47 protein-coding genes and 3 pseudogenes (1 of these 50 running past the window's edge) are annotated in these 57671 nt (G+C 53.3%); 24 read left to right on the top strand and 26 right to left on the bottom strand.

Features of this window, described 5'->3' with window-relative positions:
• Window positions 1-700, top strand: partial view of a bifunctional diguanylate cyclase/phosphodiesterase gene (locus EGK14_RS20395; RefSeq protein ID WP_233598556.1) — the 3' end only. 812 nt of this gene lie to the left of the window's left edge; only the last 700 of its 1512 coding nucleotides appear in the window; its start codon lies off the left edge, out of view; the stop codon is at window positions 698-700.
• Window positions 701-931: 231 nt separating this feature from the next.
• Here EGK14_RS20395 and EGK14_RS21660 read toward each other — a convergent pair whose 3' ends face one another.
• Both EGK14_RS21660 and EGK14_RS20385 read right to left on the bottom strand, forming a co-directional pair.
• The gene (locus EGK14_RS21660) at window positions 932-1282 is read right to left on the bottom strand and encodes a hypothetical protein (protein ID WP_233598555.1); all 351 of its coding nucleotides are present in this window, start codon (window positions 1280-1282) and stop codon (window positions 932-934) included.
• Window positions 1283-1573: 291 nt separating this feature from the next.
• On the bottom strand, window positions 1574-2485 hold the full coding sequence (locus EGK14_RS20385; protein ID WP_125290910.1) for a LysR family transcriptional regulator: 912 nt from the start codon (window positions 2483-2485) through the stop codon (window positions 1574-1576).
• Between the two features lie 94 nt (window positions 2486-2579).
• Here EGK14_RS20385 and EGK14_RS20380 point away from each other — a divergent pair, with 94 nt between their 5' ends.
• Window positions 2580-3068, top strand: a complete 489-nt coding sequence (locus tag EGK14_RS20380; protein ID WP_125290909.1) for a GNAT family N-acetyltransferase — start codon at window positions 2580-2582, stop codon at window positions 3066-3068.
• A 162-nt stretch (window positions 3069-3230) separates the two neighbouring features.
• Here the strand turns inward: EGK14_RS20380 and EGK14_RS20375 are convergent, their stop codons facing one another.
• Genes EGK14_RS20375 through EGK14_RS20360 form a run of 4 tightly spaced genes read right to left on the bottom strand, consistent with a single transcriptional unit; the run spans window position 3231 to window position 8009 of the window.
• Window positions 3231-4052: an alpha/beta fold hydrolase gene (locus EGK14_RS20375; RefSeq protein ID WP_125290908.1), complete on the bottom strand. Its 822-nt coding sequence runs from the start codon at window positions 4050-4052 to the stop codon at window positions 3231-3233.
• 36 nt (window positions 4053-4088) lie between these two features.
• Window positions 4089-5717, bottom strand: a complete 1629-nt coding sequence (locus EGK14_RS20370; RefSeq protein WP_125290907.1) for an MFS transporter — start codon at window positions 5715-5717, stop codon at window positions 4089-4091.
• A complete protein-coding gene (locus EGK14_RS20365; RefSeq protein WP_370256546.1) occupies window positions 5704-6129 on the bottom strand; it encodes a DoxX family protein in 426 nt (141 codons plus the stop codon). The genes EGK14_RS20370 and EGK14_RS20365 overlap by 14 nt, the downstream gene beginning before the upstream one ends.
• Before the next feature lie 2 nt (window positions 6130-6131).
• Window positions 6132-8009 carry an amidohydrolase gene (locus EGK14_RS20360; protein ID WP_125290906.1) on the bottom strand — a complete coding sequence of 626 codons (1878 nt, stop codon included), beginning with the start codon at window positions 8007-8009 and terminating at the stop codon, window positions 6132-6134.
• Between the two features lie 302 nt (window positions 8010-8311).
• On the opposite strand from EGK14_RS20360, the gene EGK14_RS20355 reads away from it, so the two are divergent.
• The 5 genes from EGK14_RS20355 to EGK14_RS20335 are packed head-to-tail and all read left to right on the top strand — an operon-like array spanning window position 8312 to window position 15560.
• A complete protein-coding gene (locus EGK14_RS20355) occupies window positions 8312-9004 on the top strand; it encodes a hydrolase (protein WP_125290905.1) in 693 nt (230 codons plus the stop codon).
• A 54-nt stretch (window positions 9005-9058) separates the two neighbouring features.
• Entirely contained in the window at window positions 9059-9310 is a 252-nt protein-coding gene (locus EGK14_RS20350) for a DUF1427 family protein (RefSeq protein WP_125290904.1), read from the top strand.
• A gap of 1 nt (window position 9311) precedes the next feature.
• Window positions 9312-9557 carry a DUF1427 family protein gene (locus EGK14_RS20345; RefSeq protein WP_125290903.1) on the top strand — a complete coding sequence of 82 codons (246 nt, stop codon included), beginning with the start codon at window positions 9312-9314 and terminating at the stop codon, window positions 9555-9557.
• A gap of 52 nt (window positions 9558-9609) precedes the next feature.
• On the top strand, window positions 9610-9996 hold the full coding sequence (locus EGK14_RS20340; RefSeq protein WP_125290902.1) for a response regulator: 387 nt from the start codon (window positions 9610-9612) through the stop codon (window positions 9994-9996).
• A 2-nt stretch (window positions 9997-9998) separates the two neighbouring features.
• The gene (locus EGK14_RS20335; RefSeq protein ID WP_125290916.1) at window positions 9999-15560 is read left to right on the top strand and encodes an AAA family ATPase; all 5562 of its coding nucleotides are present in this window, start codon (window positions 9999-10001) and stop codon (window positions 15558-15560) included.
• 138 nt (window positions 15561-15698) lie between these two features.
• On the opposite strand, the gene EGK14_RS21950 is transcribed toward EGK14_RS20335, so the two are convergent.
• The 4 genes and pseudogenes from EGK14_RS21950 to EGK14_RS21935 all read right to left on the bottom strand — a co-directional run.
• Window positions 15699-15866 carry a Tn3 family transposase gene (locus tag EGK14_RS21950; RefSeq protein WP_370256544.1) on the bottom strand — a complete coding sequence of 56 codons (168 nt, stop codon included), beginning with the start codon at window positions 15864-15866 and terminating at the stop codon, window positions 15699-15701.
• Between the two features lie 41 nt (window positions 15867-15907).
• Window positions 15908-16183, bottom strand: a complete 276-nt coding sequence (locus EGK14_RS21945; protein WP_370256550.1) for a Tn3 family transposase — start codon at window positions 16181-16183, stop codon at window positions 15908-15910.
• Between the two features lie 13 nt (window positions 16184-16196).
• The gene (locus EGK14_RS21940; RefSeq protein ID WP_370256548.1) at window positions 16197-16673 is read right to left on the bottom strand and encodes a Tn3 family transposase; all 477 of its coding nucleotides are present in this window, start codon (window positions 16671-16673) and stop codon (window positions 16197-16199) included.
• A gap of 57 nt (window positions 16674-16730) precedes the next feature.
• A pseudogene (locus EGK14_RS21935) lies at window positions 16731-17007 on the bottom strand (recombinase family protein); the annotation flags it as partial.
• 322 nt (window positions 17008-17329) lie between these two features.
• On the opposite strand from EGK14_RS21935, the gene EGK14_RS20320 reads away from it, so the two are divergent.
• From EGK14_RS20320 to EGK14_RS20300, 5 genes are read left to right on the top strand one after another with little or no spacing between them, the layout of a single operon-like run.
• A complete protein-coding gene (locus tag EGK14_RS20320) occupies window positions 17330-18589 on the top strand; it encodes an MFS transporter (RefSeq protein ID WP_125290901.1) in 1260 nt (419 codons plus the stop codon).
• A gap of 39 nt (window positions 18590-18628) precedes the next feature.
• Complete coding sequence (locus EGK14_RS20315; RefSeq protein WP_125290900.1) at window positions 18629-19756, top strand: acyl-protein synthase; 1128 nt, start codon at window positions 18629-18631, stop codon at window positions 19754-19756.
• A 1-nt stretch (window position 19757) separates the two neighbouring features.
• Entirely contained in the window at window positions 19758-22166 is a 2409-nt protein-coding gene (locus tag EGK14_RS20310) for an acyl-CoA reductase (protein ID WP_125290899.1), read from the top strand.
• Between the two features lie 38 nt (window positions 22167-22204).
• Window positions 22205-23500: a phenylacetate--CoA ligase family protein gene (locus EGK14_RS20305; RefSeq protein WP_125290898.1), complete on the top strand. Its 1296-nt coding sequence runs from the start codon at window positions 22205-22207 to the stop codon at window positions 23498-23500.
• Window positions 23497-24387: a GNAT family N-acetyltransferase gene (locus EGK14_RS20300; RefSeq protein WP_125290897.1), complete on the top strand. Its 891-nt coding sequence runs from the start codon at window positions 23497-23499 to the stop codon at window positions 24385-24387. Before EGK14_RS20305 ends, EGK14_RS20300 begins: the two co-directional genes overlap by 4 nt.
• A 173-nt stretch (window positions 24388-24560) precedes the next feature.
• Here the strand turns inward: EGK14_RS20300 and EGK14_RS20295 are convergent, their stop codons facing one another.
• The 6 genes from EGK14_RS20295 to EGK14_RS20270 form a co-directional block, all read right to left on the bottom strand.
• On the bottom strand, window positions 24561-25175 hold the full coding sequence (locus EGK14_RS20295; protein ID WP_125290896.1) for a response regulator transcription factor: 615 nt from the start codon (window positions 25173-25175) through the stop codon (window positions 24561-24563).
• A 1071-nt stretch (window positions 25176-26246) separates the two neighbouring features.
• Window positions 26247-26747, bottom strand: coding sequence for a hypothetical protein (locus tag EGK14_RS20290; RefSeq protein ID WP_125290895.1), 501 nt, complete (start codon window positions 26745-26747; stop codon window positions 26247-26249).
• A 120-nt stretch (window positions 26748-26867) separates the two neighbouring features.
• Complete coding sequence (locus tag EGK14_RS20285; RefSeq protein ID WP_125290894.1) at window positions 26868-27176, bottom strand: hypothetical protein; 309 nt, start codon at window positions 27174-27176, stop codon at window positions 26868-26870.
• Between the two features lie 373 nt (window positions 27177-27549).
• On the bottom strand, window positions 27550-28515 hold the full coding sequence (locus EGK14_RS20280) for a ParB family protein (protein WP_125290893.1): 966 nt from the start codon (window positions 28513-28515) through the stop codon (window positions 27550-27552).
• Window positions 28512-29717 carry an AAA family ATPase gene (locus EGK14_RS20275; protein ID WP_125290915.1) on the bottom strand — a complete coding sequence of 402 codons (1206 nt, stop codon included), beginning with the start codon at window positions 29715-29717 and terminating at the stop codon, window positions 28512-28514. Before EGK14_RS20275 ends, EGK14_RS20280 begins: the two co-directional genes overlap by 4 nt.
• 849 nt (window positions 29718-30566) lie before the next feature.
• The gene (locus EGK14_RS20270; RefSeq protein ID WP_125290892.1) at window positions 30567-31163 is read right to left on the bottom strand and encodes a DUF1349 domain-containing protein; all 597 of its coding nucleotides are present in this window, start codon (window positions 31161-31163) and stop codon (window positions 30567-30569) included.
• A 947-nt stretch (window positions 31164-32110) separates the two neighbouring features.
• Between EGK14_RS20270 and EGK14_RS20265 the strand changes: the two genes are divergently transcribed.
• Both EGK14_RS20265 and EGK14_RS20260 read left to right on the top strand, forming a co-directional pair.
• On the top strand, window positions 32111-33124 hold the full coding sequence (locus tag EGK14_RS20265) for a RepB family plasmid replication initiator protein (protein WP_125290891.1): 1014 nt from the start codon (window positions 32111-32113) through the stop codon (window positions 33122-33124).
• A 659-nt stretch (window positions 33125-33783) separates the two neighbouring features.
• Window positions 33784-34770 carry an SDR family oxidoreductase gene (locus EGK14_RS20260; RefSeq protein WP_125290890.1) on the top strand — a complete coding sequence of 329 codons (987 nt, stop codon included), beginning with the start codon at window positions 33784-33786 and terminating at the stop codon, window positions 34768-34770.
• An 84-nt stretch (window positions 34771-34854) separates the two neighbouring features.
• On the opposite strand, the gene EGK14_RS20255 is transcribed toward EGK14_RS20260, so the two are convergent.
• From EGK14_RS20255 to EGK14_RS20245, 3 genes are read right to left on the bottom strand one after another with little or no spacing between them, the layout of a single operon-like run.
• Entirely contained in the window at window positions 34855-35634 is a 780-nt protein-coding gene (locus EGK14_RS20255; RefSeq protein WP_125290889.1) for a TIM barrel protein, read from the bottom strand.
• Window positions 35631-36644: a Gfo/Idh/MocA family oxidoreductase gene (locus tag EGK14_RS20250; RefSeq protein ID WP_125290888.1), complete on the bottom strand. Its 1014-nt coding sequence runs from the start codon at window positions 36642-36644 to the stop codon at window positions 35631-35633. Before EGK14_RS20250 ends, EGK14_RS20255 begins: the two co-directional genes overlap by 4 nt.
• A 14-nt stretch (window positions 36645-36658) precedes the next feature.
• A complete protein-coding gene (locus tag EGK14_RS20245) occupies window positions 36659-38107 on the bottom strand; it encodes a sugar porter family MFS transporter (RefSeq protein ID WP_125290887.1) in 1449 nt (482 codons plus the stop codon).
• Window positions 38108-38292: 185 nt separating this feature from the next.
• Here EGK14_RS20245 and EGK14_RS20240 point away from each other — a divergent pair, with 185 nt between their 5' ends.
• Together EGK14_RS20240 and EGK14_RS20235 are read left to right on the top strand one after the other, a co-directional pair.
• Window positions 38293-40284 (top strand): sigma-54-dependent Fis family transcriptional regulator, encoded by a 1992-nt coding sequence (locus tag EGK14_RS20240; RefSeq protein ID WP_125290886.1) that lies wholly within the window; start codon window positions 38293-38295, stop codon window positions 40282-40284.
• A gap of 146 nt (window positions 40285-40430) precedes the next feature.
• The gene (locus EGK14_RS20235; RefSeq protein WP_125290885.1) at window positions 40431-41045 is read left to right on the top strand and encodes a TetR/AcrR family transcriptional regulator; all 615 of its coding nucleotides are present in this window, start codon (window positions 40431-40433) and stop codon (window positions 41043-41045) included.
• A gap of 479 nt (window positions 41046-41524) precedes the next feature.
• On the opposite strand, the gene EGK14_RS20225 is transcribed toward EGK14_RS20235, so the two are convergent.
• The 5 genes from EGK14_RS20225 to EGK14_RS20205 form a co-directional block, all read right to left on the bottom strand.
• Entirely contained in the window at window positions 41525-42412 is an 888-nt protein-coding gene (locus EGK14_RS20225; RefSeq protein ID WP_125290884.1) for a metal ABC transporter permease, read from the bottom strand.
• Window positions 42409-43266 (bottom strand): metal ABC transporter permease, encoded by an 858-nt coding sequence (locus tag EGK14_RS20220; protein WP_148101259.1) that lies wholly within the window; start codon window positions 43264-43266, stop codon window positions 42409-42411. Before EGK14_RS20220 ends, EGK14_RS20225 begins: the two co-directional genes overlap by 4 nt.
• Window positions 43267-43277: 11 nt before the next feature.
• Entirely contained in the window at window positions 43278-44060 is a 783-nt protein-coding gene (locus tag EGK14_RS20215) for a metal ABC transporter ATP-binding protein (protein ID WP_304984970.1), read from the bottom strand.
• Window positions 44061-44100: 40 nt separating this feature from the next.
• On the bottom strand, window positions 44101-45015 hold the full coding sequence (locus tag EGK14_RS20210; protein ID WP_125290881.1) for a metal ABC transporter substrate-binding protein: 915 nt from the start codon (window positions 45013-45015) through the stop codon (window positions 44101-44103).
• Between the two features lie 256 nt (window positions 45016-45271).
• Window positions 45272-45640 (bottom strand): recombinase family protein, encoded by a 369-nt coding sequence (locus tag EGK14_RS20205; RefSeq protein WP_233598550.1) that lies wholly within the window; start codon window positions 45638-45640, stop codon window positions 45272-45274.
• A gap of 24 nt (window positions 45641-45664) precedes the next feature.
• Here EGK14_RS20205 and EGK14_RS20200 point away from each other — a divergent pair.
• Window positions 45665-48234, top strand: a pseudogene (locus EGK14_RS20200) (Tn3 family transposase); the annotation flags it as partial.
• Between the two features lie 395 nt (window positions 48235-48629).
• Here the strand turns inward: EGK14_RS20200 and EGK14_RS20195 are convergent.
• Entirely contained in the window at window positions 48630-49643 is a 1014-nt protein-coding gene (locus tag EGK14_RS20195; RefSeq protein WP_125290880.1) for an NAD(P)-dependent alcohol dehydrogenase, read from the bottom strand.
• A gap of 62 nt (window positions 49644-49705) precedes the next feature.
• Entirely contained in the window at window positions 49706-49960 is a 255-nt protein-coding gene (locus EGK14_RS20190; RefSeq protein WP_125290879.1) for a GrpB family protein, read from the bottom strand.
• Between the two features lie 275 nt (window positions 49961-50235).
• Between EGK14_RS20190 and EGK14_RS20185 the strand changes: the two genes are divergently transcribed.
• From EGK14_RS20185 to EGK14_RS20155, 7 genes and pseudogenes are all read left to right on the top strand, one after another.
• The gene (locus EGK14_RS20185; RefSeq protein ID WP_125290878.1) at window positions 50236-51213 is read left to right on the top strand and encodes a DUF1852 domain-containing protein; all 978 of its coding nucleotides are present in this window, start codon (window positions 50236-50238) and stop codon (window positions 51211-51213) included.
• A 26-nt stretch (window positions 51214-51239) separates the two neighbouring features.
• A complete protein-coding gene (locus EGK14_RS20180; protein WP_125290877.1) occupies window positions 51240-52271 on the top strand; it encodes a methionine synthase in 1032 nt (343 codons plus the stop codon).
• 287 nt (window positions 52272-52558) lie between these two features.
• A complete protein-coding gene (locus EGK14_RS20175; protein WP_125290876.1) occupies window positions 52559-54103 on the top strand; it encodes a methyl-accepting chemotaxis protein in 1545 nt (514 codons plus the stop codon).
• 414 nt (window positions 54104-54517) lie between these two features.
• Entirely contained in the window at window positions 54518-54763 is a 246-nt protein-coding gene (locus EGK14_RS20170) for a YmjA family protein (RefSeq protein ID WP_125290875.1), read from the top strand.
• A 249-nt stretch (window positions 54764-55012) separates the two neighbouring features.
• Window positions 55013-55582, top strand: a complete 570-nt coding sequence (locus EGK14_RS20165; protein WP_125290874.1) for a C40 family peptidase — start codon at window positions 55013-55015, stop codon at window positions 55580-55582.
• Window positions 55583-56037: 455 nt separating this feature from the next.
• A pseudogene (locus tag EGK14_RS20160) lies at window positions 56038-56703 on the top strand (YbiU family protein); the annotation flags it as partial.
• Between the two features lie 99 nt (window positions 56704-56802).
• On the top strand, window positions 56803-57552 hold the full coding sequence (locus EGK14_RS20155; protein WP_125290873.1) for a DNA-binding transcriptional regulator YciT: 750 nt from the start codon (window positions 56803-56805) through the stop codon (window positions 57550-57552).
• Window positions 57553-57671: the final 119 nt, after the last annotated feature.

The following is a 57671-nucleotide window of genomic DNA, read 5'->3' as shown; positions in this document are numbered from 1 at the left end:
CCGCATTAGCGGATTCGAGATCCTGGCGCGCTGGATACCCGGCCCCGGTAAGGTTATTGCACCCGCGGTGTTTATTCCCGTAGTGGAAAAGCTGGGCCTGATGGATACCCTGACGGTTGAACTGCTGCAGGCCGTCGTTCGCATTACCCCAGGCTGGCCGGCAGGCCTGCATCTGTCTTTGAACATCACGCCGGAGCAGCTGCTCAACCCGGTGCTGACGGATCGCCTGTCCGGCATCATGCGGCAAGCGGCCATGGTACAGCTGGAGCTGGAGGTGACGGAGCAGAACGTGATGACCATTTCCGAAGAGGCCAGACGAGCTATTCGTGCCCTGCGGGACGACGGTATCAGCGTGGTGCTGGATGATTTCGGCACCGGTTACTCCAATATGTCGGTTCTGCTGGGCCTCGGTATCACCCGGATCAAGATTGACCGCTCGTTTATCTCCACCGTTGTGAGCGTCTCGCAGCAGCAAAAGGTAGTGGAAACCCTGCTGACGCTGTGCCAGGAGCTGAAGGTAACGGTGACGGCAGAAGGAATTGAAGACGCCATTACTCTCGAGTGGCTGCAAAAACGATGCTGTGATTACGGCCAGGGCTATCTCTTCAGCCGCCCCGTACCGGCAGATCGGGCCGCCGCTCTGCTTACCACAGCGATTGTTCAGACGTGTTTTACCGACAAGCTGATATCTGCGTCGTAAGACGGGCATGCCCTCAGAGCGGGCGGATTTCTACCTGACGCCCCGGATTGAAAAGAAGGCGGTCTGGCTGCTGTGTCAAAGCAGCCAGACCGCCGTCAGCATTAGCTAACCACGCGTCGGTTCGGATGTCATTGGCATTACCGCCTGAAAGCGACGGATAATGCCACCGCTGTGGCGCGGTTGTTATGCGATCGCCGCCGAATGGCGAAAAAAATCTGACCGGCCTGGCTGTTATTTCTGCCCCTGCTTGCTGTTTGCCTCTTTCTCTTTTTCTTTCTTTTTAGCCATATGATGGCCAACCGCACAGCCTGCTGCTGCACCAGCTACGCCATGATGGGCAACGTGGCCTGCCACGCCGCCGGCAGCCGCTCCTTTCAGGCACCCTTTTGCATCTGCCTGTGAACTCATAACCAAAAACATCCCGGCAGCGATGGCGATAACAGTTAGTTTCTTCATGATTTTTTCCTGGAGTAAGTGGGTGAAGCCTGAACGCTTCTGAGCATAGTCAATCCGCGCACGCCGCGTCGTCAAAATGCATAAATCTAAAACTTGCTTACCTGCCGTTACGCTTTCGCGCAGCAAATAAATCCGGATTAACGCTAATTTATGCGCATGGCTGAATTTTTCGACTATCTGCGTAGAAAACCCGGGTGTCCCATAAATAAAGCGAAAGAAAAAAACGGCCGGCGTTTTACGGTGGAGAGTAATTGAAATCAGGTCGTTTTTTCTGTAATACGCTATTTTCCGGGTTTATTGCTGAAATGGAAATACTTGCCTGGTTACTTCTGCTGAGTCAAAAAAAGATATCAGGGCAGGATGTTAAAATTAAGTCAGGGTAATGCTATACCATCAACCCCGTATGGATGGTTTAAGCTATTTCTCCTCCTTTATGCTTTGCAAAATCATTTTCTTAAGCCAGTCGGTAGATGATTTTTTACCGCTTCTTTTGTGAGAATATATTTTTACCGTAAAAGGAGGCGCATAAAAAGGTAAGGTAAATATTTTAATACTGGCCAGCCCGGCAATCCTGCTGGCTACAAAGGCAGGAATGGCCATCAACAGATCGCTCTCAGCAATAATATGTGGCGAAGCAAGCATTGATGGCGTTCTCAGGGAGATCCTGCGTTTCAGCCCCAGACGCGCGAGGTGTGCATCCAGTAAACCTTTTTTCTCATTCCACGGGGTGACCACTACGTGCCCTGCTGACAGGTAGTCCTCCAGCGTCATGCTGAGTCGATTAATATTACTGATAACGACAAATTCATCGCTAAATAAGTCAACCTCCTCTAAATCCTGATTTTTACTCTCATTCACTTCGCTGAAACTCAATGCGAGGTCAATTTCGCCTGCCAGCAGTTCCCTCAGGGCCGGGTTATATGGCAAATGGCACAATTCGAAAGTAATGCCCGGCGCCATTTTTTCTGTTTCCTTCATTAACCCGGGAAATATGCAAAAAGCGGTGTAATCCGTTACGGCAATTCTGAACGTTTCCGTGCTTGCCAGCGGATCGAAGGGCTGTAACGGGCTGAGGTGTTGATTGAGCGTGGATAACGATACCGCTATATAAGGCGCCAGCTGACAGGCAAATACGCTGGGGCACATTTTATGCCCCTCTCGATAAAACAGCGGGTCCTTAAGAAATTCACGCAGGCGCGTCAAAGCATGGCTCAGCGCTGAAGTGCTCATGGCAAGTTCGGCGGCGGCAAGCCTGACCGAGCGGTGTCGGTAAACAGCATCGAAAACCGGCAGCAGGTTGAGATCGAGACGCCGTAGTACATGATGCATGAAATTCACCTGCCATTGATTTTATTGCACTTATTTCATCGAACAATACCGATTATCCTTGCAGGCAGCAAACTATATTGGTGAGGCAAATTTTATGAGCGTTATTATTCGGCAGGCCGGTCCGGAAGATATGGATGCTATCTGTAATATGATAAATGGCTTATCCGTTTACCGGGAAAACCCGCCGGCAGCTATGCCAGACGTTGACGAAATCCGAACATTTCTGTTTTCTGCCGATACCGCTCCGGAAGCTTATCTCTGCGAGATTGAGGGGGTTGTCGCCGGCTATGCAGTTATTTCATTGAGCTATTCAACATGGCCTGGTCGCTACAGCCTTAACGTGGAAGACCTCTGTTCGACTCCTGATTACCGGGGACGAGGCGCAGGAAAAGCGATGTTGCAGTATATTGCTCAGCTGGCCGTTAGCCGACGCTGTAACCGGATCGAATGGAACGTTCTGGAGTGGGATAAATCAGCCAAAGATTTTTACCATAGTATTGATGCGCTTCCTCTGAGCGAATGGGTTCGATACAGGCTTGACGGCCCGGCTCTGGAGAGATTCGCCTCGCAGGAAGCTCTCTGATCCAGCGCGAGGCCGGTTTCCGACAGCAGGTCTGCAGCTCCCGGAATAAGAAGCGCAGACTGGCGCGCCAGGCAAAAAATCGGCTGTAAAGCCGGTCTGTTATTATCTTTCCAACCCTGTTTAAGCTTTCATCTGATTTTAAACCAAGGCATTACGCTGCTCTCAGAGGGATTTCAGGAACGCAAGGAGATCCCCGTTTAGCTGGTCGGAATGGGTTACCGCAAAGCCATGTGGCGCATTGTCATACACTTTCAGCTGTGCGCCTTCAATCATCTCCGCTGCCAGCTTGCCGGTTGATTCAAACGGCACCACCTGATCGTTACTGCCATGAATAACCAGCGCGGGCACGTCGATTTTCGCCATATCCGGACGGAAATCGGTGGTGGAAAATGCCTTTACGCAGTCCAGCGTACTCTTGAGCGAAGCCAGCAGCGCAATGTTCAGCGTCTGGGTCAGTACGCCTTCTGAAATCGTCTGGCCGGCATTAGTGCCGTAAAACGGTACGGCAAAATCACTGATGAACTGCGCGCGATCCTGGCGCAATCCCGCCAGGATGCCGGCAAAAACGGACTGGTCGACGCCCTGCGGGAAATCATCGGACTTACCGAAGGCGGGCGTTACTGCGCCAAGCAGCACCAGACCATCCACGCGTGCGGTGCCGTAGTTGTTGATATAGCGCGCAACGTCGCCGCCGCCCATCGAAAAGCCAACCAGCGTCACCTTCTGCAAATCAAGGCTGGTGATGAGATCGTTGATATCCGCAGCGAAAGTATCGTAATCGTAGCCTGTCCACGGCTGATCCGAGCGGCCAAAGCCGCGGCGATCGAAAGCAATGACGCGATAGCCGTTTTCCGCCAGAAAGTTCAGCTGGTTGTCCCACATATCCGCATCCAGCGGCCAGCCGTGGCTGAACAGCACCGGCTTACCCTTACCCCAGTCTTTAAAGTAAATTTGCGTACCGTCAGCAGTTTTAATCGTGCTCATTGTCTTTTCCTTGCGATGTTGAATGAAAAGCAGCGGTTATTCAGGCGCAATCAGATATCGCCTAACGGGCGTCTGTTGGGCCTGGTGAAATGCGTAAACACGGCTCTGAATTTTGCGATCGTTCATGGTGTAGCGCTCAAGCTGCCGCAGTTGCTCCATCCAGGATCCGACCACAAAGGTTTCAACGAAAACGCCGGGCTGGAAAATATCTTCATAAAGCGCCCAGTTTATGGCGCCGCCGCGACGGCGAACGCGCCTCATGTCCTGCATACAGACCGTAAACGCGTGCGCGTCTTCTGCACGGATCTGATATTCATAGCTGACCCTGACCGGCCCGCGATCGTGATGAATGTTCAGCGCCGGAACCGGCTCGCTGAGCTCGCTGACGTCCAGATTCAGATCCGGATCCTTATCCAGTCGCCAGCGTAATACGGTAAGGCTGGCCAGCACCATCCCCAGCGTTGCGGCGCACAGCGCAAGCGGAATGCCGTAGCGCGAAGCCAGCTGCCCCCAGACCGCGCTGCCCACGGTCATCGAGCCAAAGAACACGGTCAGATAAACCGCCAGCGCCCGCGCTTTAACCCATCTTGCCGCACTGCGCTGCGCCCCCAGATTCAGCGTTGAGAGCACGGTGATCCAGGCAAAGCCGGTAAAGAACTCAAAGGCGTTGAGTAGCCAGAACTGGCGGATAAACGCCAGCGCCAGCAGGGTGGTGGCAAACAGCAGGCTGGCCAGCACCATCAGCCGATCGGCACTGAAACGCTTGCGCAGGCGAGGCAGCAGAACCGCCCCGCAGATGGCGCCCACGCCGATAAAGGCCAGCATAATGCCGTAGCCGCCGGGCCCCAGACCGAGTTCGCGGCGGGCGACCAGCGGCAGCAAAGCCCAACCGGCGCTGCCAAACACAAAAAACGCCACGGTGCGGACCAGCACGTTACGCAGCACCGGCGCAGCATGCACGTAGCGCAGGCCCGCACGAACCGCCGAAAAGAAATGCTCCGGCGGCAGGCGCTGCACGTTGGAGGATCCTTTCCAGCGATAGAGCACCCAGGCGACGCCCAGCACGGAGAGGGCGTTGAGCAGGAAAACCATCCACGGCCCCGCAAACGACAGGATCAGCCCGCCGAGCGCCGGGCCGATGGCGCGGCTGATGTTAATACCCAGCGAGTTCAGCGCGATAGCCGGTCCCAGTTCCGCCTTTTTCACCAGATCCGGCACGATGGCCTGAAAGGGCGGCGAACTCATGGCGGCGCCCATGCTCATCAGGAAGGCGGCGATCATCAGCATCAGCGGGGTGACGTGCCCTGTGAACGAAAGCACTGTCAGACCAGCCGCCGCGATGAATACCCAGAGCTGAGAAAACAGCAGGTATTTACGGCGATCGATGATGTCGGCCAGCACGCCGGAAGGTAGCGCGAACAGAAACATAGGCAGGCTGCTTGCCGCCTGAACCAGCGCCACGCTCAGCGGATCGGCGCTGAGCGTCAGCATGGTCCAGTTGACGCCCACGTCGTTCATCCATGAGCCAATATTAGAGACAACCGTGGCGATCCACAGCATGCGAAACACCGGCTGACGCAGCGGCTGCCAGGGGGACGCCATTACCGGAGCGGGAGCGTTCTCCTCGCTCCCGGTCACATCGTTAATATCGTTAACCTGCGCCATAACGTACCTCTCTTCGCATACCGTCACCGAGCCGCCACCGTCCCGGGCCGGTTATGGCCAGCGTGGTGAAGATAATCAGCAGCAGCCAGCCAAACTGACCTTCCGCCATGCTCCAGTCAGGATGAACAAACACCATGGCGACCAGCAGTACGCCGATAACGGACAGGCAGGCAGGGAGTGTGAGTACGCCGGCCAGGATAAATATCGGGCAAATCACTTCGGCGAAAATAGCCGGCAGCAGGCTCATATAAGCACCGAGGCCAAAGGGATCCTCGATATGCGTCAGTTCTTCGCTGAAATGGAATACCTTTGGCAGGCCGTGTACGTACAGCAACAGCAGGCAGCCGGTAAGGCGCAGAAAGAACAGCCCCGCATCGGTGCGGGGCGGCTGAGAAAATAAAGGTTTCATCATTATCAGAACGCAAAGCAGCTGCAGCCGAGCGCGCCCCAGAAAGCGTTCTCCTCGGATACCGGCAGGTTAGCGCCACGGGCGATACCGTGCGAGTGACTGTGCACGCCGCACGGGCCACTGCACTGATGAGGCACCTGCTGCATTCCCACACGCGCTGCCGTGGCTGGCGGCGCGCTGCGATAGTGGCCCGCCACCTTTACCACCGGCGACCATTCAGGTAATACCGGTATCGACGGCGGCGCTTCGCTGCTGAAGGCGCCGGCAGCATAAACAATTTTGCCATCGACTACGGTCAGCACCGACTCAATGCCCTTGATCTCTTCATCCGGTACGCTGAAGTAATCCTTGCTCAGCACTACCAGGTCGGCCAGCTGGCCGACTTTGATCTGGCCTTTTTTATTCTGTTCGTTAGAAAACCAGGCGCTGCCCTGTGTCCACAACATTAACGCGGTGTCGCGATCCAGGCGGGCATTGACGTCGTACATCTGCATCCCACCCACGGTGCGGCCGGAGATCAGCCAGTAGAGCGCGGTCCAGGGGTTATAGCTGGCGACGCGCGTGGCGTCAGTGCCAAGGCCGACCGGCACGCCGGTTTCCAGCATGCGCGCCACCGGCGGCGTATGCCGGGTAGCCTCAATGCCGTAACGTTCGGCAAAGTATTCTCCCTGAAACGCCATGCGATGCTGTACCGCGATACCGCCGCCCAGCTCCTTAATACGGTCAATATTGCGTTGGGTGATGGTTTCGGCATGGTCGAAGAACCAGTGCAGGCCGTTAAACGGCATGTCGCGGTTGACCTTCTCGAAGACGTCCAGCATGCGGCCGATCGATTCATCATAGGTGGCATGCAGGCGGAACGGCCAACGGTGCTCCACCAGATGACGAACCACGCGCTCCAGCTCGTCCTCCATGCCCGGCGCCAGATCCGGGCGCGGCTCCAGGAAGTCTTCGAAATCGGCCGCAGAGAAAACCAGCATTTCACCCGCGCCGTTATGGCGGAAATAGTCGCTGCCCTGGCCCGGCGTAAGCATGTCCGTCCACTTTTCAAAATCTTCCAGCTCGTTTCCCGGACGCTGAGTGAAAAGGTTATAGGCGATGCGAATGGTCATCTGCTGCTTCTCGTGCAGCTCGGCGATCACTGCATAATCTTCCGGATAGTTCTGGAAACCGCCGCCCGCATCAATGGCGCTGGTGAGGCCAAGACGGTTCAGCTCACGCATAAACTGGCGGGTTGAGTTTACCTGCTGCTCTAAAGGCAGCTTTGGCCCTTTCGCCAGCGTGGCGTAAAGGATCATGGCGTTAGGGCGGGCGATCAGCATTCCTGTCGGGTTACCGTTGCTGTCGCGTTGGATCTCACCGCCCGGCGGGTTCGGCGTCTCTTTGGTATAGCCCACGACTTTTAGCGCGGCGCGGTTGAGCAGCGCGCGGTCATACAGGTGCAGAACGAATACCGGCGTATCGGGTGCCGCTTCGTTAATTTCATCCAGCGTTGGCATGCGGCGCTCGGCAAACTGGAACTCGGTCCAGCCGCCTGTCACGCGTACCCACTGAGGCGACGGCGTGCGCAGCGCCTGCTCTTTAAGCATACGAAGCGCGTCAAAAACGGAAGGCACGCCTTCCCAACGCAGCTCAAGGTTGTAGTTCAGGCCGCCGCGGATCAGGTGCAGATGCGAGTCGTTCAGGCCCGGCACGGCGACGTGGCCCTTCAGGTCGATGACTTTGGTGCCTTCGCCGTGATGCTGCATGACTTCCGCCAGGCTGCCTGCTTCCAGAAACTTACCGTCGCGGATGGCCACGGCATCGGCTACAGGGTTTTCGCGATCGACAGTATGAAATCGGCCGTTGGTGAGAATGACGTCGGCTTTACCAGGGGTAACCATAAAAGCTCCTGAATGAGAGTGCCGAAGCGGTGATGACCACTGCGACAGAGAATTTTCCTGCCGTAAAGCAGGCTGGTTGGATGGCAGGATTATGTTCAGGAGGCCAGCAGATCGTCTAGTTATACAAAGGGATAAGTATACGTTCGTATAGTTATACCTATAGATAATAGTCTGAAAATAAAAAGGTTCTTACACTGCGATCAGACAGTTACCCGGCGTAACGACGGCATTTGATAAGGCTTTCAGGGCCGTTGGTTAACCGCCGTATTTCCTTCAAAACACTCACCTCAATGGGCCAAAACATGACTAACCGTAAACTTGAAGTACTGACGCCGCAGAACTGCCAGATTATCTTTATCGACCAGCAGCCCCAGATGGCCTTCGGCGTTCAGTCGATCGATCGTCAGGTGCTGAAAAACAACGTCGTTGCGCTGGCTAAAGCGGCCAAAGTCTTCAACATTCCGACCGTACTGACCACCGTTGAGACCGAAAGCTTCTCCGGCCACACCTTCCCGGAACTGCTGGACGCGCTGCCGGGCCAGGACATTCTTGAACGCACCTCAATGAACTCATGGGATGACCAGAAAGTCCGTGATGCGCTGGCAGCCAACGGCAAGCAGAAGATTGTGGTTTCCGGCCTGTGGACCGAAGTCTGCAACAACACCTTTGCGCTGTGCGCCATGCTGGAAGGCGATTACGAAATTTACATGGTGGCTGATGCCTCCGGCGGCACCACTAAAGAAGCGCACGACTATGCGATGCAGCGCATGATCCAGGCTGGCGTGATCCCGGTGACCTGGCAGCAGGTGATGCTGGAGTGGCAGCGTGACTGGGCGCACAAAGAGACCTATAACGCCGTTATGGACATTGCCAAAGAGCATTCAGGCGCTTACGGCATCGGCGTCGACTACGCCTACACCATGGTGCACAAAGCGCCTTCTCGTCAGAAGAGCGAACACCGTACCCTGGCGCCAGTGCACGCACCGGTACGTTAATCGATCCGGCTGGCCCCTTACCGGGCTGGCCGGCTATCCTGGAAAGGAGGATCCGTGGGTCCTTTATTCATCTCTCTGGGCGCGGGGGCGCTGATCGGGCTGGTTTATTCGCTGCTCAAAGTGCGCTCTCCCGCTCCGCCTGCCGTGGCGCTTGTCGGATTGTTGGGCATGGTCATCGGCAGCACGCTGGGCGGAAAGCTGCTGAACAATGTGCCAATAGCCCGGGCACCCTCTGGCTTACACATCCAGTCCGTCACCGGGAAAAGCCCGGTATCGCCATCCCTGAACGCAAAACAGGCAGGCTGATATGTTAAAGATCTATTCTGTTTCGCTGGCGGTCGGCGTTCTGGCAGGCGTTATTTACGCCGTTCTGGGCGTCAGCTCTCCGGCGCCGCCGCTCGTTGCGCTGGCAGGCCTGGCAGGCATGCAGCCCGGCGAACATATTATCCCGTTGATAAAACGTCTGCTTAACCGTCAGCCCGTTAACCTGCGCTGGTTTCGCCATGAGTATCACCATAAAATCGGCGACAACCCACCGTCTTCGGGCGGCTAAGCCTTCCAGAGAAGCGCCTCGCAAAGGCCTTAGCTTTATAAAGGAACATAGCATGCAGCTGCCGCAGCGCATCGTCGTCGTCGATGATGAACGTTCTGTTCGCAATGGCCTGATCAACCTGCTTCAGTCTGAAGGTTATCTTACCGATGCCTTCGAGTCGGCAGAATCTCTTCTTGGCGATGAAGCCGCGATGGCGACGGCCGCGCTTTTTATTATCGATGTGCAACTGCAGGGCATGGATGGTTTTGAGCTGTTCATCAACCTTACCCGGCGGCTGGAAAAGCCGCCGGGTATTATTATTTCCGGCAGCGGCGATGAAAACATGCTGCGGTATGCGGTTGATCTGGGCGCCATCGCGTTTTTGCCAAAGCCCATCGAAATTGATACGTTGTTTGAACACATCCGTCAGGAGTTCTCCTCAAAGGCCGCCCCTCAATGAGTATGGATCCGCAGGAGTTGAATGCCGCAGAAAGCGATGAAGTGATGCTGTCAGAGGATATTGTCTTTAGCCAGCTGGCGCAGGAAGGCAATATCGACTGGCTTTTGTGCCGACATGCCACCACTGGCGAAACCTTTGTGTTGGTCACGGCAGCCAGTGAAGAGGCGGTTTTCCATGTCACACAGCTGCTTAAAAACGAGTATGCCCTTCGCGCCCGCCTGGCTGAAAGCTGGTCTTTAAAGCCCCAGCGGCATACCCTTTTTAAGGGGCGCTATGCGTTGATCTACAGGACGTTTAATTATCGTACCCTGGCGGATATGCTGTGTATGCCGCCTGGCGGCATTCCTGACTTTCTTGGCAGCGCGGCGATGCTTTGCCATACGCTGGGCAGAATGCATCAGCAGGGGCTGGTGCACGGCGACATCAAGCCGGCAAACTTTTTTTATAACGATGACGGAACCGTTTATCTTGGCGGGTTTGGGCTGTCATTTATCGACAACGATTTACTTCAGCATCCTCGCCTGCCGGTTGCAGGTGGAACGCTGGCGTACATGTCCCCGGAACACACTTCCCGCGCTGCCCATCCTGTCAGTCGGGTAAGCGACCTGTACAGTCTGGGGATCGTGCTTTATGAGTTGCTGACCGGCAGGCTGCCTTACGGCAGCGCTGAAGGCAGGCACGCCGAATGGGTGCATCACCACATTGCCTCAGAAGCGTTACCGCCCCACCTTATTCGTCCTGACGTCCCGCTTATTCTGTCATCAATAATTCTCAGGCTGCTGGCTAAATCGCCGGAATACCGTTATCAGACGGCTGAGGGCGTCCTCGCCGATCTCGGCCGGTGTGCGGCCACGCTGATGCCGGACGGCATGATTGAGTCTTTTACGCTGGGGCTACAGGATGCACAGTCGGCGGACTATTCACCCGATAGCCTGTATACGGATCATCCGCAGGCGACCGATATTCTGGCGGCTTTTGATGAGGTCAGCAGCAGCGGTAAGCACAGTCTGGTGGCGATAAGCGGGGGGCCCGGTGCGGGAAAATCGTCGCTAATCGGCTCGGCGCTGAAATTACTACGCCATAAGAAAGCGCTGCTTACCGTCGTGAAGGCAGACCAGCATTCACCCGTCCTGCCTTATGCCGTTTTTACTGCCGCATTCAGGACGCTGGCTCTCCATGTGCTGGGCCTTCCCACCCAGGAAATGACGCGCTGGAAAACCCATATCACGCGCCTGCTGGGAGAATATGCCGGTCTGGCTGTTAACCTGGTTCCCGAGCTGGGCATCCTTCTCAACCAGCAAGCAGCCGTTCAGATGCACTTGCATCCCCTTGATGCAAAAGATCGCTTTAATCTTGTAGCCTGCAGCCTGGTCAAGGCGTTTACGGCTTCCGGGCGGCCGCTGGTCATGCTTATCGACGATGTGCACTGGGCCGATCGGGCTACGCTGCTCCTGTTACAGAATCTGCTGAGCTTAAGCGAAGATATTCCCCTGCTGCTGGTGATCACCTGTCGGGACAGCGTCTCGTTGCCTTGTCCCACCATCGCCGGCAACCTGAATCGTATACGGGCCTGTGCGGTCCGCATTACCGATATCATGCCGGAACCGCTTTCCGAAAAAAACATCGCCGACTGGCTTGCGGGACTCTTTCATACCCGCAGCCCGGCAACGGCCGAACTGGCTCGGGTGATCCACGAAAAAACGGCCGGTAATCCGCTCGCCACCCGGGAATTTTTCCGCCAGGCGGTTCGGGACGGGCTGATTACCCATCATGCGCCATTAAGATGGAGCTGCGATCCGCAGGCCCTCAGAAGCTGCCACTATACGGCCAACGTTGCAGCCAGCGTATTGCAGCATCTGGCCTCGCTGCCGCTGTCGACCCGGCGTCTTCTGGGCAGGCTGGCGTCGCTGGGCAGCGCTGGCGTGCTGGACGTGTTCAGCAGGATTATCACTATTCCGGTTTCGGAAATAGAACGAACGCTTCTGCCGGCCGTCACGGCCCGGCTGATAACGCTGAATGAGGCGGGATATGCCTTTATGCATGACACCATGCACGAGGCGGCGCTTAATCTTCTGAACGATGAAGATAAAGACAGCTTCCATTGTGCTGCTGCGCTTTATTACATTCACGAATCCAGCCTTGATGTTACCAACGCTTTGCTTTTCCGGGCGGCGCATCATCTGCTTGCCGTCAAAACGCTTTCTCTTCTTACGCCAGATGCAGCGCGGTTCTGTCAGCTGCTGCTTAAAGCCAGCAGGCGCGCCAAAACCATCGGCGACTATATTTCAGCGCTGCGCTACCTGCAAACCGCTCGTTTGCTTAACCAGGGCGCGGGTGAAGCAGAAAGCGGCGAATTTTTGCTTGAAGAAGCGGAGTGCGAATTCCTGAACGGTAATCTGCCCGCCGCGCTCGAATTAAGCGCAGCGATCCACGCTTCGCCAGGTGAAGTCGCGGACAAAGCGGAGGCTGCCTGCCTGATTGCCGAAATTCATATGCGCCAGTCGGACAGCAAGCTTGCGCTGGAAACGGCGCTCGCCTGGCTTGCGGTGTTTGGCATCCAGCTGAACCGCAACCCGGCTCAGGAAGAGTGTGATGAAGCAAGGATCGTCCTGAAGGAGGACGTAGGGAAAAACCCCTATACCCGTTTCCGTTCTCTGCCGCTGGTTTCCTGCAAAAACACGGAAGCCGTGATGGATCTGCTGGCCAGCGCCAGCACCTTCGCCGCGTTCATTAATCCGCGGCTGCATTTTATGATCCTGTGCAGGCTGCTGCATTTGTCGATGGCGCACGGCCTGAGCGGGGCTTCCACGCTGGCCCTCTCCTGGTACGGAGTGGTGTGCGGCGATCGCTATGGTGAATACAGTCGCGGCTTTGCCAGCACGCTTCTGGCGCGGGAGCTGGTCTGTAAGCATGACTTCGTCAGTTTTAAAGCCCGTACGCTGCTGCCGCTGGATCAGGTCAGCGTCTGGACGATGCCGCTAACCTATGCCATTGAACGGGCAAAAGCCGCTTTCGACGTTGGAGTGGAAACGGGCGATCGCACCTCTGCCTGCCTGGCGTTGCGCCATCTCATCATGAACTATCTTGCCCGCGGCGATCATCTTGACGGGGTGCATACGTCAATTACGCGCGGACTGCTGTTTGTCAGAAAGGCGCAGTATAAAGACGTTGAAGTGATCCTCGGGATGCAGCTGGACTACGTTCTTTTTCTGCGTAAGCCCAGGGACGGTCTCTTCACCGGCCATCATTTCGTCACGCCGGTGCTGGCGGTGGTTAAACCTGAAAATGCCGTTGAACCCATGTACCTGATGCAGTTCTGGTTGCGTCTTTATAAAGCAATGGCGCATTTTTTTGCGAACGAATACGCAGACGCAGAACGGTGGTTTAAAGAGGCCGCGCCGTTTACCGCCTTGATCCCGGGGCATGTGCACATGCTCGATTTTCATCTTTACAGCGCGCTTTCGGTCACGATACCGCTCAGCGCCGGCGCGATGACCGACGCCTTACGGCTACAGTTAAAGAAGCACCTTGACAGGATCGTGACATGGTCAAATGAAAACGTGAAAACGTTTTCAGACAAGGAGGCGCTGCTGCGCGCGGAGCTGCTTCGCCTTGAAGGTGAAACGGCGCGGGCATCGGAGCAGTTTGAGCGAGCTATCACGCTGTCCCATGAAGGGCAATTCCATCATATCAACGGTCTGGCCTGCGAACTGGCCGCGCGCATGGCGTATGCCCGGGAGATGGCGTTTGCCGGTGATGCCTATATTAAAGGCGCCATGGCAGCCTGGGAGCGTTGGGGAGCCGACGCTAAAGTTCGCCAGCTGGAAACGCAGTCTCCGGCCCTCGCCAGCCACGCGTCCCGGACTGCGCTGAGCACCGTTTCTTTTGAGCAGAGCGCGGTCATAAGCGATTTGCAGAGCATGGTAACCGTAATGCGAGCCCTCACTGAAGAAATCAATCTGGACCGGCTTATCCATATCCTGATGATGATGCTGGTAGAGCGTGCCGGGGCGCAGCATTGCATGCTGATCCGCCTGATTGACGGCAATGTGCCCGAGATTCAGGCAAGAGCTTCTACGACCGCTGAAGGGGTTAAGGTTAAAATCGTGCGTGAACTGCCCGTAGCAACCGACCTTCCGCTTTCTGTGCTTTCTGCCGTGATCCGTACCGGCCAGGAAATCCGTACCGGTAAGCCAGAAGTGTTCAGCCCGTTCAGCCAGGATAACTATCTGGTGGCGTCCGGCGCGGCGGTAATGTGTGTACCGATGTTCAGACAGGCACAGATGGTGGGCGTGCTTTATCTGGAGAATCGGTTAATGCCCGACGTGTTTACCGCCGATCACTCAAGGATCGTTGCCATGCTCGGGGCACAGGCTGCGGTATCGCTGGAAACGGCCCGTCTGTATGCTGAACTGGTCGATGAAAACATTCAGCGCCGCAAAATCGAAAAGCAGCTCCGTGCCAGCCAGACCTCGCTGATGCTCGGGGAGAAAATCAGCCATACCGGCACATGGCACTGGCATCTGGAGCCTGATATCCAGTACATCTCTGATGAATATAAACGCATTATGGGGCTGCCTGCCGGGCAGATAGCGACCTCCATGGCCGAATTCCAGCGCCGCGTGCACCCGGATGATATTGCCTGCCTCAGAGAGCTGATCGAAACCAGCGTGCGTGAGGGGGTTACCATGCAGGCAGAGTTTCGGATTGTCCGCGATGATGGGGAGTGCCGTTACATTAAAGGGATCGGCGAGCCGAATGAAAACTGGCCGGAAGTGGCAGAGTATTTCGGCACGCTGACGGATATTACCGCACAGCGGCAGTCAGAGGATGCGGTCAGGAGCGCCCAGGCGGAACTGGCGCGCGTTGCACGCGCAACCACCGTAGGGCAACTAACCTCTTCTATCGCACATGAGATCAACCAGCCGCTGATGTCTATCGTGGCTAACGCCGGTGCCAGCCAGCGGTGGCTTAAACGCCATCCCGCTAATCTGGAAAATGCCAGCAAAAGCCTTGATGAAATCATTCGTGAAGGCCGCAGGGCCGGTGATATTATTCACGGTCTTCAGGCGCTCACGCGTAATCAGGTTGCAAAGTTTGCGCCAGCAAAAATGCATCGCCTTACGCGAGACATTATTGTTCTCTCCCGGCTCGAGCTTGAACGCCGTTTCGTCTCCCTGGAGCTGGATCTGACTGCCAGAAATGACGAGGTTTTTTGCGAGAGCGTACAAATTCAGCAGGTATTGCTTAACCTGGTTATCAACGCTATTGAAGCGATGGCCAATAATGCCGGCGCGCGTACTTTACGGATTGCTTCTTCCCATCCTGCCAGCGATCTTATCCGTATTGAGATTGCCGATAACGGAATCGGCCTGTCTGAAGAAGTAACAGGAAAGATTTTCGATTCTTTTTACACCACAAAAGCGGAGGGAATGGGAATGGGGCTCACTATCAGCAAAGAGATAATTAAACGCCACGGAGGAGAACTACGGGCGGAAAACCGCCTGGATGGCGGGTGTCTGTTCTGGTTTACCCTGCCGGTTGAGGGAGGGAGTAAGCCTTAAGCCTCAATATCCTCCCGCCCTTTGCGGGAGCGGCTTAAGAGGGCCGGGATGACCGGGGGGTTGGAAAGCAACGGAACAGCAAACACCGTTAATCGGTCAATTTAAACGGCCGTTAGTTTATTAATTAATAAATGACGCTTATTCATTGAAAGCTCTGAATTCTCCCTTACTGACGGACTCCGGTAACGTAAAGGAATAGCGCCCCTGCATATTGATATGCCCCCACTGTAATGATGAAAGTTTTTCAATGCCTTCATCCTGAACCGGATAGCCTTCACACCTGAGCTGCTGAATTGCTGCATCCATGTAAATCGTGTTCCACAGAACAATAATATTGAGCACCAGACCTAACGATCCAGGCCTTTACGGTAAGCCTGTTTCAGTTCTCCCCGTTTACCATGCAGGACATTTCTGGCCACTGCATGTCGTCCCTCTCCACGGTTGAGTTGTTGCAACATTCTGCGTCGTTTGCTTTCATCATTGAGGTAAGTCAGCATACGAATAGTTTTATCGGTGCAGCCTGTTTCGGCTATAGCCTGCGCCAGACTGGTTGGCCTGTCGCCAGTTTGCAGTGTTTTCATAATGAACATAACATTCAGTCGTCCAGGTCTGGGGGACGCAATAAGCCGCAGAATATCATCCCGGTGCGGCTCTGTTTTTTCCCAAAATTGAGACGGTGCGAAGATATCGCGTTAAATGGACCGTAATGCGCTTTAGGATCTGTGCGCCGCCTGTGTCCGCAATCCTTGGACAAAAACGATATCCCAGCAGGCGGAAAAGCCCAAAAATAACATCGCCGTATGCACCCGTATCTGTCATTATCTGATATGGCATTTGATCCGTTTGTTGCTCAGGAACGTCAGCCAGAATGACCAGGCTATCCCTCATACCATCGGCTGACACCACCTCACCACCACCCCAGGTATTCGTCAGAGGGGCGCCAGTTTGTGCTGCCACCAGAATAGCGTTGGCTGCCCGAATCGTTTCATCCCTGATGTAATTGTCATCTGTCCAGATCAGACGGTCACGTTTCAGTGCCGCGACATCGTTACGTATAAAGGGCTCTGAACCAGTGTTACTGGCTTCCGCTGTCAGCATGACACAGATGCTGATATTCAGGTCCGATACAGAGAAGCTTTGCTCTGATAAATGGGTAAAGGCACTGGTGAAGATAGCCAGCGGGGCAGCTTTGTCTCTGACGGAAGCAATCAGTTTTTCAGCCTCAGGAAGAGAGAGGCGGCTGATGCGGTCATTTTTTTCGGCTATACCACATCACCCGGTTGAAGGTCGGCGATCATTCGGAGAAGTTCAGGTCTGTCATCCCTGGCACCCGATGCTTTTTCCCGATAAATACCGGCGATATAGAAACCACTGGCAATGGCCGTTTTTTCGATGTCAGATCCTGCTCTGATGTACTGACTCTTTCATAGATGCGAGAAATTTTAATTTACGGTAGCCAAAATGAGTGTAGTTAATCTGGCTATCGTAAATGAGGTGGCTAAAATGCTAATCTGCGATGTAAATTGGCCTGTTAATCTTGGGGTAATTAAAATCGCTGGTTCGGGTTATTAACATAAAGCCTTCAACAGACTCCAGGTCACTCTGTTTTCTGACTGCGCAAAAATTTAAAAAGCCCTATCTAACATTCTAATTAACCTTTTCTATACATGAATTTTTTTCCATGCTATACCATCAAGAAAAACAGCAAAGGTATCAACCTTTACACTGTAGTGGAGGTATTTACACATGGACGATACACGGTTTTTTATATGATCAACTCATTGCTTCCTATTAGTTTCAAAAAAGCCCAACTGTTTTGCGTATTGCTCGCATTGTATGAGCTTCTGACCTATATCGGCAGCGACGTCATTATGCCGGGAATGTTGACCGTCGTTACCGATATGCAGGCCAACGCAAGTTATGTCTCCTGGTCACTAAACGCCTATCTGTTTGGCGGCGTTGCTTTTCAATGGTTGCTGGGGCCGCTGTCCGATCGTTTTGGCCGCCGCCCTTTATTGTTGATTGGCTGTGTGCTGTTTGCCTTATCCTTCCTTGTTACGGCGTGGGTAAACAATATTCATTTATTTACCCTGCTGCGCTTTATTCAGGGCACAGGGCTGGGGTTTGTCGTCGTGGTTAGTTACCCGGCGCTGCAGGAGTCGTTTAACGAAACCGACGCTATCCGCCTGATTGCGCTGATAGCTAACATTGCGCTGCTTTCTCCTCTGCTGGGCCCGCTGGTCGGCAGCTTTTTGCTCACCTTTATGACCTGGCGAATGCTGTTTATCACCATTGCCGTTCTGGCGGTGCTTTGCTGGCTGGGTTTGCTGCGGTGGATGCCGGAATCCATCGGCATCCGGCGTAATGACGGCAGCATCATAGCTCCGCGGCCTTTGCAGCTTGCAGCGATCTGCCGCGTCTATGGCAATTTACTGCGTCATAAACGATTTATGTCTGGCTGCGTTGCGATGGGGTTTATGGGATTACCACTGATGGCCTGGATTGCGCTTTCGCCGCTGCTGCTGATGCATAACTTAGGGCTGAGCAAGCTACATTATGCACTGTGGCAGCTGCCGGTTTTCGGGGGGGTAATTGCAGGTAATATTACACTCAACTTTATTGCAGAGAGATTTAAAATTGAGCGTCTGTTATTATTTTCTGCCTTCCCGGTTTTCTTTGGTTTAATATTTTCACTCATTATTACATTGCTGTTTAACAAGGTCTTTACGCTCATTGTTGGAATGACTATTTATACTTTCGGTTTTGCCATTTGTAACGCCACGCTATACAGAGTTACACTTTTTTCCTGTTCGCACGGCCTTGGCTCGATTTCTGCTATGCTGGGAATGGTGTCGGTTGGCGTATTCAGTATAGGCGGATCTCTGCTGGCGATAGCAGGGGCAGGCGATAGTCTGAGCAGCTATATTATTGCCGTTGCCATTCCGGCGGGCTTTGTGCCTTTTCTTATTATTAATTTGCTAAGAGATAAAAAGAATAATTCAGTTGTTGCTGAGTCAGCTAACCTCTGATTATTAAATGGACGTAAAGATTATTAAGGAAGATATAACGTGATATCCGTTCCTGTCGTCGATGAGCTGTGTGCGCTCACTCACCCGTATCAGTGCGATGCAATGAGTGAGCAGTTGTTCCATAACGCGATGCTGGAGATCGTCTCTTTCCATGTTGAGAATACGCCGGGCTACGCGCAATGGTTAACCCATCACCGCATTAACCCGGACAGTCCGCAACTGGGCTCATGGGGCGATCTGCCACCAATATTTGCTAATTACTTCAAGCGCCATCTTTTGCTCAGCAGCAGGGGTCAGGACGCGCTGGAGCTGACGTCCTCAGGCACCAGCGGGCAAAAAAGCCGCATGCGTTTTGACGATCGTAGCATTCAGGCCGCGCAGGGTATGGTCGACCATATTTTTCGCCACTACGAGTGGGATACGCCAGACGTGCCCTGCAATTATCTCCTGTTGAGCTATGAACCTTTAGAAACCATCACTTTAGGTACGGCCTATACCGATCAGTTTCTGTGTAAATATGCACCGGCTAAAAAGGTCGCCTATGCCCTGCGTAACACCGGAAAAGGCCATGAATTCGATCCGTTTGGTGTGATCCAGGCACTACAAGTGTTCGCGCAGGATGACGCACCGGTACGTATTTTCGGTTTCCCCGCCTTTATGTGGTTTGTGCTTGAAAGAATGCGCGATATGAATTTGCCGCCGCTTACCCTGCCGCCGGGGTCGTTAACGTTTTTCGGCGGCGGCTGGAAAACGCATGCGGATAAAGAAATACCGAAGTCAGTGCTGTACGCACGGCTTGGCGAACAGTTAGGGCTGCCTGACGAACGCTGCCGGGACGGCTATGGCTCCGTTGAGCACTGCGTTCCTTATGTCGAGTGTGCCCATCACCACTTCCATATCCCGGTATACGCCAGGGCCTGGATCCGCGATACCAGCACGTTCGAGATTAAAGGCTACGGCGAACGGGGATTTTTGCAGTTCGTCTCGCCATATATTACCTCAAGCCCGGCCCACAGCGTGGTGATGAGCGATTTAGCCATTCTGCATCGCGCCCGCGAATGTGGGTGTGGAGTGCAGACAGACTGGTTTGAACTGCTCGGCCGCGCCAGCCAGCATCAGGCCCGGAGCTGTGCACTGGCGGCCTCGGAATTAATACAAGGAAAGTAATATGTATTTTATTTATGGCAAATGTTACCCCTCCTCCACGATCGAACAGGTGCTGAGACTGCTGACCGAGCCGCTGCACGATATGCTGAGCCAGCCGCTGCCAGTGGATACACTGTTTGCCTGTGCGGAACGTTTTGTGAAGCGCCTGGAAGATACCGCGCTTTTACCCCAGATTGATGCCGTGGTGCGGGAAGAAGTGAGCCAGCTCTGCCAGCCGGATGCGCTGCGCTTCAAGCTTGAGCATGAGCTGGGTGAAATCCCCTTCTCGTTACGCCGTTTTAATTTATCGCAGCCGCATTTCGAGAGCTGGCGCCCGCTGGGCGTGGTGCTGCATATCACCCCGGCCAATGCGGAGTCGCTTCCTTTTCTGGCAATAATCGAAAGCCTGCTGTTGGGCAATATTAACTGGCTGCGTCCCAGCTCCAGCGAACAGGGGCTGACCCTTGAACTGCTGCAGGCTTTTCTTGACTGCGATGCGACAAATACGCTGGCTAACTACCTTGCCATCCTGCCGGTAACGACCGATAAGCTTGCGCTGCTGATGGCGCATGTGGATGGGGTTTCCGCATGGGGCGGCGATGCGGCGCTTAACGCTATACGCCAGCAGCTTCCCGGCGGCTGTCGCTGGATCCCATGGGGACATAAAATCAGTTTTTCCTGGCTGGTTCCTGAGGCGGTTGATGACTGGCAGCTGGATGCGCTGGCGGATGAGATCTGTCGTTTCGACCAGCAGGCATGCTCCAGCTCGCAGATCATTTTCGTTGATACCGAGTCGCTGGCGACGTTAAAGGAAACTGGCGACGGCCTGGCTGCGGCGATGCATCGCCGCAGCGGCCATTGGCCAGCCCAACCGCCGGACGAAAAGTCGGCGGCAGATATCACCTGTGCGCAGGCCGTTAACGAACTGGATCTGATCTTTACCGGCGCGGATAATCTGTGCTGGAACGGTGAAAACTGGCGTATCTTACTGGAAAACACGGTCGGGCTTGAGCCTTCGCCGCTCTACCGTACGCTGCTGTTGCGCCCGCTGCCCCGGCATAAACTCGTTCAGACCTTGCGCCCCTGGCGCACCTGGCTGCAAACCTGTAGCCTGGCGGCGCCAGCGAATGACACCGCCTTCCTCAGCCAGCTTCTGCTGGCCGCCGGGGTTAACCGCATTACAACGCTTGCAGGCATGCATTCAGGCTACAGCGGCGAACCGCATGACGGCCTGTTCGCATTAAGCCAGCTGGTGCGGCGTGTTTCCGTCACCCTTGACGCAGACGCCCTGCCAGGAATAGCGACGCTCGATCTTCCCCCCCGCGCGCCAGGCTTGCCCGTCGACCAGCCGATCATGGATAAATCCGCCTTCGCTGAAAACGCAATGCAGCCCAGCGCCCAACTCTTCTTCCGCAGCGGAGGCAGCAGCGGTGCACCTAAACTGGCCGGTTTTACCTACCGTGATTATCACCGCCAGATGCAGGCCGCCGCCGATGGCATGTTCGCCGCGGGCTTGGTTCCGGAGCAGGATAAAGTGCTGAATCTGATGTACGCCGGCAACCTGTACGGCGGTTTACTCAGCTTCTTCACCGTGCTTGACAAAGCGGGCGTGACGCATCTTCCCATGGGCGGACCGCACGATAACGATTATGAAGAGATTGCCAGAACGATCGTCAGTCAGCGGGTCAACACGCTGCTCGGTATGCCCAGCACCCTGAGCCAGCTGTTCAGGCAGCAGGAGACGCTGCTGCGCAGCTACGGCGGCATCCGCAAGCTGCTGACCGGCGGTGAGCATATGGGCGACGATCCGCGACAGTTTTTCCAGGGGTTCGGCGTTGAAATGATCCGTTCCGCGCTGTACGGCTCCGTGGACGCAGGGCCATTGGGGCATGCCTGTAGCGCCAGCCCTGAGGGCGTGTTTCATCTGATGGCGGATATCCAGTGGCTGGAGATCGTTGATATGGAATGCGATAGACCTGTCAAGGCGGGTGAGACCGGCCGTCTGCTGTTTACTTCCCGGGCCCGCGAAGGCCATAACGTGGTCCGCTACGACATTGGCGATCTCGGCCGCTGGGTAGAAGGACACTGTGCCTGCGGTGCGCAGACGCCTCGTTTTGAGCTGCTGGGCCGCCACGGCAACCTGGCACGTATCGGCACTATGTTTATCCCCACACAGCAGCTGGCGCAGCTGGCTAAGGTGCCGGTACAGCTCATCCTTGAAAATAACCCATCCAGCGGACTGGAACGTATCCGTATCCTTGCGGAAGGGGATGCCATCGAGGTGCGGCGCCGTGTCAGCAGCAATTCTGAACTGTTGATGAGCCTGGAGGCGGGTTTACTCGAGATGGAGGTGACAAGCTGTCCGCTCATCGAGTTTGAACGGCATCCTCAGAGTGGTAAAACGCCGCTGGTCATCGATAAACGTCGCTGAATATTTGCCGTCTGTTTTAACTATAAGGATATAGAATCATGCCCAGGCAAGAGACGAGCACCGCTGACGCTGCGGTCTTATCCCTTAAACAACTTGTGGAATTCGCCCGTCGACACTCTTCCTATTACGCCCGGCTCTACCAGCAGATTCCGCAGGCTGACTGGCAGCTATGCGACTTGCCGCTGGTAGAGCCTCGTGAGTATTGGGAAGGAAGTAGCGGACTAACTCACTGGCCGGTTTTGACCGGGCCCGTTACCGACGGCATCGTATTTAAAACCGGTGGCACTACCGGTGCCAGCAAACTGTCCGTTTATACCCGCAGCGAATGGCGTGCATTTGTCACCAGTTTTGGCCGTAGTCTGGCAAACCAGCTGCATTCCGGCGACCGTGTTGCGAATCTGTTTTTCGCCGGAGATCTTTACTCCAGCTTTTTATTTATTCATGGTGCGCTCACTTATATGGATACGCCGGTATGCGAATATCCTTTTAGCGGCATGATGGCACCGCAGGCATTATTTGACCAGCTCATCCAGCATAAGGTCAACGTCATTGCTGGCGTCCCTGCTAAGTTATTACAATTTGCTGCAGGCATAGGGGGGCAGCAGCTGCCTGGGATCTCGTTACTACTTTTTGGCAGTGAGAGCATATTTGCAGAACAGTTGTTGCTGCTTAAGCAGACATTCCCTAATGCCCGTATTGCTTCTATTGGATGTGCTGGCGTTGACTCAGGTTTGATCGGTGCCAGTACCCCGGAGTGCCTTGCCGGAGAACATCGGGTCTTTGAACCCGAAACTATCGTCGAAATCATTGATGATGTGACCGGAGAATCCATCCTTGAGGAGGGACGCACCGGCATGCTGGTCGTCACTAATCTGACACGTAAACTCATGCCGCTGATTCGTTATCCGGTTGGCGATCTTGCTGCCTGGCGTGAACCGCCGGGAAAAACCGGGCGTAAGTTTGTTTTGCAAGGACGAAGCAGTCTCGGGCACCGTATTCGCGTAGCTTGTTCTTCTGTTTTTCCTGATGAGTTCGACACTCTTATCACCGAAATGTTCGGCAGACAGCAGTGGCAGATGATCCTGGATCATCAGGATAATTGCGATTGGCTGACTCTGTGCATTGCCTTCACCGGTAGTGATAGCCATGCGGATGCTCTGTATCATTCTCTCCAGGAAAGGGATCACTCATTCGCCGCTCTACTCGAAACAAGCCAGCTGCGAATAGTCATTGAGTGGTGCAGACAGGATGAGCTTATCTGCAACGCCCGTACAGGAAAATTGCAACGGGTAATAGACCGCCGTCCGTATGTAACAGGGGAAGAAGGAAAATGATCGTCATCAGAAACTTCCTGCCTGATGATGCTGATGGGATCAGTGAACTGTTTCGCGAGGTGTACGGCGACCGCTACGTTTATTCTGACCTTTATATCCCCACGATGATCGGTTGGCATAATGCACAGCGTCACTGGCAAAGCGCGGTGGCAGTGAAAGATGACCGCATCATCGGCCATGCGGCCTTATGGCGATCTGAAAATGCACCCAGCGCCGAACTTGCGATGTTCGCGACTCATCCGGGGGAGCGACATCGCGGCGTGGCTACAAGACTAGGGATGCATCTTTGCTGCGAGGCGCGTAAACAACAGCTGACTACGCTCACCATAAAAATGGTATGCAGCCATTCTTATTCACAGCGGATAGCAGAAAAACTTGGTTTTCATACCACAGCCCTGTTACGGGATTACGTCGTGTCGCCATTTAAACCAGACGATCGTGAAAGCGTGATGCTGGGCGTGCAGGCTTTACAGCCACGGCCAATACCACAGATAGAGGATATAAGTGAGCAGCATCCCTGGTTGTCGCTTCTTGTTATTCAGTTCGGTAAGACGCAATCTTTACCTTTAATACAGACAGCCTTACCACTGGACATTGCCGACATTGGCGATCGTATAGAAGTCACCCTTTATCAGACGACGCGCAGAATGATAGATGAAATAACTCGTCTGCCTTACAGCCGACTTGTCTATCTTCGTATCCGGTTCAATAGCACGCTTGCAGATGCTCTTCCGACGCTTTACCGGGCGGGTTTTCGGGATATGGGCCTGACACCTGATAACAAAGGAGGCTGGTTTTGGTTATTTCAGCGCGGCTTCAGACGACATAGCCTCCGGTTGTGCTGTCCGATAGGTCAAATGTTGCAAACTCATTCACTCTCAGTCTGATTAGCCAGGCTGAGAATGAAGGCCAGGAAGAGCAGCCTGGCTCATCAGGGCCGGTGCTCAATATTATTGCTCTGCAGAACAAAAATAGATGTAATTTATTGATTATTAAAGTAATCACTATTCAAATTGACGGCTTAACGGCGTTTACTGTTCCGTTGCTCCCCAAACCCCGACTACATCTCCTGCAAAAGCCCCAGTTTTTCCGCCGTTCTGACAAGTTCTGAAACCGACCGGACTTTCATTTTCTCCATTACCCTGCGTTTATGCACCTTTGCCGTTATTTCGCTGATGCCCATTTCTGCAGCAATCTGTTTATTCAGCAGTCCCAGAAGGACAAACTGCATCAGCTCTTTTTCACGGGGAGTAAGCGAAGCGTATCGACCGGTAATTTCCAGCTTTTCCTGTGAAATTACCGCGCTTTTTTCAGAAAGCGCGAGCGCGTCAGCAACCACCCGCAGTAAATCGTCCGGCATAACGGGCTTGGTCAGGAATTCAAACGCGCCGCCCTTCATTGCCCTGACCGTGAGCGGAATAGTGCCGTAGCCAGTCAGGAAAATGGTGGGGATAGCATGGCCATGAGCGGTAAGGTGCACGGAAACATCAAAACCGTCAAATCCGGGCATATTCAAATCCACTATCAGACAACAAGGCGTAGGGTAATCCCTCAGGTCAAGGAAATCTGACGGGCGGGTAAAAGCCGAGATCAGATAGCCCTCCGACCTGAGAAGATTTTGCAGCGAGCTAATGACGGATTCATCGTCGTCGACAAGATAAATTGTTTTATCCATAAAGATCCATTTTGATTCTTACGAATTCTGTTTTTGCAGGCAATGCAACATAACATGAAATGAAATGATGAACCGTAGAATCACCCTTACTTATGTTCGTGGCAGCCGCTTCACAGAATGCATCCAGAAGCGTCACCGCCTGGCGCAACGGGACGACTTTACCTTTGTGCTCTGATCACCAACAAAGCTGGTGCCTGAAGCAGTTGCCGGCAGCATATGTCGCTCTGCGGCATAAAGATGGCAGCAGATGCTCAATACAGTGCAATTGGTAAGGGGCGCCGTCGCCCGTTTGACAGGTTTTATCGATTACCCCTATCTCTGCAAAGCCTGACCCGCTTTAAGCTATGAAAGAGCGTCGGCGTGGCCCGGCTAAGCCTTTGCCCGGTGTCGGGCATATCTCGGCGTTGGTGCCTACGTACTTGTACATCAAACTTTCAGCGACTGCTCTTAAAACGAAATTACATTTTAGTTACATCATACTTTTTAAAGCATTTTATTCCCTGACCCTCCAGGCGGAAATGGATAAACTTTTCAGTAGAAAAAAAGCGCTCAATTTCAGAGAGTACCGTTGCTGCCCATATTGATGAGGATGCTGTAACTAATTTAATTCCTTTTTTCCATAATTAACTTGTTGTTTTGCTCACTGGTTGCATCAGGTGTTGCCTTATGTTTTTTGTCGATATATCAGTATCTGATTCTGGTCACCTGTTTTATGTAGTAACACATTGGAGGAAGGAACCTTTCAATACTGCCCTGGAGCGGCACAAAAGATACTTCCTTTATAAAGGACTTATTTTATTCAGGAGTAACGTTCGAAGTTACTGCCTTTTCAGATGCAGCTTTGGCATTTTCGGCTTCAGCGCGATCGGCAAATGCAATAAAAATACCTCAGTAAAGAAGCTCGCGAAGCCTCAAATACAGGATTTATGTCGCTGAGCCGGCGCAAAAGCCGCACCTGAGCGCGGCAAGACAAAATGGGATTTTTTTAAGGTCGGAGAAAGCCGATGCTCTCCGGCAGGAGACGGTAACAGGTTTCCGGATCGATATTCAGGAGGGCCGGCTGTTCGGTTTTCAGCGCCTATCCCGGCACGATATCCTGGTGAACCATCGTTTTCGATGACCAGGTGATCGGACACGGTAACGGCCGTTGTGCCTGCCCAGTTTAGCTGCCGCAAGGATACCCGCCTGCCCTGCCGTTTCATTCCGCAGTTCATCCAGACATTCCCCGCTTTGGCGGCTGCCTTTTACCGGCGCGCTTTCCAGCATGGTGACTTTGTCCAGCTTCTTCCTCGCCAGGTCTGCACTGACAATCCAGCGCCGAATTTGCCTCAGCTGGTTGCGCAGGGAGTGTTTGTGTTCCAGCCAGTGCGCTCGATACGTAGCAGATGCCGCTCGTATCTTTTGCGCAGGCTTCCGTCTGGCCATTCCTGACTGCCCGGTTGCTGAACTGGCCAAACCAGGTACGGAAATCTTCTGCAGAGATGCCGCATAACGTAAATACTTTTCAGATAACCAGAGACGCAACGGCTTTTTCTGGCCGCTATCGCTATTCTTCCCGTGCAGCTCAACCACGTAGCGCAGATGTTCCTGTACGGATAAGGCCTTAAGCGGGCCGTCACAGGCTTTTCGCCCGTTTTCACAAGCGTAAAGCATGCCCGTTGCCGAAGCTATACGCTCCAATAACGCCATGATTTAAAATGGATAATCGCTGTCGATATTGTAATTATTGTTTGCAACCAGCGTGAGGGAGAGGACATCCAGCGCCTGGCGGCTTTCAGAACCAGAACGCACATGCATGCGCATTGGTTTTAAATCCTGACAGGTGCGACCCGCATAGATTACATACCCCAACTGACAGAGCTGAATAAGGTCCTGGTTTCCGTGCCAGTCGCGGCTTTGGAAGCCGTGCAACCACCCGGGATGCCAGGTAAATACATGTCCTCTTACGCCCGTAGCGTGTAGTTCAGATAATTGCTCATTCCATGCTGAAGGCGCATACATCTGCGTCCTGAAGTCATATAATGCCCGCTTCCCCAGCGCAGATATATTTGTGCTAAGCGCCAATGCATAAAAAGTGTGATGCGCATAAAGACATCCTGCCGAATTAAAGTTATCTGTCTTCCGACCTGCGACGTGCCGACAAATCTGCCCGCCGCAAGCAGAGGGCGCAGTGGAGAAAGCGCAACTGGTGCACTACAGGCAAGGGTTAAAGGTTAATGCGAAATCTGTAATTCAGAGCAGAAGACAATGGTGGGACTTTCAGTATGAAAGAATACATTAAAAAATTTATTATTCAGTTACTTACATACGAATTTTGGGCGGGGCAATTTGTCCTGTGAACAATGCCGGGATCGCCCGGCACCCGATAAAACTTTTAGTCTCCGGAAGGCATTTTTCTCATTATTTGCTTTATTGCCTCATCAATTTCTGCCTGTAAAGCAGGTGACATTCGGGAGAACTCGTAGGTCACCAGGCGTTTTTTTTGATCAGTTTTCTTTCTGGCATATTGACGACGATCGGCAAATTCGCGCAGTTTTACTGTTTCAACCTGCTTACCTGCTGCCTGTTTTAAGCTCTTACTTTCAGCACGGATTATCGCAACAATTTTCGCTTTATCCGTACTTGCCCCCTCGGTATCTGCAATCTGCTGCCGAACCCTTTTCATCAGTTCAGCGACAGGCACCCCTTTATTTTTAGCGTCTTCAGCTACCCTGAGAAGTAACTGATAATCAGCCAGGGAGATATCATTAATCATGGGGAAAATGGCGACCATCTCATCAGGGACCGCAGCAGCCTGGAACGCGCGCGTAACTTTAGCCGGAGAGATATTTTCCGCTCTCGCTATTTCATCCTTGGACATCCCTTTGTCGTACATCATCTCAAAACGTTTGCCCAGCTCGCGTAAACTGTGTTCCCGCGCTGTCTGGATATCAATAGCCAGCTGTCGCGCGTCTGCAATACTGAGCTCGTCTTTGGTGACCAGTACGTCAAATTTTGTCTGGCTAAATATACATGCGGCACGCCGGCGTGTACCGTCCAATATTTCGATACGCCCACCGACTTCGCGACCGATGGCGGGAAAAAATTGTTGTAGCTTAATGGTACGTAAGATATCACTAACTGATTCAGGCGTAAGCATGGTTTGGTCACGCCCGTTAACAGCTGAGTCAACAAATGTTTTAGCCTCAATGTCTCCGCTAAACACAACGGTACTGACAAATTTTGCGGTTTTACCTGATTTAAGCGTAAAGGTCCTGAAACTACCTTCCCCTTCGAGCATTTTGGCAAACTCAGAACTGCTGTTTCCCAGTACACGCCCGCGTGCTAATACCTTTTTCATTCTGCGGATCCCCTGATGAACTCTATTCGGTCAAAAACCGCCTTTGTGAAACGTTCGGCTTCTGTGCGGGCCTTTTTTAGTGCTTCTGCGCTACCGGGATAAGACACCGGATTTGCACTTATTATCGTATCGAATGACTCACCGCAGCGTTCAAATCCATCCAGGCGCGGCAAGGATGAATCCAGAATGCTGCTTGCATAAACTTCCCGCGCCAGACTGTGTGACGTTTCATGATCGCGCTTACTGGTCATCTTGGACATAAACCCGATATTTGCGCTTAATCGCGGTTCGATACCCTCTTCTTCCAGCCGCTCCAGCATTTCCGGTAAGCGGGTCAGATACTTAAGCGTCGAATGGAAATCGACCTGTGCCGGTGGAGTGGGCGTCAACAGTAAATCGCTTGCCGCCAGGCCATTAAGCAAAAACGGATCGAGATGAGGGCCGGTATCGATAAAAATAAAATCGTAGTCGGCAGCAACACGGTCAATGATTTTTTTTCTGAGGACTTCAGAAGGCTTCGAGCCGGGTAGATGCTCTGCAACCAATGATTCCCACTGGCTGGCCACAAAACCATCATCAATGGATGCCGGTATCACATCCACGCCAGGGATAATCGTCGGACGGATAACAGTTTCGCGTAATGTGTCCGCATCAAGATCGTTCAACATAGCCTGCGCAGCAGTCTCAAGAACCGAGCCAATGCTGTGAGTGTGATCCAGAAACATGGTGCTGGATGCCTGAGGGTCAAGATCTATTACCAGGATCCGTAAATCATGACGCAATAAATCCTGATGTACACGTAGCGCATGTGCCAACGTTACGGTGCTGACGGTCTTCGATACCCCCCCTTTCAGGTTTACCACAAAAATCACATAGGGTTCCCGGTGGATATCCCGGTATTTAGGAATTTTGCGATGCGCATAGATATCTATAACGTTTTGAATTGTTAACGCATATTGTTCAACGTTACCGACCTGCTTTTTGTTGAAATCATAACCCTGTTCTTCCATTTCTTTCATGGATTGTTCGACGATACGGCGGCTCAGTTTAGGTAGCTTTGCCACTGCATTGCGGGTATAAGTCTGGTGGTACTCCGTCAGGTTAAACTCTTTCCGCTGCTCCTCAATATCCCGGCTCATTGCCTGCAGTAAAGAACTGGCTCTCAAAGCTATCGTACCCACACCACCGTAATCGCGTTTCATCATTATTCCTCGGTTATGATCCCTTGCCTGAACGGGCGTCTCAGCAAAATCAATTGTACATACAACTGGCTAACGTACAACAAAAAACAGCCAGGCAAAAAAATAATGTACGTAATCGTTTTAATTGACGTTCAACCTGAAATCAGTTGGCTCACAAGCGCTATAAGAAGATTTTCCATCCGGTGTAAGCCAGTATTATTGAATCTGTGGGGGAGGGCAGACAATGATGCGAATGAGTAACAGGGATGAAAGAGGCATGTCGCCTTTTCATGCGTTATGTTGTCAGCGACAGCGGGCACGCTTTCCGGTGACGGCTCAAAATTGCCGGTTACGGCAGTGAGTGGTTCAGCACTACGGAAATCATCACCCTCAATATATTTTGCCGTGCCTCATCGGAACGCTGGAAAGTATCGACGAGCGGGTTGAGCCGGCACCTCGTTATGATGTCTTTTCTAACAGGCTTGACCTGTCCTGCAAACGGCTGAAAGACGACCTCAGGGAGCCCGATATCATCAAAAGAGATACGACGAACGTGCCTAACAAGTTCTGTTAGCCATCGCAACTCAGGAACCCGCTGGGGTTTGAAATGGTGGAAGAATTTCCGGATGTGACGAACAGTAAGGCCTACCGTCTGCATCCGGAAAATAAGCAGCATACGCGCAAATCTTTGGTGAGATATTTTTTGGACAGAAATGCACCAGGATAGAAAGGATGGCAAACTTTAAGCAAATAAATACTTAATGTCCTGTATTTAATACAATGGTTTGCAGCCTTAGGGTAAGCTTTTCCTGTTTGCCTCTCAGAGGCTAAATAAAGTTATGGCCTTTTGGCCGGGATCCTGACATGAACTCATGTCAAATCGTGAAGCGATTTACCCAAAGGAGACCCGATCCTGAACTCATCAAATGTTATTTCAAGTCCCTCTCTTTCCGGGGTGCAGCCCATCACGCCTATAAAGCGTTTTTTTGTATCTGGCCAGCGACAAAGTCTCAGCAGCGGCCATTTTTTACCATCTGTCGAATACTGGATCCTTAAGGCCTCGTTTTCCAGCGTAGCGCGCATCCAGAAAGTTTGCGGATCGCCGGGAAAAAGACCGGTTGACCAGTCAGAGGTTTTACGCGTAACCACGCATCCTACAGATGACCGATCGTCATTAAATTCAATCCCGGCTTTAACCCAGTGGTGTTCGTCATCCTGCAGAAAAATACCTGCCTGGTCATACAAATGGCAGAAATCCGCCATGATTTTTACCTGAAGGGTAAAGTCGTTCTCTACGTAAAATCCGTACGCATGTCCGCTATGCCGCTGAAAACCGTAATAGGTTTGACGCCAGAAATCCGTGTTGAGCGCGGTAGTTAACTGTAGTTTTCCATTTTCCAGTGAGTAGTTATCGGGTTCATTGATCCAGATGCCTCCGGCTGCTTCCAGGGTATCAATAGCAGTCATACGTTTTCTCCATTTTATGTGTATCAGGTCTAACATTTTGACTGTCTGTTCATTTGATAAAGCAGGACATAATCTTTTGGTAACAAGTTCTTAGTTAAAGCGGATTATGGTATAGAGTCTTTAAAAGCAGAGTTCGGTTCTCCATGCGCTGCTAAAGAGTAAAGTAAATGTTCTCAGCGTAGCTGATTATTGTGGGATGAATACTCTTAATGCCCACATTGTCTCTTTCTTTGGAAGCAGTAGCATCAGATGTATTAATGCCGCAACCAACATAAATGCTAATCAGGTTTGCGGATGCGCGGTAGCCGTCACTTGAGCCGCTGCCAATCGCTATGGCTTTGTTTTCCTCTGTTATCAACAGGCCAGATCCAATCAATCGATCCTGAATAGATCCTTCCAAGATCCCTAACAGATCCCCGTAGTCGCTCAGCCCTTATCTGACCTGCCCTGGAAGGGGGATACTATCCACTGTAATGAGCATAACAACCACTGTAATAAGTTAAATAACCGCTGTAATGAGTAAAGTATCCACGCTGGCCAGCAGTTAAAAACCACTATGGTGAGTATCCCGCCAATTTGCCTGTAGATAACAGATGATTAAGAAATCGGCGCTGCAGCTTTGTCTGGAGCAGGTTTGCTGAACCTTTCACATAGCTTTTAACTCATAGCTATCCACAGGTTCCTGAAAATAAGATTTATTTATCCACGGGTCCGATCCAATAACAGATCATATAAAGAACCAGAAAGACCCATAAAGATCCCCGTGCTTCGCAAGGCCCGCTGTATCTGGCCTGAGAAGGGATCTTTAACCACTGTGGTAAGTAAAACAACTACTGTAGAGAGTAATAAATCCACTACAGCAAGTAGCCTGACCACTACAGTGAGTGTTAGTATCCACTGTAACCAGTAACGGCGAATATCGCTTGTTCATATCACGGGTTTGCAAAATGCCGAAAAAAGAACAAGAAATCAGTCAGATAGATGCAGCTTTTTGTGAAACGGACAAGAAGACGGGAGAGGTTATCAACCTAACTCCTAACAGTAACAATACCGTTCAGCCGGTGGCGCTGATGCGGCTTGGTCTGTTTGTACCCACGCTTAAATCGACAGCGCGGGGCAGGAAAAACCAGATGTCAACCATGGATGTCACTGACGAGCTGAAACAGCTGTCGATCGTTAAATCTGAAGGGTATGAAAATATCAGGATAACCGGGGCCCGGCTTGATATGGATAACGATTTCAAAACTTGGGTCGGCATTATCCATGCCTTTGCCAAATATAAGGTGCTGGGAGACAGCGTAACGCTACCGTTCGTCGATTTCGCCAAACTGTGCGGCATTCCTTCTGTACGCTCCTCAGCGAAGCTGAGGAGCCGTCTGGATGCTTCCCTGACCCGTATTGCGACTAATACTATTCAGTTCAGCAACAAAGAAGGGGAGTATTACGTCACGCATCTGGTGCAGTCAGCCAAATACAGCACTAAAACCGACAGCGTTACTCTCCAGGCCGATCCCAAGATTTTTGAGCTTTACCAGTTTGATAAAAAGGTGCTTCTTCAGCTCAGAGCCATCAACGAGTTGTCCCGTAAAGAGTCTGCACAGGCCCTTTACACATTTATCGAAAGCCTGCCGCCTTCACCTGCGCCCATATCCATGGCCCGCCTGCGCGCTCGCCTGAACCTCACTTCGCGTACCATCACGCAAAACGCGACCGTCCGTAAAGCGATGGAGCAGCTGAGGGAGATAGGTTACCTGGACTACACAGAGATTAAGCGAGGCAAAATCGTCTATTTCATCATCCACTATCGGCGACCAAAGCTAAGGCCAGCAGAAATCCCGCTCAGCCTGCCCGATTTGCCTGAGGACGAGATTGAGGAAACCACGCCACAGGGCGAAATGGTTATGCTTTCGCGAGAAGAGCTGGAACTGTTAGAAAAGATCCGCAGCGGTAAAAAGCCGTAACCACTATTGAGAGTAAAAGTGCCAGCAACCACTGTGGTGAGCGCTAGTTTGCTCCTGTAAGTAACCGTTATGTCGGATAAGCAACCACTGTAATGAGATCCAACTCTCATTACAGTGGTTGCCCAGCCAGCGCTAAGCAAGTCAGGCTCAAACACCTTCCTTCCTGACTTTACCAAAACATGGCTATAGCCAGACCCGCTGTACGCCTCGCTATCAAAGGTCGCGCTCACCAGAGTGGATACATTGTTACCGCCGTTTTACTCACTATAGTGGTTATTACTTCCCATAGTGGTTTATTACTTTGCGCAGTGGTCAAAAGTTTACGCCTTTTTACTCGCTCCAGTGGTTAAGCGGAAACTGCATGGCAGACACCAGAAAGAGCGTTTTCTTTATTCCGAGAGCGGCGGTTCGTCACCTACGAAATGATATTGATTTCTTACCTCGCTCGGGAGGGACTGCTGTCGGGAGCTCGCTGACTACAGTCATCTTCGTGCGCACAGCGCGGCAGGACAGCAGGAGTTCTTCCGTTTATCAATCCCTGTTCTGCAATTAACCAGCTATTTTTCAGCAGCCTGCCATACTCAGTTAACGAAAATTCGTGCGTTTATCATTTTTTATTTATCAAACGGCTGCGATGCAGCGGTTTATGAGGGGCAGTTATGTTGCAGGAAAAAGTAGCGGTAGTTACAGGTGGGACTTCTGGCGTAGGACGCGCCAGCGCACAGGCCTTTGCTGAAGCAGGCTATGCGGTAGCGGTGATTGGCCGTAGTGAGCAAAGCGTAAAAGAGACTATTGAAGAGTTAAAACTGTTTGGTGTACAGGCATCGGGCGCGGCAGTAGATGTATCAGACGGCGGCGCGCTGTTGGCGGCCGGTCGTAAAATCGAAGCCGAGCTTGGCCCGATCAACGTCTGGGTTAACGCAGCCATGCTGACCGTGCTGGCACCCGTTACGCAAATTACTGATGAAGAATTCCAGCGCGTCACCGATGTAACCTATCTGGGCTGCGTTCATGGCACGCGTGCCGCGCTAACGCTGATGGGAGAACGTGATGAGGGGATCATCGTACAGGTTGGCTCAGCGCTCGCTTATCGTTCGGTTCCGCTGCAGTCCGCTTACTGTGCGGCCAAAGCTGCAATCAGGGGCTTTACGGATTCACTGCGCAGCGAGCTGTTGCATAACAACAGTTCGATTCGGCTGACTATGGTGCATCTGCCGGGCGTTAATACTCCTCAGTTTGACTGGTCGCGTAACAAAATGGGTAACACCGTTCAGCCTATGCCGCCTATTTTCCAGCCGGAGGTCGCCGCCAGAGCCATTCTTAAAGCCGCGCGCCATGCGCCTCGCGAAGTGTGGGTCGGGCGTTCCACTTTCCAGTCCATCGTGGGCAATATGCTGTTTCCGGGCCTGCTGGATCGTATGATGGCAAAACAGGGCTGGAGCGGCCAGATTACCGAGGAGCCGGAGGTGGCTGACCGGCCGGATAACCTGCATCAGTCCGTAGAAGGACTGCACCGCAGTCACGGCCGTTTTGATGAAAAAGCGGAGCAGCGTGCGCTTAATCTGAACGTCAATAACCCCGGGTTGGCCATTCTGGGCGTTGCTGCCGTCGCCTGGCTGGGATTACGCAGCCTGCGGCGCCGTTAAAGCCTCTGTCTGCTTCCCTGCAGCGGATGCATATACGCAATTTTTGAGTAACCGGCGCGCACGGAGCGCCGGTTACAGCGAAAACTACTGCGTAAAGGCCTCGCGGAAGGCCTCCAGCGCCGCTACCGGGTCATCCGATGCCCAGCCCTCCAGCGCGACCGTGCCGTGATAGTCGATATCCCGAAGCGCTTGCGCCACCGCCTTGTAATTGATCTCACCGGTGCCGGGTTCTTTACGGCCCGGCACGTCAGCCACCTGAATCTCACCGATATATTTCTGGCTTTTACGGATCAGCTCGATCAGGTTGCCTTCGCCGATCTGTGCGTGATACAGGTCGAGATTCATTTTCAGCGCGGGGCTGTTAACGGCGCTGACCAGCGCCAGCGTATCGGCTGCCAGCGCAAACGGCGTTCCCGGATGATCTACGGGCAGGTTGAGGTTTTCCAGCGTAAATATTCGTCCGGCGCGTTCGCCCAGTCGCGCCAGCTGACGTAAGGTTTCCGCCGCCTTAAGCCACATTGCACCGGTCACCACCTCGACCGGTTTTACCGGTAATCCTTTATCATCCAGGCCGGTTCCGTGAAGGTTTAAAGCAGGGCAGCGTAGCCGCTCTGCAATCGCCAGCGAGGCTTCAGCGCTTTGCAGCAGCTGCCGGATATCATCGTCATCGATCAGATTACCGCTGAGATAGCCTGTCATGGAGGTAAAGCGCGCGCCGGTGGCGGCCAGCGCATCGATGTCTTTACCGGCCCATCCCCAGATTTCAACACCAAACCCCAGCGCATGAATACGCTTTACCCGCTCCACAAACGGCAGATCAAGAAAGACCATTTCGGCGCAAACGGAAAGCTGATAGCTGCTCATGAGCGTGCGTCCAGTTTGACGGGCTGACATTGTTTAACTGATTCAATGCAGGCCAGTGCAATTTCGAGCGCGTTACGCGCATCTTCGCCCGTAGCGCGTGGCGTTTCGCCGGTGCGGATACAGCGCGCAAATTCGGCCATCTCCTCCACATAGGCTTCACGCAGCAGCTCTGAATCCATGCGGGAAGTTTCAATAACAATGCCGCCTTCGTGATAGCGTACGCAGTTGGTAGCGCTGATATTGCCCGCCTGCAGCATGCCTTTGCTGCCAAAGACTTCACCGCGTACGTCATAGCCATAGACCGCCTGGAAGTTAGCTTCAGCCGTCGCGATGGCGCCATTGTCAAAGCGGATAGTCACGACTGAGGTATCCAGCAGGCCTTTGTCTTTGAAATCCGGACGCACCAGCGCGTCGGCCAATGCGTAAACCTCCACCGGTTTTGCACCGGGGTTAAAATGCAGCAGCGTATCGAAATCATGAATAAGCGTTTCAAGAAAAATGGTCCACTGCGGGATTGGGGCCGGATCGCGCAAGGCCGGGTCGCGAGTGACCGAACGGCTTAACTGAGTAGTGCCGTTCACGCCCGATTTCACCGCCGCAATCGCAGCGGCAAAGCCGCCGTCAAAACGACGGTTAAAGCCGACCTGCAATATCACACCGGCCTGGTTGACCGCCGCGATTGCGCGGTCCGCTTCCTCAAGGGTAACCGCCATCGGCTTCTCGCAAAAAACGTGTTTTCCCGCGGTGGCGGCCGCTATGACCCATTCAGCATGAGTGCGCGCGGGAGCGGCAATAGCAATAGCGTCAATGTCCGGGTCCTGCAGCAGCGCATGAAGATCGCTGTAGGCTTTAGCCACGCCGAGCTTTTGCGCCAGCTTTTCCGCCGCGCCGGGCTGCGGATCGGCTATGGCCGCCAGCGTCGCGCCCGGCACGCGCCAGGCAAGGTTTTCAGCATGGAAACTGCCCATCCTTCCTGCACCGATAAGACCCACGCGTACAGTTTTTATCATCACAGCACTCCTTATTATTTAGTGTTTGCCCAGTCGGGCAGGGAAGATTGTTCAACGGGCCGCGTCGCCCTGGCAGCGAAGCGGCGGGATTTGGAAAGCATCAGCGGTTCGATATGTTCAAGAGAGACGCCACGCGTTTCCGGCAGGAAGCGCTGAACGAACCAGAACGCCACCAGGCATCCCACCGTGCACAGCATCAGCGGAAAAGCGCCGTGGAAATGCGTCATCAACAGGGCGCTGCGGTTCATCATGGGGAAGCTTTGCGTGACGATGAAATTCGCGACATACATGGAAGAGAAGGCGAAACCCATCGCCACGGCGCGCATGCGATTAGGGAAAATCTCTGAAATCAGCAGCCATGCGCCAAGGCTCCACGACAGCCCGAAAATCAAAACGAAGGCCACCAGCCCGATCACCGGCAGCATGCCGTCAATCTGCGCGATAAACGCCCATGAGGTGAACATCAGGCACAGCGCGCATCCTATTGCACCCCAGCGCAGCAGCGGCTTCCGGCCAAAACGGTCAATGGTGCTCAGACAAACGGCCACGCCCGCCAGCAGCGCCACGCCCAGAAAAATGCTCTGGAACAGCGAATCCTGGGTGCTGCCGGTAATGTTCTGTAGCAGGGACGGCGCGTAATAAAGCAGGATATTGATACCGGAAACCTGCTGCAAAATGGCGATCGCGCAGCCTGTCAGCAAAATGTAACGTGCACGCGGGTCGCGCAGGATGCCGCGCTGGCTGGCCTGAGCAGATGAGTCCTGAGAAGAAGCCAGAATTTCCGTGAGTAAACGTTCGGCGTGTTGCGCGTTGGACAGGCGGGTCAGTACCTGGCGAGCGCGATCCGTTTTACCTTTCAGCGCCAGCCAGCGGGGAGATTCCGGCATCAACGGCACCAGCAGCAGGAACAGCGCGCAGGGCACCACGCCGGAAGCCAGCATCCAGCGCCAGCCCTCGCTGACGATCCAGGCATGCGGCATACCGCGCGCAATCAGATAGTTAACGATATACACCGTGACCTGGCCGCCAACCATCAGCATTTGCTGCAGGCCAAGCATACGGCCGCGCCAGTCCTTGGGGGAGATTTCCGCGATATAGAGAGGGGTAATCGCTGACGCCATTCCTACCGCCAGCCCGCCAATTAATCGATAGACCACAAAACCCGTCAGCGAATGGGCGAGGGCGGATCCCACGGCGGAAATAACAAAGAGTACAGCGGTGATAATCAACGTGGACTTGCGCCCGATACGGTCTGAAATGTATCCCACGCCCCATGCGCCCGCCACGCATCCCAGAATGACGTTTGAAACGGCCCAGCCGCTTTCCCACGGAGAAAGGTTGAGATGTTCAGTCAAGGGCTCAATCACGCCGGAGATCACCGAAGCGTCATAGCCAAGGATCACGCCGCTGAGTGAAGCAACGGAGCAGATGAACAGAATCAACCGGATATTATGTTTACGCATCACAACCCCTTTCCTTTTAACGCCTTCAACATGTCTGAAAGAGGTATTGCAAAGGGGATGCCAATCGGTAAGGGGCCTGTAATGTGAAGTACCACACAGTTATAGATCACAAACTGGAAACAAAATTTACATGTCAACTTAACATGTAAATAAAATGGACATTCCAGACCTGAAAGGATGTGTAGATGAAAAACCTGAGTCGGCTACCTTTTAAAGACGAGAGCGATCCTATCTTCAGCCTGCCGGACAGCACGGAAGTCACGGAGTGGGACAGCCTGCTGTGGCAAGGCTGGCACAGCTTTACGGGCGGCAAACAGCCGGGCTGGATGCGGCAAAGCATTTTGCATTCCTGGCAGCGTTCTCAGGCGCTAAACATCGATCCGGAAACGTTCAGCTATATTTCCCCATCACCAGAGGAACTGGCCGCTATCCTGGAACAAAATGCAGAGATGATCCAGGTTGCGCGCAGCATTATGAAAAACCTGCTGGCCTATAATCCGGACGGCCATATCAACCTCACGGATGCTGACGGGGTAACCTTGTATTATTGCGGTGCCGATCTGACGCCCGTTGGCAGTATTTTGCGTGAGGAGGTGCTGGGCACCAACTGTACTGCGCGCTGCCTGATCGAACAGCGGCTGGTATACGTATTAAGCGGTGAAAACTGGAAGCTGGATCTGCGTAGAAGGCATCGGCAGTGCGCCGCCGCGCCGGTGCGCGATAAGAACGGCAAGCTGGCTGGGGTACTGACGCTTACCGCCACGCCGGATAACTTCAACACGCACACGCTGGGTACCGTTCAGGCGGCGGCGGAAACGATAGGCCAGCAGCTGCAGCTGCATCATTTGCTCGCCGAGCAGCAATCTATCCTGGAAACGCTGAATGAAGGGGTGATCGTCTGCGACCGCCACGGCATCATCAAAACGCTTAATCGCTATGCCCGCCAGATTTTTTGCGGCCTCGATCCGGAAGCGGGATCCATTGATGCGCTGCTGCGTCCGCAGGACGTCTCGCTGCTCAGCCTGCCTTTCTGTAACGATCGCGAGCTGCTTTTTATGCCCGGCGGCAGAGAGCCTGTCTCCTGCCTGGTTTCGCTGATGCCCGCACCCGACGGCGGGCGCGTATTGTCTCTGCGTGAAAACCAGCGTATCCGCGCCATTACCCGGCGGGTGATGGGCGTGAGCGCCAGCTATACGTTCGATATGATCCGCGGCTATTCGCAGCCGCTGCAGCAGGCTATTCAGCAGGCAAGAGCCAGTAGCCGAACCGACAGCACCGTGCTGTTGACGGGCGAAAGCGGCACGGGTAAGGAGCTGTTTGCCCAGGCGATCCATAATGCCAGCCCGCGCCAGCAGGAGTCTTTCGTGGCGCTGAACTGCGGCGCGCTGCCGCGGGATCTGGTGCAGAGCGAGCTGTTTGGCTACGTCGATGGCGCGTTTACCGGTTCGCGGCGCGGAGGATCGGCCGGAAAATTTGAGCTTGCCGACGGCGGAACGCTATTTCTCGACGAAATTGGCGAAATGCCGCTGGAAGCACAAACCAGCCTGCTTCGGGTGATCCAGGAAAGCGAAGTGGTGCGTATTGGCGCCGCGCATCCTCTTAAGGTCAACGTCCGTATTATTGCCGCCACCCACTGTAATTTGTCCGATGCCGTGGAGAAAGGGGCTTTCCGCCGCGATTTATACTATCGCCTCAATGTTGTTTCCCTCACTATTCCCCCGCTACGCGAGCGGCGTGAAGACATTCCGGGCCTGGTAAATACTTTCATTCAGGCGCTTTGTAACCGGCTGAAGCGCATCGCACCGGCTGTTTCAGCGCAGGCGATGGCCTGTTTACAGGCCTGGCAATGGCCCGGCAACGTGCGCGAGCTGGAAAACCTGGTCGAACGGATGGTGAACTTATGCGAGGGTATGGAAATCAGCCAGCAGGATCTGCCCGAGGAGATGCGACTGGAAGATCCTGTTGCTTTGCCTGCGTCCGGACAGGCTTCGCTGCATGAAAAAGAGCGCCAGCACGTGCTCGAGGTATTGAGTGCAAATAAGGGAAATATGCGTCAGTCGGCCCGGCTTCTGGGGATTTCACGCACCGCGCTTTACAATAAATTAAATCAGTGGCAGGTGGATCTCATTGCTTTGCGCAAAACCATGCGCAGCCTGGAGCAGGCTGGTGAAACATAACGGCAGGGAGGCCGGGCCAGCCGCACAGTGCGTAAAACGTCCAGTACCGGAAAAACACTAAGCGGGCCCGATGTGCGTTAAAATGGTGACCAGACTATATTACGGCCACATTTTGTTAACGGGAGCTCCCTGAGCGAAGCTAAAAAATGACTGAACAAAAACGTCCTGCCGCCACGCGCGGCCCGTCCGATCACACCTTTCGTGACCAGATTGTCAATGCCGCCATGGAGTACTTCAGCCATTACGGCTTTGAGAAAACCACCGTGGCCGATCTGGCACGCTCAGTAGGCTTCTCCAAGGCGTATATCTATAAGTTCTTTAGTTCAAAACAGGAGATAGGTGAAGTCATCTGCGCCAGCTGCCTTACGCAGATAACTCAACGTCTGAGCGTCGCGCTGGAAGAGGCACCTTCAGCCACCGAGAAAATGCGGTGCCTTTTTCAGACGCTCACGGTGGCGGGGAGCGAGCTGTTTTTCCGGGAACGCCGCCTTTTTGATATCGCCGCGGCGGCTTCGCGTGAGCGCTGGTCGTCGGCAGAGCGGTATGAAGCCTGGCTGCGCGAAACCATCGTTGCCATTCTGCGCGAAGGACGTGCGGCGGGAGAGTTTGAGCGTAAAACGCCGCTGGACGAAACGGCTGCCGCTGTTTATCTGGTGCTCAGGCCCTACGCCGATCCGGTGCAGCTGCAGGCCACCCTTGATACGGCCAAAGAAGATGCCAGCCGTTTGGCTGCGCTGCTGCTGAGAAGCCTTGCGCCTTAATTAACTATTTTTTGGTCATGGCCGATCATATGTCGGTTTTGATTGAGCTTAACGTGGTCTGGCCCCGAACGCGCCATCTTATTCCGAAAGCACGCCTTATCGTGGACGAACTGCTGAAAAAGCCGCTGAGAGTTATTTCAGCGAACTCAGGTGGCGTTTTTGTCAACATTCAGTTGATTTCACGCCTGTTTATCAACTTTCGGCGGCCGTCCCGCAGCCAGGTACACAGGCCGATTGAGCTGCGCAATTATAACTTTATGTCGGCAGCTCAGGGGGCAGCCTGCTTATAAGACCAGGTAAAGGGGTTTGAGGGCCAATGGAAACAAAACGTACGTTAAGGAGATAATTCATTGTTTAAATTGAAATTTTATGGCCTCAGTTCTCCCCCGGAATAGCCTCAGTGGCATGAGTCGGACAATATACTCGTCATCCGGCTTTTCTCCTGTCGTCAGAAAGTGTGAAAGCGGATCGTGCGTGACTCAGTCAGGTTTTCTGCTTCCCTTATCATCGACTCTGGGGCAGTGGTTATTGCGCCGCAGTAATCCATTTCGCGGCGCAAACAGAAATGCCAGCAGGAACAGGGCAGCCTGCACCAGCACGATGGTTGCTCCCGTTTCACCGTTCAGCCAGAAGCTGACGAACGTCCCCACGACTGTAGCGATAACGGCTGATAATACTGAAACCAGGAGCATAGGATAAATACGCCGGGTGAGTAAGAATCCGATGCATCCCGGCGCTATCAGCATGGCGACAACGAGCACGCTGCCGGTCACCTGCAGCGCCGTCACGGCCGTGGCCGCAACCATCACCAGTAAAATCAGTTCAAGCCGGGCCGGCGAACGTCCGATGACGCTGGCCTGACAGGGGTCGAAACAGAAGAGGATCAGGTCTTTACGCATAATCAGCACCGTCAGAAGCGTCAGCGTCCCAATGATGACAGTCTGGATGAGAACGCTGGTTTCAATTCCCAGCAGATTCCCGAACAGGATATGCATAAAATGCACATTACCCGGTGTCGCCACCAGTAGAATTATCCCCACGCCGAGAAATCCCGTAAAGGAAATCCCCAGAAGGGCATCCGGTTTGACCGTGGTGAGATTTCGCACTGCACCTGCAATCATTACGCAGGCCACGCCGCTGACAATCGCACCCAGGGCCATCGGTACACCGATGATATAGGCGAAGATAACCCCGGGGAGAATAGCGTGAGATATGGCATCGCCAATCAGTGCCCAGCCTTTCAGCACAATAAAGCAGGAGAGTACCGCACACACTGAACAGACGAAGACGCCGGTAGCCATCGCCTTCAGCATAAAATCGTACCGCAGCGGCTGGAGTAGCGATTCCAGTATTACTTCGAAACTCATTGGCCGGCCTCCCTGTTGAGCGCCTTACGGCGGCGGGTTGGCAGGATGCCCTTTGCCGGCGCGAAGAGTAGAGCCAGAATAAACATCGCGGTCTGCAGTACGACGATGGCTCCTCCGGTTGAGCCGTCCAGGAAATAACTGGCAAAGGCCCCCCCGGTACACGCCAGTGCGGCAAGCAGAGGCGCAATGAATAACATCCGGGAGAACTTCTGCGTCAGAAGCTGCGCGGTTGCTCCGGGTGTAATCAGCATGGCTACCACCAGTAAGGCACCCACCGCCTGCAGCGCCGCAACCGCAGCAAGAGACAGCAGTATCAGCAGCAGCAGGTGCAGCGCGCTGACGTTAAGACCGATGGCTCGCGCGTGACTCGGGTCAAAACAGTAAACCAGCAGGTCTTTCCATTTCACCGCAAACGTGATGATGCAGATGACACCAATAATTGCCACCTGTACCAGATCGGCCGTCGAGATACCCAGCAGATTACCGAAGAGAATGGTCTGGATGCGGATGTTGGTGGGGAATACAGAAATAATAAATAACCCTGCCGCAAAAAAGGCGGTAAAGACGACGCCAATCACGGCATCATTCTTCAGCACGGTATTTCGCTCTATCAGTCCTATCCCCAGCACCCCCAGCAGGCCAGCCACAAACGCGCCAAGGGCAAAAGGGCCGCCTGCCAGCGCAGCAACCGCCACACCCGGCACAACAGAATGCGAAAGCGCATCACCCAGCAGCGACCATCCTTTTAGCGTCACAAAGCAGGATAAAAGGCCGCACAGTGCGCCAACCGCTGCGCCACCAAACATCGCTTTTATCATGAATATGTAGCTGAAAGGTTGTGCAAGCAGAGACAGGAGAGAGTCGTTCAGCATGATGAAACACCTTCTCTGCCGGACGGTCTGCCATCCTGCCCCCCGGAAGGCGTCAGGCCGACCGGAAGCTGATTGATCGCACCGCCAAAGGTTTTGCCGAGGTTATCCGGAGTATAAACGTCCCTCACCGGGCCGGAGGCAATCAGGGTGACGTTGATCATCATTACCTCATCACAGTAGCCTGGCACGCTTGCCAGATTATGGGTTGAGACAATAATGATATGTCCCTCATCCCTCAGCTCCCGCAGAATATCAATAATGGCGTGTTCGGTCCTCACATCAACCCCGGTGAATGGCTCATCAAGCAGCATAATCTTGCTGTGCTGTGCCAGCGCGCGCGCCAGAAATACACGTTTGCGCTGCCCACCGGACAGCTCACCAATCTGACGGTCAGCAAAGGGTTCCATGCCAACACGCTTCAGGCTGTCGGAAACGATCGCCTTATCCCTTTCAGAAGGGATACGTAAGATGCCCATGCGCCCCTGACGCCCCATCATCACGACATCATGCACTGACACAGGAAAAGTCCAGTCCACTTCTTCGGTCTGTGGGACATATGCGATAATGTTCTGCTTCTGCGCCCATCTGACGGGGCGATGGCAGACCTCAACTTTACCGGATGTAGGTGAAACGAACCCCATAATCGCCCTGAACAGCGTCGATTTTCCGGCCCCGTTCATGCCGATTAGCCCACAAATCGTGGGCTTGCTGAGTTCAAAGCTGACATCTGAGAGTCCGATATTGCCGCCCCGGTAAGAAACACTCAGGTCCGCTATGCTGACAGCCGGAGAGAGAGAATGACGATCGGTATAATCATTAATTGCCGACATTGAATGCCTTCAGAATGGTTTTAGCGTTGTAGTCAAGGAGCTTAATGTAGGTGGGAGCCGGGCCTTCATCAGTGGTCAGGCTGTCAACGAACAGCGTTCCGCCAAATTTCGCGCCTGTTTCAGACGCCACCTGCTTCATGGCTTTATCGTTCACCGTACTTTCACAGAATACGGCGGGCACATGGTTTTTACGGACCCGATCGATGACGCGGCGCACCTGCTGCGGCGTGCCTTCTTCGTCAGCGTTGACGCCCCACAGGTAAAGTTCATTAAGGTGATAGTTGCGCGTCAGGTAGGAAAATGCACCTTCGCAGGAAACCAGCGTGCGCTCATTTTCCGGAATTTTTGCGAGCATGGTGGAAATTGGCGCATTCAGGGCTTCAAGTTTTTTCGTGTACTCTGCCGCGTTGCGGTCATAGGCGTCAGCATTCTCCGGATCAACCTTACCCAGCGCTTTTCGGATGTTCTCAACGTATATCACCGCATTTGCGGGTGACATCCAGGAGTGCGGATTTGGTGAGCCTGAATATGGTCCATCCTTGATAATTATCGGTTCAATGCCCGTTGAAACGACGACACTCGGTACATTGTGAACGCCCTGGAAAAATTTATCGAACCAGCGTTCCAGACCGAAGCCGTTACGCAGAACCAGATCGGCTGACTGCGCTTTCACAATGTCCAGCGGCGTAGGCTGATAGTCATGTATTTCCGCGCCGGGTTTGGTGATGGACTCCACAATGGCTTTATCCCCCGCCACATTCTGTGCAATATCCTGCAGAATGGTGAATGTGGTCAGGATCCTTTTAGGTTTTGCATCCTGTGCCACAGCCGGGATGGCTATCAGTACGGACGTGACCACGGCCACAGAGGCAATTATAAAACGTCTGGTTTTATTGAGCATTTACATTTCCTCGGTTGATCAAAAAGAAAACAAAATTAGCCAGTGCTATCTGTTATAGCACTGGCTATGTTAAATGAGAATCATAGTCATTCAATTTCTTCCTGATGAATGCTCCTGATGCGACCTTTGTTCTGTGCGGGTGACGAGTAATGTCATCATGACGAGCAGTAATTTCAGGTCACTGCATCGCATATTCATATGCATATATATGATTTAAATGGAAAATATAATAAAGGAGGGAAGCTATAAGCCGATATCAGCATGGGATGTTTCGAAGTCGTTTTTTCAGCCGAAAACAGGTAGCCCTTGAAATACCCGTTTTTTCTGTCACCACCTGCAGGGATTGTCCCTGCCGGCTCAGGTCTAGCGCTGAAAAAGTGGCGTGATGCGCCTTTCTTCCGAACCGCACGCCGGAGGCCATCGCTATCGCCCGCCCGTCATTGGTCCGTTCAAGAATGCGTTCCCGCTCAGCCTCTGCTACGGCGGCCAGAGTCTGGATCACCATTTTCCCCATTGTGCCTTCCGTGCTGAGGCCATTTTCCAGGAAACGAATGGCAATCCCCTTTTTATAGCAGGCATCCACGATATGGATCGCGTCAGCGGTGTTGCGGCCGAGTCGGTCCATTCACCTGCTGGCGTACGGCGCTATGTGTCTACCCAGTTAGGTATTCCCCGACCGGAGGTCCTGTCCCGTTACGCACTGAGGGAAAATACACGCCGGGAACACCATGCGCTTATCAGACAGCATTACGGCTATCATAATTTTGGCTATTTTCCCTGGGCATTCAGGCTTAAACGTCTGCTGTACACCCGGGCATGGCTCAGCAATGAGCGTCCCGGACTGATGTTTGATTTTGCCACAGCATGGCTGCTTCAGCACAAAGTGTTGCTGCCCGCCGCCTCTACGCTGACAAGGATTATTGGTGAAGTAAGGGAACGGGCTAATCGTCGCCCGTGGAGAAAGCTGGCGTCGCTGCCTGACAGCCGGCAGACAGCACAACTGGCTGGCTTACTGGAGGTCCCGGAAGGACAGCGGATATTGGTGATGGAGCAATGGCGAAAAGGTCCTGTAGCGGTAAGTGGCCCGTCTTTTACAGAGGCACTGGAACGGTATACCGCCTGAGGAATCTTGAGTTTTCACGGCTGGATTTTGACGGTCTCCCGGCCATACAACTGCGTAATCTGGCCCGCTATGCGGGAATGGCGTCAGCAAGGTATATCGCCAGAATGCCCGAAATACGACGTCTGGCCGTTCTGACCGCGTTTGTTAAAGCGCAGGAAATAGCCGCACTGGACGACGCCGTTGATGTGCTTGATATGCTGATCCTGGACATTACCCGCGTGGCGAAGAAAACAGGGCAGAAAAAGCGGCTCAGGACGCTGAAAGATCTGACCGGGCTGCATTGCTTCTGGCGAGGGCCTGTGCACTTCCGCTTGACGAAAACACGGATGATGAAACGCTGCGAAAGACTATATTCAGCAGTGTGCCGGTCGTCAGGCTTGCGGAGTCTGTTGATAAAGTTAACGAACTCGCCCGACCGCAGGACAACAACTTCCATGATGAAATGGTGGAGCAGTATGGACGCGTAAAGCATTTCCTGCCTGCACTTCTGCGCGATCTTCACTTTCGGGCCGTGCCTGGCGGTAAGCATACTCTGGCGGCTATCCATTACCTGACAGAACTGAACGGTTCGAAAAAACGTATCCTTGATGATGCACCTGAGCGCATCATTACCGGCCCCTGGAAACGCCTGGTTTATGATACGGAGGGACGGATTCAACGCGCCGGTTATTCACTGTGCCTGCTGGAGCACCTTCAGGATTCACTGCGTCGCCGGGATATCTGGCTGGAAAACAGTGAGCGCTGGGGCGATCCGCGTCAGAAGCTGCTTCAGAGGAAAGAATGGCTGGCTCAGCGAATCGCTGTTTGTCGTGCGCTTGGACACCCCACTGATGGCAGAACCGCCGCAGAGCAGCTGGCGAACCAGCAGGACGAAACCTGGAAAGCCGTGTCTGCGCGCTTTGACAGCAATGAGGCCGTGAACATGTGTCATGAAGGTAAATACCCCTCTCTGACCATAGGCAGTCTGGAAAAGCTCGATGAGCCGTCCGCGCTGACGCAACTGAGCAGCCGGGTGAAACAACTTCTTCCGCCCGTGGATCTCACCGAGCTGCTGCTTGAGATCAATGCCAGAACAGGCTTCACCCGTGAGTTTACGCACGTCAGTGAATCAGAGGCCAGAGCAAAAGATCTGCATATCAGTCTGTGTGCCGCTCTGCTGGCCGAGGCCTGCAACATCGGGCATGAACCACTGATAAAACACAATATACCGGCGCTGACCCGCCACCGGCTCAGCTGGGTGAAGCAGACTTACCTCCGGGCTGAAACGCTTGTCAGCGCCAACGCCCGGCTGGTTGATTTTCAGTCCACGCTGGAGCTGGCCGGTCGCTGGGGTGGCGGCGAGGTGGCTTCAGCCGATGGCATGCGCTTTGTTATGCCGGTTAAAACCCTCAACGCCGGACCTGACCGGAAATACTTTGGTTCAGGGCGGGGGGATTACCTGGTATAACTTCATTTCCGATCAGTATTCCGGGTTTCACGGCATCATCATACCGGGGACACTGCAGGATTCTATTTTTGTACTGGAAGGTCTTCTGGAGCAGCAGACCGGGCTGAATCCGGTTGAAATAATGACGGATACGGTAGCAACCAGCGATATTATTTTTGGCCTGTTCTGGCTGCTGGAATACCAGTTTTCGCCCCGGCTGGCGGATGCCGGAGAAGCCGTATTCTGGCGGTTCGACAAAAATGCCCACTACGGCGCACTGGATGAACTGGCCCGGGGATGCGTGGAACTGCCGAAGGTTGAAAATCACTGGGATGAAATGATGCGGGCATCCGGCTCCCTGAAGCTGGGCACCATCCATGCATCGGAACGGCTCCGTTCCCTGCTCAGGAGTTCCCGTCCATCGGCGCTGGCGCAGGCGATCATGGAAGTAGGGCGGGTCAACAAGACGCTGTACCTCCTTCATTATATTGATGATGAGGATTACCGCCGGCGGATCCTGACGCAGCTCAACCGGGGAGAAGGCCGACATGCCGTCGCCAGGGCCATCTGATATGGGCAGCGTGGTGAAATCAGAAAACGTTACCGTGAGGGACAGGAAGATCAGCTTGGTGCGCTGGGCCTGGTGACGAATGCGGTAGTGCTATTTTCTCCCTGCCAGCGAGATTATTTTCTGACAGGCTTTTGCCAAGGGCTTTCCGATCGCCATCAACCGGTCCGGGAGAAAGTTTGGCCCTTACATTGTCGGCAACAATTTCTCTACCCGGATTCTCCAGCTCCACCTCTGTGTCATTCTCAATATACCCTGCGCATGCCTCAGTAATCAGTCGGTTATAGGGGATACGTCCCAGCCAGGGGGAATGGCGATCTTCAGTGCGGTTTTTGCACTCATTGCGGAAGCCGCACCCGATATAGGCTACCGGCGTTCCCTGCTCTGTGCGGCGACAAGCCTGGTCTGTCCTCGTAGAGCGCCCGCATTAGCTGACGGCATCAGTCAGTGTTTCGGACGACGGCCGTAAGGAAATGGCTGCCTTACGGCCAGCAATGTCACCACTCAACGCAGATTTTGCCCACGTGAGCGCCGCTTTGCTGATAAGAGAAAGCCTCGCCAAGCTCCTCATATTTGAAAACACGATCGATCACCGGCTTCCTGTTCATTATCTCAAGGGCTTTGACAAAATCAGACTGCTCCTGGCGGCTTGCCACAATCACGCCTTTAATCTGCACCTGCTTTGCCAGAAGGGAAAGGACAGACAAGGCGGCCTCATCGCCTGAAAGGATACCAATCTGCGCAATATGGCCGCCTACTTTGATCGATTTCAGGGATTCATTCAGGGTTGCCGGCCCCCCTACTTCAACCACATGGTCTACGCCAAACCCCTGGGTCAGCTCAAGAACTTTATCTCCCCATCCTGGCGTTGTTCTGTAATTGATAGTTTCATCAGCGCCCAGTTTGCGGACAAAGGCGAGCTTTTCATCAGAGGAAGAGGTAGCAATGACTTTGGCCCCCATTGCTTTAGCTATCTGTAAAGCAGCGACGGAGACGCCGCCGGTTCCCTGAACCAGCACTGTTTCTCCTGCTTTAAGATGTCCGTCTGTTACCAACGCCCGCCAGGCCGTCAAAGCCGAGGTGGTTATGGTGGCGGACTCTGTATGGCTCCATCCCTTCGGCGCGTGGGTAAAGGCGTTTTGCGAACGTACAACGTATTCACTTGCCATGCCATCAACACCGTCGCCGGGCGTGTGCGTAAAGCCGCCCACGGCGGGCACAGGCTTGCCTGCCAGCCAGTTGGGGAAAAACGTAGAGATCACGTGTTCGCCTACTTTAAACGCCTCAACGCCTTCTCCAACTTCCTCTACTATTCCCGCACCATCTGACAGCAGAATGCGACCATCTCTGGTAGGAAACTGCCCGGTTGCAACGATTAAATCATGGAAGTTTAGCGAGCTGGCTTTAACTGCAACCCGAATTTCACCTTTGCCGGGCCTGCCCGGATCGTCAATATCTGACACGATAATGTTATCCAGGCCGCCGGGGGCTTTAAGCTGTAGTGCTTTCATCAGGGATCTCCTGTTTGGGCATGCGTTTTATGTGATAACCCAGTTTAAACATAATTGCAGGGTCACGCTGTTGAAGAGGGTATTTTGTTACACAGAGTGGAATTATAAAAAGCGTTTAGGCTGTCCGGAGCGTTCAGGCCGACCACTTCCGGCAATATATCTATAACGGGTTTTGTGGATAAACCCGGTACCGACGCGCTGTTAATATAGGGGATTTGCGAAGTAATGTTACCCCGCGTTATCTGAAGCAGCAAGCTTTCCGCTTCATAGAGTGCAGGCCACTGCCGGTCATAAGCAACAATCGGTGCTTTTCGCATGTTTGCCCTTCCCCATTGTCTGGATATCAGTTTAGCCTGAAGGCGGGTTGCCAGCCGTGGCTCCTTTTTGACAGAGATGTTTGTGCAACGGTAGTCCTGTCTCAGCTTCGATCATGAAGAAGATTCATGTTCATTGAAAACAAATCACTTTTCCTCAACCAGCGACTCAGGCATAAAGTATGGATTGTTAATAACTTTAGATAATATGAAATCTGGGGTGCCCTGAAAGGCAACAAATAAATCAGATTTATAACAAACCAGGATACCAGACGGCCATGAATAAAGCGTTTACCTTTACCATTAAAAGCCTTCGTTTCGACGAAAACTATAACCCCTCCGGGAATACGCGTATCACCACCAATTTTGCCAATCTGGCGAGAGGTGAGAAACGTCAGGAGAACCTGCTTAACGCTTTAGTAATGATCGATAATCGCTTCAATGCGCTGGCGCACTGGGATAATCCCAAAGCCGATCGCTATTCCGTTGAGCTTGAAATTATTTCCGCCGAGTTAAATGTTGAAGTTAAAGGCAATGCCTTTCCGGTGATTGAAATATTAAAACCTACCATCATTGATAAAAGCACCAATGAACGTATCGATGGCATCGTAGGCAATAACTTTTCCTCTTACGTACGCGATTACGACTTTAGCGTATGGCTGCCGGAGCACAATAAAGGCCGGTCCGAATTTACTATCCCGGATAATTTTGGCGAGCTGCATGGCAATATATTTAAACGTTTCGTAAGTTCGGCGGTCTATAAAGAAAAATTTAATAAAGCGCCCGTTATCTGCCTGAGCGTTTCAACCAAAAATACCTATTGCCGCTCAACGAACCAGCATCCCGTGTTAGGCTTTGAATATCAGCAGGATGAACCTTCTCTGACCGACATCTATTTTGCCAAAATGGGGCTGCAGGCGCGTTATTTCATGCCGCCTAACAGCGTTGCGCCTTTGGCCTTTTACTTTCATGGCGATCTGCTCAGCGATTACTCCAACCTTGAGCTTATCAGCACGATCAGCACGATGGAAACCTTTCAAAAAATTTATCGTCCTGAGATCTACAATGCTAATTCCGCAGCAGGAAAGCTGTACCAGCCTGACCTGAAACACCAGGATTATTCTTTAACCCGAATTGTTTATGATCGAGAAGAGCGCAGCCAGTTGGCTGTTGAGCAGGGGAAGTTTACTGAAGAGCACTTCATTAAACCCTACCAGACTATTCTTGAGCAATGGTCTGCTAATTCCGCTCTTTGATAAACCGAAGATATAAGGCCATTTTTATGAAAAAGCTTTTACCGACATCCACCGCTGGCAGCTTACCTAAACCTTCCTGGCTTGCGCAGCCGGAGACGCTTTGGTCACCCTGGAAATTACAGGATCGGGAACTGATTGAGGGCAAGCAGGATGCTCTCCGCCTGTGCCTTGCCGATCAGCTGCAGGCCGGAATTGATATCGTCAGCGATGGCGAGCAAACGCGTCAGCATTTTGTCACGACCTTTATTGAGCACCTCAGCGGCGTGGATTTTGAAAAACGGCAGATCGTCAAAATTCGCGATCGCTATGATGCGAGCGTTCCTACGGTCGTGGGCGAGGTGACCCGGCAAAAGCCCGTATTTGTTGAAGATGCGAAATTTTTACGTCAGCAAACCCAACAGCCAATTAAATGGGCCTTGCCTGGCCCTATGACCATGATCGATACGCTTTACGACAGCCATTATAAAAGCCGTGAAAAGCTGGCCTGGGAATTCGCCAAAATTCTTAACCAGGAGGCCAGAGAGCTGGAGGCGGCCGGTGTCGATATTATCCAGTTTGACGAGCCGGCATTTAACGTCTTTTTCGATGAGGTTAATGACTGGGGAATTGCCGCTTTAGAAAAAGCCGTTGAAGGGCTGAAATGTGAAACCGCCGTTCATATTTGCTATGGTTACGGCATTAAAGCCAACACGGACTGGAAAAAAACGCTGGGTTCAGAGTGGCGCCAGTATGAAGAGGTTTTCCCTAAGCTGAAAACGTCGGCTATCGATATCATCTCGCTGGAATGCCAGAACTCTCATGTGCCGATGGATCTTATTGAACTGATCCGCGGTAAAAAGGTGATGGTGGGGGCTATCGACGTGGCGACCAATGCCATTGAGACACCTGAAGAAGTAGCCAGTACGCTACGAAAAGCCCTTCAGTTTGTCGATGCCGACAAGCTTTATCCTTCAACCAACTGCGGCATGGTGCCTTTATCCCGTCAGGTAGCAAGGGGCAAGCTGAATGCCCTCAGCGCCGGCGCAGAAATCGTTCGTAGAGAAATTTTAGCCAGGTAACTCTGCTGACCAGCTAATCTTCTGAAAACTCAGTCCGGATTGAGCCATATTCCTCAAAGCCAGCCGGACTGAGTGACAAATACCGTTTTCAGCAACGTTATTTCCTGGCAGAACGTCTTCCAGCTGTCTCCGGTTTACCCCGTATTATTCAGACGATTGTAACCGCTCCCTGTCCGCAATCTTTACGTATGCACTGTGAAATACACCACATAATTTAATCGGTACGCTCAAGAATTTCTTCATTGTGACGATACAAACGGTAATCATCTGCCTTTCGGTATTCTGCCATGAAAGTTTCAACCCGTATTGTCGGAGGCTTCGGCCTCATGGTACTGCTGCTGGTCATTTGCGCCGGCGTGGCTATTAATGCTCTTAACCACGCCCGGGACGATATGGGCGACGTGGTAAACGTCAAAATGAAAAAGTTTCAGCTGGCGCTGGATATGCGCGCCAGCGTACGTGATTTGTCTATCGCGGTGAGAAACCTGGCGTTGCTGACCGATCCGAAGGAAATGGCGCCCGAATGGGAGCGTGTGCAGACCCAGAAACGCCTGTTCCTCAAAAACCGTGAGGAGCTGGGTCGGCTGATGGAAACGGATTCGGTACCGGCGGGACGGGAGGCGTACCGGAAGATAGTGGAAAGAGAAGGGCCGGCGCTGGCAAGCTTTGAAAAGGCAGGTCAGCTTGGATTGCAGAATCTGCAGCAGGAGACCGTGACTTACCTGATGACCGTCTCTCGCCCGGCGCAGCGGTCGCTGCAGGAAGCCCTCAATACCCTGACAGAGGTGCAGATGCAAAATGCCCGCAGCGCGGTGGAAAGCAGCAGCGATCAAAGCCGTCGCGCCGGGCTCCTGTTGGTCGGCCTGGTCCTGGTATCTGTCCTGCTTGCTGGCGGCACCGGCTTTATGACTATACGGATCCTGATGCGCCAGCTGGGCGGTGAACCGGTGCAGGCGCAGGTACTGGCGGCAGCGATCGCCGACGGCGACCTGACCTCTCAGATCATGCTTCGTCCCGGCGATAATACCAGCATGCTGGCATCGCTCGCCCGAATGCAGAATCGCCTGGGCGAACTGGTATCAAGGATTAAGGACGCTTCGGCTTCCGTAGCCCTTGCCTCTGATGAAATCGCCAGAGGGAATACCGAACTCTCGGCCCGTACTGAACAGCAGGCAGCTGCGCTGCAGGAAACGGCCGCGAGCATGGAAGAGTTAACCGCGACGGTGAAAAGCAACACGGCGGGCGCCACTTATACGGCTGGATCGGCGCGGGAGGCGGCCGAGCTTGTCCGTCACGGTGAAAAGAACGTGCGCCAGATGACCGAAACGATGGCAGACATCTCTGCCAGCGCGGCGAAGGTTCGCGATATTACCGGCACCATCGAGAGCATCGCCTTCCAGACGAATATTCTGGCGCTGAATGCGGCGGTTGAAGCCGCACGCGCTGGCGAACAAGGCCGGGGGTTTGCCGTAGTAGCCAGCGAGGTCCGCACGCTGGCGCAGCGTAGCGCGACGGCAGCGCGGGATATCAAAGGCCTGATTGAAAACGCGGTGACCATGGTTGAGGCTGGTGTGGTAGTGGCCGACGGCACTGCGGAAAATATCATGAGCGTGACCGGGAAGGTCAGCGAGCTGGCTGAGGCAATGGATGAAATCGCGCTGGCTTCAAACGAGCAGATGCAGGGCATTTCTCAGGTGACCGTGGCCGTGGGCCAGATGGACGGCGTAACCCAGAGCAACGCCGCGCTGGTAGAAGAGTCCACGACCGCTTCCCAATCGCTGGCGGAGCAGGTTCATGCCCTGAGAGGAATGGTAGATACCTTCCGCGTCTGAAGAGGAGAGCCCCGGGAGTCGGCTAAAAAGCCACTCCCGGCCGGCTCGCTATTCAACGTCAGAAAGCCGAAAAAAACAATTCCCAACGCTTTTCTTCTTTCCTTTAGCTGCGTGCACGGCGGGTCATGACGCCTCTCAAGAGGACGTGCCTGAAACCGGAGCCGGTCGCACAAGGTTACCCTTGTTTCGGACAGCCACTGCCGGCATACACGCTGGACGGGTACAGTAATATTTATATAAAACAGGATACTACGTGTTAATCTTGGCAGTCTGTCCGGACCGGACCGGACCGGACCAGGCCGGTGCCTGGTGACGGTATGCTTACATTTGTCGTCCGGCAGCAGTAATGAAATCGGCCCGGACGATGCAGAAAGCAGCTAAAATTGACGTTAAATTAAATCTTCGGAGTGGCTTATGAACGATGAAATCCCGCTTAAATACTACGACATCGTGGATGAGTATTCGACAGAATGCGCAGCACCCGTGATCGAGGCAGAACGTAAATCTCTGGCGCACTATTTCCAGCTGCTGCTCGATCGCTTATCAAATAATGAAGAGATCGGTGAGGACGCGCAGAAAGAGATGGCTAAAGAAGCCGGTATCAACGAGAGCCGTATCGACGATATCGCCTCTTTTCTTAATCAGTGGGGCAACGAGTAGTTTTGTCACAGCAGCCGCTAAGGCTGCTTGTCTGTGTCGTCTTATGTGTAGCGGCAGCAAGCTTTTCAGGTAAATTTACTGAACGGGAAGTAGTACCGCCGTGTGATAATATTTATAAGAAATAAAGCGCTGTAAATTTAAGTAAAAACGAATGATTTATAACAATAACGAACCGATGATATTAAGCCAAATTTAGCCGTTATTTACCCTGTTATTCAGGGCTAAAATTCAGGATCCGGACAGGAAAAGATGCCACAATTACTCCCCCTTCGCACGATAACGGTTTTGGCGCTGATGATTGTGGCGGGCTGTTCTTCCCATAAGCCCGATGAAGCGAACGATAATAGTCTCAATACCACCCATCGCGCTGGCGAACCCGATCTTATTCCGGTTATCGCGGCATTACATGACCAGATGTACGCATGGGAAGGTACGCCTTATCAGTGGGGCGGTACGGAACTCTCCGGCGTAGACTGCTCGGGCTTTGTCTGGCGAACGCTTAAAGACCGGTTCAACTTACCCATGAAGCGAGTCACCACCAGCCAGCTGATCCACATGGGAAAACGTATCCAGCCCGATCGTTTGCAGCCTGGTGACCTGGTCTTTTTCCGTATCAACCGCCAGATGCACGTAGGCTTTTATGATACGGACCGGCATTTTCTTCACGCTTCGGCCAGCCGTGGCGTAATGCGATCGTCCCTGGATAACGTTTACTGGAAATCGGTATTTCTGGAAGCGCGCAGGCTGCCGAACGAACGCGGCGCTCAGATATCATTTAATTATGAAGCAGACGACAAGAACGTTCTGGCTAAAAATTAACGATCACCCAAATCCTGTGGCGGATAAATCATCGCCATTGGTTTTGGCGTCCAAACCTTATTTTTTGCGACTCAGCTGCAGCAAATTCGGGGCCGGTATAGTAAAGCCCAGGCTTTTGGTTGTTAACATTAGCGAGTGGCACCATAAAATATCTGTTATAGCTAATACAGCACAATAATGGTCAAAATTCTTAGATCTGATCGCGCGGGGGGCAAATATCACAATATATTCAGATACCCCGCTTGCTCAATAGTCGCGTTTTCCTTACTTTTCAACGCCACAAATTATCCAGAAATCGCTGGCCAGATCTGGATTGGTTACATAGTTATAAGGGATATAGACACAACCTTTATTTAACGGCCTTTCCCCATCAATTTCGGATGCGGAAAAGATTATTCTCACCATCATAGCCCACGCATAAAACGGCATGTCCGCCCTGAGGTGTCTCATCTCTGCCGGACACAATCTCAAAAGAGCAGGTTGCGCATACAGATTCAGGCGCGCTGGAGCGATGGTTGCACCAAAAAGTGTTCCGCAAATTTTCTCGAACCGTTTTGATAAATACGCCCCGTGGGACGCAGCCTGGCGTACCGGTGTTCATGAATAGCAGGCTGGTACCACAACAAAATATTCGGCATTTCATACCTTTCAGGCTGGACGCCGCCTTCTTATATGCAGGTTGGGCAGGGGCTGTTGCATGTCGTGCCGGTGCCGGAAGCGATGGCTTATCTGCTGTTGCGCCCGCTGCTGAAAGATATCCCGGAGGAAGAGCCGTGCGGCGTTGCGCCCGGGAAAGTGCTGCCCGTGTCGGAAAAATGGCATCCTGAACTGATTCAGGGATCGTGCACAATACCTTCTTGCCAGGCGGAGAATTCAGTCTGATGGCATTATGATGTTATTCATTCTGTCGCCCCGGTAGAAGATCAGCAGGGGTACGGGTATATCCCGGCCGCACCTCTCTGTGACAAGCACGCCGTCTGCGCGGTCGCCGTTGCGCAGGCGCAGGCGCAGGCGAGTCGCCCGCCGATTTTCCAAAGGAAGATTATGAAGCCACCTGGGAAGATTGCTTCACCCCTGAAAAGCTGAACGCGAACGGGCGCCGCAGTCCTGGACTGAAATGACACCCCTGCCGATCCGCTTTCGGCGGACGGGCGGCATTTGTAGCGGCCTGTCTTTCTGGTAAGCTTGCTAAAAAGGCTTACCGGCAGGCGGCAGGCACCATGAACGTACGTCATCAGAATATTATCCAGCTCGTCAGTGAACGCGGCAGCGTCAGCGTCAGCGAACTTTCTCAAATTACCGGCGTTTCCGAAGTAACGGTACGTCAGGATCTGAACGTGCTGGAAAAAGGCGGTTTTCTGCGTCGCGTGCACGGATCGGCCGTTGCGCCTGAAAGTGATGATGTGGGCGCAAGGATGCGCACCCGCTATGCCGTCAAGAAACGTCTTGCAGAGCATGCGGCTTCCCTGGTGAATGCCGGAGAGGCGGTTTTCATTGAGGGAGGCAGTACTAATGCGCTGCTGGCCAGGGAGCTGAGTGAAAGACGCGACATTACCATTATTACGGTCAGCCATTACATTGCCGGATTGCTCAGGGAAACGGGGGGAGAAGTCATTATTCTTGGCGGCCTGTATCAAAAAAGCAGCGAATCCGTGGTTGGGCCGCTGACCCGACTTTGTATCCAGCACCTTAACTTCCATAAGGTCTTCATCGGCATAGATGGCTGGGACGCGCTGACCGGTTTTACCGGGCGTAATATGCTGCGCTGCGATGTCGTTAACGCCCTTGTGGCTAAAAATACACATACTATCGCACTGACCGATTCGTCGAAATTTGGTCAGATCCATCCGTATCCGCTCGCCCCCGAACACCCTTTCAGTCACGTCATTACCGATACCGATTTACCCGATACCTGCAAAGAGATTCTTCAGGCGCAGGGGCTGCGTCTGGACATTATTGGTCCCGCCTGAGCCTGTGGGTTTATCGGGCTTTGTTGCAAAGATTGGGGAGACCCGGCCGTCGATGTTGTCGACTGACCTTACATTTCAAAGACCCGGTTCACCAGACGCATCTCACCCTGGGGATGACC

Source organism: Erwinia sp. 198 (assembly GCF_003937915.1).
Classification (GTDB): domain Bacteria; phylum Pseudomonadota; class Gammaproteobacteria; order Enterobacterales; family Enterobacteriaceae; genus Erwinia; species Erwinia aeris.
This window is presented reverse-complemented; position numbering and strand designations above follow the sequence as displayed.

Excerpts from the sequence above, each read along its gene's own strand:
- EGK14_RS20385 (WP_125290910.1), bottom strand. The coding sequence starts at position 2,485 with ATGCATCATGTACTACGGCGTCTCGATCTCAACCTGCTGCCGGTTTTC.
- EGK14_RS20380 (WP_125290909.1), top strand. The coding sequence starts at position 2,580 with ATGAGCGTTATTATTCGGCAGGCCGGTCCGGAAGATATGGATGCTATC.
- EGK14_RS20375 (WP_125290908.1), bottom strand. The coding sequence starts at position 4,052 with ATGAGCACGATTAAAACTGCTGACGGTACGCAAATTTACTTTAAAGAC.
- EGK14_RS20370 (WP_125290907.1), bottom strand. The coding sequence starts at position 5,717 with ATGGCGCAGGTTAACGATATTAACGATGTGACCGGGAGCGAGGAGAAC.
- EGK14_RS20365 (WP_370256546.1), bottom strand. The coding sequence starts at position 6,129 with ATGATGAAACCTTTATTTTCTCAGCCGCCCCGCACCGATGCGGGGCTG.
- EGK14_RS20360 (WP_125290906.1), bottom strand. The coding sequence starts at position 8,009 with ATGGTTACCCCTGGTAAAGCCGACGTCATTCTCACCAACGGCCGATTT.
- EGK14_RS20355 (WP_125290905.1), top strand. The coding sequence starts at position 8,312 with ATGACTAACCGTAAACTTGAAGTACTGACGCCGCAGAACTGCCAGATT.
- EGK14_RS20345 (WP_125290903.1), top strand. The coding sequence starts at position 9,312 with ATGTTAAAGATCTATTCTGTTTCGCTGGCGGTCGGCGTTCTGGCAGGC.
- EGK14_RS20340 (WP_125290902.1), top strand. The coding sequence starts at position 9,610 with ATGCAGCTGCCGCAGCGCATCGTCGTCGTCGATGATGAACGTTCTGTT.
- EGK14_RS20335 (WP_125290916.1), top strand. The coding sequence starts at position 9,999 with ATGGATCCGCAGGAGTTGAATGCCGCAGAAAGCGATGAAGTGATGCTG.
- EGK14_RS21950 (WP_370256544.1), bottom strand. The coding sequence starts at position 15,866 with ATGGATGCAGCAATTCAGCAGCTCAGGTGTGAAGGCTATCCGGTTCAG.
- EGK14_RS20320 (WP_125290901.1), top strand. The coding sequence starts at position 17,330 with ATGATCAACTCATTGCTTCCTATTAGTTTCAAAAAAGCCCAACTGTTT.
- EGK14_RS20310 (WP_125290899.1), top strand. The coding sequence starts at position 19,758 with ATGTATTTTATTTATGGCAAATGTTACCCCTCCTCCACGATCGAACAG.
- EGK14_RS20305 (WP_125290898.1), top strand. The coding sequence starts at position 22,205 with ATGCCCAGGCAAGAGACGAGCACCGCTGACGCTGCGGTCTTATCCCTT.
- EGK14_RS20300 (WP_125290897.1), top strand. The coding sequence starts at position 23,497 with ATGATCGTCATCAGAAACTTCCTGCCTGATGATGCTGATGGGATCAGT.
- EGK14_RS20295 (WP_125290896.1), bottom strand. The coding sequence starts at position 25,175 with ATGGATAAAACAATTTATCTTGTCGACGACGATGAATCCGTCATTAGC.
- EGK14_RS20285 (WP_125290894.1), bottom strand. The coding sequence starts at position 27,176 with ATGTATGCGCCTTCAGCATGGAATGAGCAATTATCTGAACTACACGCT.
- EGK14_RS20280 (WP_125290893.1), bottom strand. The coding sequence starts at position 28,515 with ATGAAAAAGGTATTAGCACGCGGGCGTGTACTGGGAAACAGCAGTTCT.
- EGK14_RS20275 (WP_125290915.1), bottom strand. The coding sequence starts at position 29,717 with ATGAAACGCGATTACGGTGGTGTGGGTACGATAGCTTTGAGAGCCAGT.
- EGK14_RS20270 (WP_125290892.1), bottom strand. The coding sequence starts at position 31,163 with ATGACTGCTATTGATACCCTGGAAGCAGCCGGAGGCATCTGGATCAAT.
- EGK14_RS20265 (WP_125290891.1), top strand. The coding sequence starts at position 32,111 with ATGCCGAAAAAAGAACAAGAAATCAGTCAGATAGATGCAGCTTTTTGT.
- EGK14_RS20260 (WP_125290890.1), top strand. The coding sequence starts at position 33,784 with ATGTTGCAGGAAAAAGTAGCGGTAGTTACAGGTGGGACTTCTGGCGTA.
- EGK14_RS20255 (WP_125290889.1), bottom strand. The coding sequence starts at position 35,634 with ATGAGCAGCTATCAGCTTTCCGTTTGCGCCGAAATGGTCTTTCTTGAT.
- EGK14_RS20250 (WP_125290888.1), bottom strand. The coding sequence starts at position 36,644 with ATGATAAAAACTGTACGCGTGGGTCTTATCGGTGCAGGAAGGATGGGC.
- EGK14_RS20245 (WP_125290887.1), bottom strand. The coding sequence starts at position 38,107 with ATGCGTAAACATAATATCCGGTTGATTCTGTTCATCTGCTCCGTTGCT.
- EGK14_RS20240 (WP_125290886.1), top strand. The coding sequence starts at position 38,293 with ATGAAAAACCTGAGTCGGCTACCTTTTAAAGACGAGAGCGATCCTATC.
- EGK14_RS20235 (WP_125290885.1), top strand. The coding sequence starts at position 40,431 with ATGACTGAACAAAAACGTCCTGCCGCCACGCGCGGCCCGTCCGATCAC.
- EGK14_RS20225 (WP_125290884.1), bottom strand. The coding sequence starts at position 42,412 with ATGAGTTTCGAAGTAATACTGGAATCGCTACTCCAGCCGCTGCGGTAC.
- EGK14_RS20210 (WP_125290881.1), bottom strand. The coding sequence starts at position 45,015 with ATGCTCAATAAAACCAGACGTTTTATAATTGCCTCTGTGGCCGTGGTC.
- EGK14_RS20205 (WP_233598550.1), bottom strand. The coding sequence starts at position 45,640 with ATGGACCGACTCGGCCGCAACACCGCTGACGCGATCCATATCGTGGAT.
- EGK14_RS20195 (WP_125290880.1), bottom strand. The coding sequence starts at position 49,643 with ATGAAAGCACTACAGCTTAAAGCCCCCGGCGGCCTGGATAACATTATC.
- EGK14_RS20190 (WP_125290879.1), bottom strand. The coding sequence starts at position 49,960 with ATGCGAAAAGCACCGATTGTTGCTTATGACCGGCAGTGGCCTGCACTC.
- EGK14_RS20185 (WP_125290878.1), top strand. The coding sequence starts at position 50,236 with ATGAATAAAGCGTTTACCTTTACCATTAAAAGCCTTCGTTTCGACGAA.
- EGK14_RS20180 (WP_125290877.1), top strand. The coding sequence starts at position 51,240 with ATGAAAAAGCTTTTACCGACATCCACCGCTGGCAGCTTACCTAAACCT.
- EGK14_RS20175 (WP_125290876.1), top strand. The coding sequence starts at position 52,559 with ATGAAAGTTTCAACCCGTATTGTCGGAGGCTTCGGCCTCATGGTACTG.
- EGK14_RS20170 (WP_125290875.1), top strand. The coding sequence starts at position 54,518 with ATGAACGATGAAATCCCGCTTAAATACTACGACATCGTGGATGAGTAT.
- EGK14_RS20165 (WP_125290874.1), top strand. The coding sequence starts at position 55,013 with ATGCCACAATTACTCCCCCTTCGCACGATAACGGTTTTGGCGCTGATG.
- EGK14_RS20155 (WP_125290873.1), top strand. The coding sequence starts at position 56,803 with ATGAACGTACGTCATCAGAATATTATCCAGCTCGTCAGTGAACGCGGC.